Origin of the sequence: Paenibacillus sp. FSL E2-0201, assembly GCF_037963325.1 — a bacterium.
Lineage (GTDB): Bacteria > Bacillota > Bacilli > Paenibacillales > Paenibacillaceae > Paenibacillus_AQ.
Map to the genome: position 1 here is coordinate 3171542 of NZ_CP150154.1, position 57671 is coordinate 3229212.

General features: G+C 40.4%; 65 protein-coding genes, 1 pseudogene and 1 riboswitch (1 of these 67 cut by a window edge). Of the genes and pseudogenes, 55 read left to right on the top strand and 11 right to left on the bottom strand.

What is annotated here, in order from left to right; translation table 11 throughout:
* Nucleotides 1-146 precede the first annotated feature (146 nt).
* On the top strand, nt 147-596 hold the full coding sequence (locus tag NSU15_RS14135) for a MarR family transcriptional regulator (RefSeq protein ID WP_339290933.1): 450 nt from the start codon (nt 147-149) through the stop codon (nt 594-596).
* 48 nt (nt 597-644) lie between these two features.
* The gene (locus NSU15_RS14140) at nt 645-1457 is read left to right on the top strand and encodes an SDR family oxidoreductase (RefSeq protein ID WP_339290934.1); all 813 of its coding nucleotides are present in this window, start codon (nt 645-647) and stop codon (nt 1455-1457) included.
* Between the two features lie 21 nt (nt 1458-1478).
* On the opposite strand, the gene NSU15_RS14145 is transcribed toward NSU15_RS14140, so the two are convergent.
* Nucleotides 1479-1952: a ferritin-like domain-containing protein gene (locus NSU15_RS14145; RefSeq protein ID WP_339290936.1), complete on the bottom strand. Its 474-nt coding sequence runs from the start codon at nt 1950-1952 to the stop codon at nt 1479-1481.
* Nucleotides 1953-2095: 143 nt separating this feature from the next.
* Here NSU15_RS14145 and NSU15_RS14150 point away from each other — a divergent pair, with 143 nt between their 5' ends.
* The 4 genes from NSU15_RS14150 (at nt 2096) to NSU15_RS14165 (ending at nt 6026) form a co-directional block, all read left to right on the top strand.
* Nucleotides 2096-2773, top strand: coding sequence for a response regulator transcription factor (locus tag NSU15_RS14150; RefSeq protein WP_042127411.1), 678 nt, complete (start codon nt 2096-2098; stop codon nt 2771-2773).
* Complete coding sequence (locus NSU15_RS14155; RefSeq protein ID WP_076118414.1) at nt 2770-4146, top strand: HAMP domain-containing sensor histidine kinase; 1377 nt, start codon at nt 2770-2772, stop codon at nt 4144-4146. The genes NSU15_RS14150 and NSU15_RS14155 overlap by 4 nt, the downstream gene beginning before the upstream one ends.
* Before the next feature lie 123 nt (nt 4147-4269).
* Nucleotides 4270-5334: an ABC transporter permease gene (locus NSU15_RS14160; protein WP_339290939.1), complete on the top strand. Its 1065-nt coding sequence runs from the start codon at nt 4270-4272 to the stop codon at nt 5332-5334.
* Complete coding sequence (locus NSU15_RS14165) at nt 5331-6026, top strand: ABC transporter ATP-binding protein (protein WP_339290941.1); 696 nt, start codon at nt 5331-5333, stop codon at nt 6024-6026. The genes NSU15_RS14160 and NSU15_RS14165 overlap by 4 nt, the downstream gene beginning before the upstream one ends.
* A gap of 63 nt (nt 6027-6089) precedes the next feature.
* Here NSU15_RS14165 and NSU15_RS14170 read toward each other — a convergent pair whose 3' ends face one another.
* The 4 genes from NSU15_RS14170 to NSU15_RS14185 all read right to left on the bottom strand — a co-directional run bounded on the left by NSU15_RS14170 (nt 6090) and on the right by NSU15_RS14185 (nt 9861).
* The gene (locus NSU15_RS14170) at nt 6090-7250 is read right to left on the bottom strand and encodes an asparaginase (protein ID WP_339290943.1); all 1161 of its coding nucleotides are present in this window, start codon (nt 7248-7250) and stop codon (nt 6090-6092) included.
* A 354-nt stretch (nt 7251-7604) separates the two neighbouring features.
* Entirely contained in the window at nt 7605-8495 is an 891-nt protein-coding gene (locus NSU15_RS14175; protein ID WP_339290945.1) for a LysR family transcriptional regulator, read from the bottom strand.
* A gap of 30 nt (nt 8496-8525) precedes the next feature.
* Nucleotides 8526-8957, bottom strand: a complete 432-nt coding sequence (locus NSU15_RS14180; RefSeq protein WP_339290946.1) for a GNAT family N-acetyltransferase — start codon at nt 8955-8957, stop codon at nt 8526-8528.
* A 67-nt stretch (nt 8958-9024) separates the two neighbouring features.
* Nucleotides 9025-9861: an AraC family transcriptional regulator gene (locus tag NSU15_RS14185; protein WP_339290948.1), complete on the bottom strand. Its 837-nt coding sequence runs from the start codon at nt 9859-9861 to the stop codon at nt 9025-9027.
* 155 nt (nt 9862-10016) lie between these two features.
* Between NSU15_RS14185 and NSU15_RS14190 the strand changes: the two genes are divergently transcribed.
* From NSU15_RS14190 to NSU15_RS14310, 25 genes and pseudogenes are all read left to right on the top strand, one after another.
* Nucleotides 10017-11180: a Gfo/Idh/MocA family oxidoreductase gene (locus NSU15_RS14190; RefSeq protein WP_042127428.1), complete on the top strand. Its 1164-nt coding sequence runs from the start codon at nt 10017-10019 to the stop codon at nt 11178-11180.
* 24 nt (nt 11181-11204) lie between these two features.
* Nucleotides 11205-11966 carry a sugar phosphate isomerase/epimerase gene (locus NSU15_RS14195; protein WP_339290950.1) on the top strand — a complete coding sequence of 254 codons (762 nt, stop codon included), beginning with the start codon at nt 11205-11207 and terminating at the stop codon, nt 11964-11966.
* 30 nt (nt 11967-11996) lie between these two features.
* Nucleotides 11997-13085, top strand: coding sequence for a Gfo/Idh/MocA family oxidoreductase (locus NSU15_RS14200; protein ID WP_339290952.1), 1089 nt, complete (start codon nt 11997-11999; stop codon nt 13083-13085).
* 30 nt (nt 13086-13115) lie between these two features.
* Entirely contained in the window at nt 13116-14117 is a 1002-nt protein-coding gene (locus NSU15_RS14205; RefSeq protein WP_339290954.1) for a Gfo/Idh/MocA family oxidoreductase, read from the top strand.
* Nucleotides 14118-14322: 205 nt separating this feature from the next.
* Nucleotides 14323-14583, top strand: a complete 261-nt coding sequence (locus NSU15_RS14210; protein ID WP_339290956.1) for a hypothetical protein — start codon at nt 14323-14325, stop codon at nt 14581-14583.
* 246 nt (nt 14584-14829) lie between these two features.
* A complete protein-coding gene (locus NSU15_RS14215; RefSeq protein WP_339290958.1) occupies nt 14830-16326 on the top strand; it encodes a malate:quinone oxidoreductase in 1497 nt (498 codons plus the stop codon).
* 119 nt (nt 16327-16445) lie between these two features.
* A complete protein-coding gene (locus NSU15_RS14220; protein WP_076118431.1) occupies nt 16446-16913 on the top strand; it encodes a DUF2691 family protein in 468 nt (155 codons plus the stop codon).
* 174 nt (nt 16914-17087) lie between these two features.
* The gene (locus tag NSU15_RS14225) at nt 17088-17744 is read left to right on the top strand and encodes a CatB-related O-acetyltransferase (RefSeq protein WP_076118433.1); all 657 of its coding nucleotides are present in this window, start codon (nt 17088-17090) and stop codon (nt 17742-17744) included.
* 155 nt (nt 17745-17899) lie between these two features.
* Nucleotides 17900-18136 (top strand): DUF3977 family protein, encoded by a 237-nt coding sequence (locus NSU15_RS14230; protein ID WP_076118435.1) that lies wholly within the window; start codon nt 17900-17902, stop codon nt 18134-18136.
* A 40-nt stretch (nt 18137-18176) separates the two neighbouring features.
* Nucleotides 18177-18839 (top strand): phosphoribulokinase, encoded by a 663-nt coding sequence (locus NSU15_RS14235; RefSeq protein ID WP_076118437.1) that lies wholly within the window; start codon nt 18177-18179, stop codon nt 18837-18839.
* Nucleotides 18824-19111: pseudogene (locus tag NSU15_RS14240) on the top strand (CDP-alcohol phosphatidyltransferase family protein); the annotation flags it as partial. The gene NSU15_RS14235 and the pseudogene NSU15_RS14240, both read left to right, overlap by 16 nt.
* Before the next feature lie 234 nt (nt 19112-19345).
* Entirely contained in the window at nt 19346-19756 is a 411-nt protein-coding gene (locus tag NSU15_RS14245) for a GntR family transcriptional regulator (RefSeq protein ID WP_076118439.1), read from the top strand.
* Complete coding sequence (locus NSU15_RS14250; RefSeq protein WP_076118440.1) at nt 19753-20439, top strand: ABC transporter ATP-binding protein; 687 nt, start codon at nt 19753-19755, stop codon at nt 20437-20439. Before NSU15_RS14245 ends, NSU15_RS14250 begins: the two co-directional genes overlap by 4 nt.
* Entirely contained in the window at nt 20436-21281 is an 846-nt protein-coding gene (locus tag NSU15_RS14255; protein WP_339290963.1) for a hypothetical protein, read from the top strand. The genes NSU15_RS14250 and NSU15_RS14255 overlap by 4 nt, the downstream gene beginning before the upstream one ends.
* 24 nt (nt 21282-21305) lie before the next feature.
* The gene (locus tag NSU15_RS14260) at nt 21306-22505 is read left to right on the top strand and encodes a hypothetical protein (RefSeq protein WP_339290965.1); all 1200 of its coding nucleotides are present in this window, start codon (nt 21306-21308) and stop codon (nt 22503-22505) included.
* A 219-nt stretch (nt 22506-22724) separates the two neighbouring features.
* The gene (locus tag NSU15_RS14265; RefSeq protein WP_076298949.1) at nt 22725-23207 is read left to right on the top strand and encodes a DUF2975 domain-containing protein; all 483 of its coding nucleotides are present in this window, start codon (nt 22725-22727) and stop codon (nt 23205-23207) included.
* A gap of 10 nt (nt 23208-23217) precedes the next feature.
* On the top strand, nt 23218-23433 hold the full coding sequence (locus NSU15_RS14270; RefSeq protein WP_042127458.1) for a helix-turn-helix transcriptional regulator: 216 nt from the start codon (nt 23218-23220) through the stop codon (nt 23431-23433).
* Between the two features lie 204 nt (nt 23434-23637).
* Nucleotides 23638-24111 (top strand): DUF2975 domain-containing protein, encoded by a 474-nt coding sequence (locus tag NSU15_RS14275; RefSeq protein ID WP_339290967.1) that lies wholly within the window; start codon nt 23638-23640, stop codon nt 24109-24111.
* Nucleotides 24112-24121: 10 nt separating this feature from the next.
* Nucleotides 24122-24328, top strand: coding sequence for a helix-turn-helix transcriptional regulator (locus tag NSU15_RS14280; RefSeq protein ID WP_042127462.1), 207 nt, complete (start codon nt 24122-24124; stop codon nt 24326-24328).
* Between the two features lie 25 nt (nt 24329-24353).
* A complete protein-coding gene (locus tag NSU15_RS14285) occupies nt 24354-25127 on the top strand; it encodes a DUF817 domain-containing protein (RefSeq protein WP_339290970.1) in 774 nt (257 codons plus the stop codon).
* A 67-nt stretch (nt 25128-25194) separates the two neighbouring features.
* A complete protein-coding gene (locus NSU15_RS14290) occupies nt 25195-25599 on the top strand; it encodes a hypothetical protein (RefSeq protein WP_339290971.1) in 405 nt (134 codons plus the stop codon).
* A gap of 33 nt (nt 25600-25632) precedes the next feature.
* Complete coding sequence (locus NSU15_RS14295) at nt 25633-26160, top strand: GNAT family N-acetyltransferase (RefSeq protein WP_339290973.1); 528 nt, start codon at nt 25633-25635, stop codon at nt 26158-26160.
* 107 nt (nt 26161-26267) lie between these two features.
* Nucleotides 26268-26666 carry an Rrf2 family transcriptional regulator gene (locus tag NSU15_RS14300; protein ID WP_339290975.1) on the top strand — a complete coding sequence of 133 codons (399 nt, stop codon included), beginning with the start codon at nt 26268-26270 and terminating at the stop codon, nt 26664-26666.
* A gap of 74 nt (nt 26667-26740) precedes the next feature.
* Complete coding sequence (locus NSU15_RS14305) at nt 26741-27370, top strand: class I SAM-dependent methyltransferase (protein WP_339290977.1); 630 nt, start codon at nt 26741-26743, stop codon at nt 27368-27370.
* Nucleotides 27371-27426: 56 nt separating this feature from the next.
* On the top strand, nt 27427-28233 hold the full coding sequence (locus tag NSU15_RS14310; protein ID WP_339290979.1) for a class I SAM-dependent methyltransferase: 807 nt from the start codon (nt 27427-27429) through the stop codon (nt 28231-28233).
* Nucleotides 28234-28294: 61 nt separating this feature from the next.
* Here NSU15_RS14310 and NSU15_RS14315 read toward each other — a convergent pair whose 3' ends face one another.
* On the bottom strand, nt 28295-29203 hold the full coding sequence (locus NSU15_RS14315; protein WP_339290981.1) for an aldo/keto reductase: 909 nt from the start codon (nt 29201-29203) through the stop codon (nt 28295-28297).
* A 162-nt stretch (nt 29204-29365) separates the two neighbouring features.
* Here NSU15_RS14315 and msrA point away from each other — a divergent pair, with 162 nt between their 5' ends.
* The 4 genes from msrA to NSU15_RS14335 all read left to right on the top strand — a co-directional run bounded on the left by msrA (nt 29366) and on the right by NSU15_RS14335 (nt 33449).
* Entirely contained in the window at nt 29366-29878 is a 513-nt protein-coding gene (gene msrA, locus NSU15_RS14320) for a peptide-methionine (S)-S-oxide reductase MsrA (RefSeq protein ID WP_076194248.1), read from the top strand.
* 174 nt (nt 29879-30052) lie between these two features.
* Nucleotides 30053-31243, top strand: coding sequence for an ArsR family transcriptional regulator (locus NSU15_RS14325; protein WP_076118459.1), 1191 nt, complete (start codon nt 30053-30055; stop codon nt 31241-31243).
* A 95-nt stretch (nt 31244-31338) separates the two neighbouring features.
* Nucleotides 31339-32046, top strand: a complete 708-nt coding sequence (locus NSU15_RS14330; RefSeq protein ID WP_339290983.1) for a response regulator transcription factor — start codon at nt 31339-31341, stop codon at nt 32044-32046.
* A complete protein-coding gene (locus tag NSU15_RS14335) occupies nt 32043-33449 on the top strand; it encodes a HAMP domain-containing sensor histidine kinase (RefSeq protein ID WP_339290985.1) in 1407 nt (468 codons plus the stop codon). Before NSU15_RS14330 ends, NSU15_RS14335 begins: the two co-directional genes overlap by 4 nt.
* Before the next feature lie 50 nt (nt 33450-33499).
* Here NSU15_RS14335 and NSU15_RS14340 read toward each other — a convergent pair whose 3' ends face one another.
* On the bottom strand, nt 33500-34057 hold the full coding sequence (locus NSU15_RS14340) for a PadR family transcriptional regulator (RefSeq protein WP_339290987.1): 558 nt from the start codon (nt 34055-34057) through the stop codon (nt 33500-33502).
* Nucleotides 34058-34209: 152 nt separating this feature from the next.
* Between NSU15_RS14340 and NSU15_RS14345 the strand changes: the two genes are divergently transcribed.
* Nucleotides 34210-35658: an MDR family MFS transporter gene (locus NSU15_RS14345; RefSeq protein WP_339290989.1), complete on the top strand. Its 1449-nt coding sequence runs from the start codon at nt 34210-34212 to the stop codon at nt 35656-35658.
* Nucleotides 35659-35729: 71 nt separating this feature from the next.
* Here the strand turns inward: NSU15_RS14345 and NSU15_RS14350 are convergent, their stop codons facing one another.
* Nucleotides 35730-36224 (bottom strand): DUF6803 family protein, encoded by a 495-nt coding sequence (locus NSU15_RS14350; protein ID WP_042127487.1) that lies wholly within the window; start codon nt 36222-36224, stop codon nt 35730-35732.
* A gap of 128 nt (nt 36225-36352) precedes the next feature.
* Here NSU15_RS14350 and NSU15_RS14355 point away from each other — a divergent pair, with 128 nt between their 5' ends.
* Both NSU15_RS14355 and NSU15_RS14360 read left to right on the top strand, forming a co-directional pair.
* On the top strand, nt 36353-37033 hold the full coding sequence (locus tag NSU15_RS14355) for an HAD family hydrolase (protein WP_339290992.1): 681 nt from the start codon (nt 36353-36355) through the stop codon (nt 37031-37033).
* Complete coding sequence (locus tag NSU15_RS14360) at nt 37030-37626, top strand: GNAT family N-acetyltransferase (RefSeq protein ID WP_076118467.1); 597 nt, start codon at nt 37030-37032, stop codon at nt 37624-37626. The genes NSU15_RS14355 and NSU15_RS14360 overlap by 4 nt, the downstream gene beginning before the upstream one ends.
* A 79-nt stretch (nt 37627-37705) precedes the next feature.
* Here NSU15_RS14360 and NSU15_RS14365 read toward each other — a convergent pair whose 3' ends face one another.
* Nucleotides 37706-38758 (bottom strand): 2,3-butanediol dehydrogenase, encoded by a 1053-nt coding sequence (locus tag NSU15_RS14365; protein WP_042187954.1) that lies wholly within the window; start codon nt 38756-38758, stop codon nt 37706-37708.
* 325 nt (nt 38759-39083) lie between these two features.
* Here NSU15_RS14365 and NSU15_RS14370 point away from each other — a divergent pair, with 325 nt between their 5' ends.
* From NSU15_RS14370 to NSU15_RS14385, 4 genes are all read left to right on the top strand, one after another.
* The gene (locus tag NSU15_RS14370; protein WP_076118644.1) at nt 39084-40109 is read left to right on the top strand and encodes a LacI family DNA-binding transcriptional regulator; all 1026 of its coding nucleotides are present in this window, start codon (nt 39084-39086) and stop codon (nt 40107-40109) included.
* Between the two features lie 72 nt (nt 40110-40181).
* The gene (gene cysK, locus NSU15_RS14375; RefSeq protein WP_339290995.1) at nt 40182-41120 is read left to right on the top strand and encodes a cysteine synthase A; all 939 of its coding nucleotides are present in this window, start codon (nt 40182-40184) and stop codon (nt 41118-41120) included.
* Between the two features lie 217 nt (nt 41121-41337).
* Nucleotides 41338-41700: an acylphosphatase gene (locus tag NSU15_RS14380; RefSeq protein ID WP_339290997.1), complete on the top strand. Its 363-nt coding sequence runs from the start codon at nt 41338-41340 to the stop codon at nt 41698-41700.
* Between the two features lie 135 nt (nt 41701-41835).
* Nucleotides 41836-43389 carry a TPM domain-containing protein gene (locus NSU15_RS14385; protein WP_339290998.1) on the top strand — a complete coding sequence of 518 codons (1554 nt, stop codon included), beginning with the start codon at nt 41836-41838 and terminating at the stop codon, nt 43387-43389.
* 106 nt (nt 43390-43495) lie between these two features.
* On the opposite strand, the gene NSU15_RS14390 is transcribed toward NSU15_RS14385, so the two are convergent.
* The gene (locus NSU15_RS14390) at nt 43496-43942 is read right to left on the bottom strand and encodes a hypothetical protein (RefSeq protein WP_339291000.1); all 447 of its coding nucleotides are present in this window, start codon (nt 43940-43942) and stop codon (nt 43496-43498) included.
* Nucleotides 43923-44144, bottom strand: a complete 222-nt coding sequence (locus NSU15_RS14395) for a helix-turn-helix transcriptional regulator (RefSeq protein WP_042127498.1) — start codon at nt 44142-44144, stop codon at nt 43923-43925. Before NSU15_RS14395 ends, NSU15_RS14390 begins: the two co-directional genes overlap by 20 nt.
* Nucleotides 44145-44329: 185 nt before the next feature.
* On the opposite strand from NSU15_RS14395, the gene NSU15_RS14400 reads away from it, so the two are divergent.
* The 13 genes from NSU15_RS14400 to NSU15_RS14460 all read left to right on the top strand — a co-directional run.
* Entirely contained in the window at nt 44330-45274 is a 945-nt protein-coding gene (locus tag NSU15_RS14400) for an ABC transporter ATP-binding protein (RefSeq protein ID WP_339291002.1), read from the top strand.
* Nucleotides 45267-45935, top strand: a complete 669-nt coding sequence (locus NSU15_RS14405; RefSeq protein ID WP_042127500.1) for an ABC transporter permease subunit — start codon at nt 45267-45269, stop codon at nt 45933-45935. The genes NSU15_RS14400 and NSU15_RS14405 overlap by 8 nt, the downstream gene beginning before the upstream one ends.
* A 24-nt stretch (nt 45936-45959) precedes the next feature.
* Nucleotides 45960-46661, top strand: coding sequence for a hypothetical protein (locus NSU15_RS14410; RefSeq protein WP_231574199.1), 702 nt, complete (start codon nt 45960-45962; stop codon nt 46659-46661).
* Nucleotides 46662-46839: 178 nt separating this feature from the next.
* Entirely contained in the window at nt 46840-47955 is a 1116-nt protein-coding gene (locus NSU15_RS14415) for a phosphodiester glycosidase family protein (RefSeq protein ID WP_042127505.1), read from the top strand.
* Nucleotides 47956-48077: 122 nt separating this feature from the next.
* On the top strand, nt 48078-49010 hold the full coding sequence (locus NSU15_RS14420) for a LysR family transcriptional regulator (protein WP_042127507.1): 933 nt from the start codon (nt 48078-48080) through the stop codon (nt 49008-49010).
* 16 nt (nt 49011-49026) lie between these two features.
* Complete coding sequence (locus tag NSU15_RS14425) at nt 49027-50136, top strand: 5-methyltetrahydropteroyltriglutamate--homocysteine S-methyltransferase (RefSeq protein WP_076118479.1); 1110 nt, start codon at nt 49027-49029, stop codon at nt 50134-50136.
* Between the two features lie 140 nt (nt 50137-50276).
* Nucleotides 50277-51404, top strand: a complete 1128-nt coding sequence (locus NSU15_RS14430; RefSeq protein ID WP_339291006.1) for a 5-methyltetrahydropteroyltriglutamate--homocysteine S-methyltransferase — start codon at nt 50277-50279, stop codon at nt 51402-51404.
* Nucleotides 51405-51570: 166 nt separating this feature from the next.
* Entirely contained in the window at nt 51571-52290 is a 720-nt protein-coding gene (locus NSU15_RS14435; RefSeq protein WP_042127514.1) for a YebC/PmpR family DNA-binding transcriptional regulator, read from the top strand.
* Nucleotides 52291-52297: 7 nt separating this feature from the next.
* A riboswitch (Fluoride riboswitch) is annotated at nt 52298-52359 on the top strand.
* A gap of 67 nt (nt 52360-52426) precedes the next feature.
* Nucleotides 52427-53731, top strand: coding sequence for a voltage-gated chloride channel family protein (locus NSU15_RS14440; protein WP_339291007.1), 1305 nt, complete (start codon nt 52427-52429; stop codon nt 53729-53731).
* A gap of 157 nt (nt 53732-53888) precedes the next feature.
* Nucleotides 53889-54605, top strand: a complete 717-nt coding sequence (locus tag NSU15_RS14445) for an ABC transporter ATP-binding protein (RefSeq protein WP_339291008.1) — start codon at nt 53889-53891, stop codon at nt 54603-54605.
* Nucleotides 54602-55339: an ABC transporter permease gene (locus NSU15_RS14450; protein WP_042127519.1), complete on the top strand. Its 738-nt coding sequence runs from the start codon at nt 54602-54604 to the stop codon at nt 55337-55339. Before NSU15_RS14445 ends, NSU15_RS14450 begins: the two co-directional genes overlap by 4 nt.
* A 13-nt stretch (nt 55340-55352) precedes the next feature.
* Nucleotides 55353-56096, top strand: coding sequence for a MerR family transcriptional regulator (locus NSU15_RS14455; RefSeq protein ID WP_339291009.1), 744 nt, complete (start codon nt 55353-55355; stop codon nt 56094-56096).
* 454 nt (nt 56097-56550) lie between these two features.
* A protein-coding gene (locus NSU15_RS14460; protein ID WP_339291011.1) for an ABC-F family ATP-binding cassette domain-containing protein crosses the window boundary here: on the top strand, nt 56551-57671 show its 5' portion. Its footprint extends 412 nt past the window's final position; 1121 of the gene's 1533 nt are visible here — the first part of the coding sequence; the start codon lies at nt 56551-56553; its stop codon lies beyond the right edge, outside the window.

Sequence of the window (57671 nt, forward strand, 5' to 3'; positions counted from 1 at the left end):
TGAGAAATTAAATGATAAGAAGCTGTCTTAACCCGTGGAATTATTCTGCGAGATGAGGCAGCTTCTTTTTTTGACAATTAGATTAGCGTGTAGTATTGTTTGTTTGTGATAGTTAAGCACTTAACTAAATTGGAGTTGGAAAATCTATGAATGAACATTTGCAACCGTTCGTTTTGAAGCAGCCGCTGCATACTCAGGCATTTTTCACTTTAGTTCATACTACTGCAAGCTTGGTTTCTGTCTCTGATAAATATTGGCAGTCTAAAGGATTAAATGGCGCAAGAATTCGTATCTTGGTGGAAATATCTAAACAGGGTGGAACAATTCTGCCTTCTACATTGGCTCACAATATTGGTGTCACAAAAGCTAATATTAGTCTTTTGCTGACCCCCCTAGAGAAAGATGGTTGGATCACCCGTTCGAATCATACTCAGGATGGTCGAAAAAGTGTTATATCGATCACGGGTGAAGGCCAGCGATTACTCCTAGAACATCTTCCCGGAAATCGTGAAGCAATCGCTGAACGTATGCAGGGACTGGATGAACAAGAGCTTCGACAACTCATCGTTTTATTAGAAAAGCTTAACAATAGCTAGCTATAATGTTGCGGTCTCGAATTCAAGGAACGGGAAGGGTGGAGTGTAATGTCAATTATGGTTACTGGGGCTACGGGGCAATTAGGGAGTTTGATTATGGAGAATCTTCTACAGTTTGTTCCGTCCAGTCAGATTATCGCATGTGTCCGTGATCTAGAGAAAGCAAAGGAACTTTTGAAAAAAGGGGTTGAGATTCGCTTTGGCGATTATGACCAGCCTGATTCACTGGTGGAAGCTTTTTCAGGAGTTACAAATTTGTTATTCATCTCTAGTTCACATCCCGATGATAACGTCAGATTAATTCAACATTCTGAGGTCGTTCATGCTGCAATAAAGGCCGGGGTAAAGCATTTGCTGTATACAGGCTTTGCATTTCCACCTAAAGGACAAATTCCAGCGAATCATGTTCACCTACTTACAGAGCAGATGATTCTTAAATCAGGGATTGACTATACATTTCTCCGCAACGCTTTGTATTTGGATTTTATAAATGTACTGGGTCTGAAAGAGGCGATCCAAAACGGTGAGCTAATCACCTATCCAGGGAACTGGTTATTTAATTCGGTGACACGAAAGGATCTCGCTTTAGCAACAGCAGTCGTGCTTACCACTACAGGGCATCATAATCAGATTTATGAATTAACTGCACCACGCTCTTGGGATTTCAGCGAACTTGCGGAGATATTATCAGAGCTATCGGGAACAAGGATTGTTCATCGGCAGGATTCAAACATTCAGCACTGGATTTATTCATTTCTTGCGAAGTTAGATACAGCTTCTACTTCAAATGATATGGAGAGACTAATGGGACGGCCTGTTACCACATTGAAGGAGAGTATAGTCACTTTCCTTCAGGATTAATAGCGATATTGAATAATTCAATTATATAGTGGTTCGATCTAAAGTGAGTAAATAATTATATTTACTGGCATGTTTTAATTCATCTAAAATAATCCCATATACAGTATCGCGATAAACTCCAACAGGCAGACCAAACCATATTTCGCGGTACTTTTCTACAGCAGCCAGTTCACCTTGGAGTGCTTTCTCTAATCCTTCTTCATAGGAATTGACCCGTTGATACTGCTCGCTGCTAATTCCTTCGATATCTTGACCTGTAATTTCTTTGAACATCCCACGGAACATGGAGTTGTGACCCCGTTCGTCATTGCGTATAGAGGTGATAATGAGGGCTTGCTCGGAGTTCGGAGCTAATTTGATAATTTCATCATAGAAGAGCTCATCATTTCGTTCACCTTGCACAGCTTCTTTGATTAAATTTAATGCTTGTGGAAGAGAGGTTGCCCAAATAGGTTTGAAATCAGATCTATTCTGAGATAAGGGTGTCCAATACATTTTTTATTAACCTCCTGATTTGCACATTATAATTAGGAGTAGTATATGAGCGAATGCCCGGTATGGTCTCTTTTTGTCTTTAGTTGTTCTAACCCTTTAAAGTTGATACTATGGGTTCATCCGTAATTCAGGGAGTGTAAATGATGAAGAAGATTTTAATAGCAGATGACGATAGCAATATTCGGACTTTATTGAAGCATGTATTGACCAGAGAAGGTTATCAAGTCATGGAGGCCGTCGATGGTCGGGATGCGATACATAAACTGCAAGAAAGTATTGCCGATTTAGCCATAGTGGACGTAATGATGCCGCATGTGGATGGATTAGAGCTATGCCAGCATATAAGAGAAACGTATGATATACCGATCATTTTGCTGACAGCTAGGCAGCAGCTTAGTGATAAAGAGCAAGGCTATTTACGGGGAACAGATGATTATGTAACGAAGCCGTTCGAGCCTGAAGAATTGTTATTTCGGATTAAAGCTTTATTTCGGCGGTATTCCATCGCTTCGGATGATCGGATTCGCTTGAATTCACTTGTGATCGATCGTAAAAATTATGAGATCACGGATGGCGACGAAGTTCTCCTGCTGCCGGTAAAGGAATTTGAACTGCTAGCGCAACTGGCACAATATCCAGGCAGACTATATTCTCGCAGTGAGTTGATTGAACTAGTATGGGGAATGGATTATGAAGGTGATGAACGTACGGTGGATGTGCACATCAAGCGATTACGTCAGCGGTTTCTGGATTATCAGGATGACTTTGTGATTCGGACGGTAAGGGGAATCGGATATAAATTGGAGATGGTGAATTCGTGAAGTCCTTGTATGTGAGGATGTGTATTCTTTTTTGTTCAGCCATTGTTGTGAGCAGTCTTCTTGGTTTCTTGGTATCTAATATTTATTATCAAGCTCAGATTAAATCTCAGAACGATGCCAAGCTTACGGGGATGGCTATTGAAATCCAGCAGTTTGCGGAGACTCACCCGGATTCTATGGAGGATTATCTGCAAAGTGTAGCCAAGCTGGGTTATAAAATCTATCTAACCGATGCAGAAGGTCAATCCCGATTCTACGGCAAGCCTTTTCGGAAAGAGGATCTAGATAAGCAACAGTTAGAAAAAGTACTGAATGGACAAGTGTATCATGGTGTAGCAGAGTTTCCTGATAGTGCATTTATTACAGGTTTTTTTGATAACCAATTAAGCAATACGATAGGTGTGCCAATCGAAGTCAATAATGAGACCTTCGCGTTATTCATGCGTCCGGATGCAGAGGTTCAATTCGGTGAGCTGCGCGTATTTTTTGCTGTTATTATCGGGTTTACCGTATTGTTCAGTCTGGGATTCGTAATGATCAGCGTATTACATGTGGTTAGACCTATTACACGTTTAACAACGGCAACTAAGCGGATTTCAAAAGGTAGATATGATATTAAACTAAATACTTGGCGCAGGGATGAGATTGGTCAGTTAGCCTCACACTTTATGATTATGAGCCGTGAGCTGGAGCGGACCAATCGTGCGCGTCAAGAGTTTGTTGCGAATGTGTCGCATGAAATCGAATCGCCATTAACTTCTATTCAAGGGTTTGCCCAAACCCTTAAAGATCCCACATTACCAGAGGATGAACGGATAGAGTACCTCAATATTATTGATCAAGAAAGCCATCGTCTATCGATGCTTAGTAAACAGCTGCTAACGTTATCTTCCCTCGATTATGATCCGGATTCCTTGCAGAAGAAACCTATAGATTTGCGCGCACAGCTTCGGCAGGTTGTACAAATCATGGAGTGGAGATTAACAGAGAAGCAATTAGCGGTTCGTTTAAGTCTTGCGGACATTCGCGTACATGGCGATTCCAATCTGTTGTATCAGGTGTGGATGAACCTCATTACTAATGCTATCAAATATACACCTGCTGAGGGATCTATTATGATTTCCGCAAAACTTGACGAAGGGAATTGTGTTGTAACCTTTTCGGATACTGGGGAAGGTATTCCTGCTGAGGAATTACCACTCATCTTTGACCGTTTTTATAAAGTTGACCGGGCACGTACACGAGAAACACATAGTAGCGGACTTGGACTTGCGATTACGCAAAAGATTGTAGAGACACATAACGGAACCATAGAAGTATCCAGTACAGTTGGCAAAGGCACGACCTTTACTGTTACTCTTCCTCTTTTGTAACTCGTTATTCATACTCCGTTCATTTTCATCTTCTAAACTGTGACTATACAGATTAGAAGGAGTGGTAATATGTTTCTAGCCTTAAGAGAAATGCGACATTCTAAAGCCAGATACCTGTTGATAATGGTAATCATGTTATTGGTTTCCTTTCTTGTACTTTTCGTAACGGGACTGGCCAGAGGATTAGCGTACGCTAATATCTCAGCAATAGAGAATATGCCGGCAAACTATTACGTGGTGCAGAAGGATGCGGATCAGACGTTCAGACGTTCTCAGTTAACAGATACGGAGCTGGGTAGTGTTCGAGCAGTAGTAGGAGATAATAATGCTTCATCACTCGCTCTACAGATGAGTACAGTGACTACAAACGATACGGATACTAAAGCAGACGTAACTTTTTTCGCAGTTGATATGAACGGTTTACTGGCTCCAAAAGTGATTGAAGGTGACAAGATTACGAATGATACGCAGGGAAGTGTCATCGTTGATCGTGACTTGGAACAGTCGGGCATTAAGATTGGTAGTACGATCCAAGATCAGGCGACTGGGAAGGAATTTAAAGTTACAGGATATGTTGAGAATAGCTCATACAGCCATACCCCAGTAGTCTATATTAACAATAAAGATTGGCAGGAAATGAGACAAGGCGTTAATCAAGGTAGTGAGGCTACATCAGGAGCGCCTTTTAATGTAATTGCGCTTAATGCAAACGCAGGGCAAGTGGATAAGATCTCTGCTAGTACGAAAAATGTGGAAGTGATTACGCAAAAAGAAGCGATTTCTAATATTCCGGGTTATTCATCAGAACAAGGTTCACTGCTTATGATGATTGCCTTCCTGTTCGTAATCGCCGGGTTTGTTCTGGCTGTATTCTTCTATGTCATTACCATTCAGAAAACAAGCCAGTTTGGAATTCTGAAAGCCATGGGTACAAAAATGTCTTACTTGGCTTGGAGCGTTGTAGGGCAGGTCATGATATTGGCTATTGCAAGTCTAAGTATTAGCTTGCTGCTTACCTTTGGAATGAATCAGGTACTACCAGACACTATGCCGTTCCAACTGGAACCTTCTACGATTCTATTAACCAGCGGTTTGTTCGTTGGGATGTCTCTATTAGGATCACTCATTTCTGTCGCTAAAGTGGCAAAAGTTGATGCATTAGAAGCAATTGGGAGGGCTGGGGCATGAGTACTACTAAATTATTGATGAAGCAAGTGACCAAGACGTATGGAGACGGCGATACAACGGTATCTGTTCTGAACAATTTGAATCTTATAGTCAATGAAGGGGAATTCGTTGCCGTTCTTGGGCCTTCGGGAACAGGGAAGAGTACATTCCTTTCAGCAGCGGGAGCACTTCTTACGCCTACCAGTGGTGAGATTTTCATAGATGGAGAATCGCTTACTGACAAGAGTAAAAGCGAGCTGACTGAGCTTCGTTTAGAGAAGATAGGCTTTATGTTCCAAAGCGCACAGCTACTGCCTTATTTAAAAGTTGAGGAGCAACTTCTCTTTGTAGCTAAACAAGCGAAGATGAGTGTTAAAGAAGCTAAGGAACGGGCGGCAGATTTGATGAAGCGTCTGGATATCTGGAAACGTCGGAACCATTATCCTGAGCAGTTATCTGGCGGGGAGAAGCAGCGTGTAGCCATTGCAAGAGCATGGATGAATAAACCTGCGATCTTGTTTGCAGATGAACCGACAGCAAGTTTAGATTTCAAACGGGGTAGAGAAGTCGTGCGAATGATTGCTGACGAAGTTAAGAGTGAGGGCAAGGCTGCTGTAATGGTCACTCATGATGAACGGATGCTTGAATGGTGCGACCGCGTGCTGCATCTGGAAGATGGACATTTGGTTGAACATGAGTTAAGCAAAATTTAGTAAAAAAAGATTCATGCCTTGTATGGCATGAATCTTTTTTTGTGTGTGAGTAATGGACTGTCCTTATTTGTCAGCTATGGTGACTTGGCCTGAGCCATATGTGTCAAACCAGCCTTTAATAGTGTTGAAATCGCTACTGAATGACAGTGCCAGTTCTAGTAGAATTCGGGCATGTGCTGCGTTCAGGTTGTCTCCGGCAATTATGCCGTCACTTGATGTATAGTTAGAACCGGAACCCGTACGAGTGGTAGCTACGAAGATCACTCCGTTTTCCTTAATAGCCTTTGTACGAGCTTCTCCCATCGCTTTGGATACGCCACCGGCCCCTGTGCCTGAAGTAACGATACCTTTTGCTCCGTCTTGGACGAAACCTGTAATTGCTCCTGCACCCGCATCTTGGTAGGCATAAGCAATTTCAACCTTCGGCATATCGCTGCTCTTAATCTTAGTTAAATCGAATGGTGTTGCCCATTTATCAGCGGTCAATAGCGCTCTGGAGTTCGCACGATATATTCTAATATTATTTTCATCGATATATCCGAGGATACCTAGTTGCGGACTTTCAAAAGTGTCAGTACGATAGGCATTCGTCTTGGTAACCTCTCTAGCCGTATGAATCTCGTCATTTAACATGAGTACAGTACCGTAATATTTCGTTTTTCCACTAGCAGCTAGTTTAATAGCATTGAATAGATTAGCCTGAGCGTCGCTTCCGATAACAGTCCATGGACGCATAGAACCAGTTACCACGACAGGTTTGGAGCTGCGAACAGTAAGATCAAGGAAATAAGCAATTTCCTCCATCGTATCTGTACCTGTAGTAACAACGATACCGTCTTGGGTCTCTAGTGCTTTATCTACTTTTAAGGAGAGATCATATAGTTGTTGCATGGTATACGAGCCAGAGCCTGCATTCCCGAATTGATAGCTAGTTACATCAGCGAACTTTTTAAGGTTAGGCAGCGCCTTGACCATATCCTCCATTAACAAAGTCCCGGCTTTATAATTCTGAAAGCTGGTCTCATCCACAGACTTACCGGCAATCGTACCACCGGTTGCTATGACTTGGACCTTTGGAAGCTTAACCGTTCCTTCAATCGTTTGGGTAACCTCTGCAGCGTAAGTGGTAGAAACGGGAAGCATTGTTGAAGCGGAGAAGAGTAGTGTAAAAGTGAGTCCTGCGGCAACAGTAGTTTTGACGAGCTTTGATTGTAATCCATTCATAGATGTAGCCTCCCATTTGATTATGTACTTTCACTGATATGTTATTTTATATTACATATAAGTGATTCGTGATTGGATTATATCTATGAATATATTATCATGACAAGTTTACTTACATATTGATAAAACGCTTAAATCTACTGTTTATAACGAATTTCTATCTTTTACTTATATATTCTATGAATTTTATTAATCAACTTTTGAAATTAAATATAATAATTATGTTATGTTTTATAACATTAAACTTGCGAGGTTAATGAATCTAATGAATAACAAAATGCCGGACTATCTTTGTGAGATTGTCCGGCATTGCTAATCTATAAATTTGCTGCCGAAACTTTCTCGGCAGCCTGACTACATGTCTTTTCTAGAGACGAGTAGTTTTTGTATAAAAACATTGGTGGCCATGGAGGAGGAATTTTCTTTATGGCGGATGATAGAAAATTGTCTTTCAAGATGGTGATGTTTGATGGGAAGTTCATAGATTTCACCACATGCTAATTCTTTACGCACAATCCATCTGGAGAGCATAGCGATTCCCAAACCGGAGGAGACCGCTTCTTTAACTCCTTGACTACTGTTGAAAACATATGATCTTTTGACAAATATCTCTTCTTCTTGAATGAAATGATCACTAAAAGCACGCGTTCCAGAGCCAGGCTCTCTCAGCACCCAAATCTGATTTTGCAGCATGCTTTGCTCGACAGCCCCCCTTTTTGACAAAGGGTGATCGGCAGGGGAGACGATAATCATCTCGTCTTTCATGTAAGGTGTGACGATCAGGTCATTCTCATGGGCTTCTCCTTCGATAAAACCTATGTCCAATTCATTAGATCTTACACCACCAATAATTTCTTCGGTATTACCGATTGTCACTTGAAGCTTAACTTGCGGGTACTGATTTGCGAATTCCGCAAGTCTTGAGGGTAATATATATTCTCCAATTGTAAAGCTCGCTCCAATATGTATACTGCCAGTTACCTCATCCTGTAGCATTTGTATTTCCTGATGAGCTTCTTCAAAGTGGGCCAATATTTGCTTGGCGTGTTTATAAAGAATTGCACCTGCTTCGGTTAATCTCACTTGTTTCGGAGACCGATGCAGAAGCTTTGCGCCTAGTTCATTCTCAAGATTCCGGATATGTAGACTGACACCGGGTTGAGATAGATTTAGTAATTCTCCTGCTTTAGAGAAATGGCTTTGCTCAGCTACAGTAACGAATACCCGTAATGTATCAACAATCATAAAAATCCCTCTCTGAAAGTCCCGAATGTATTAAAGTTTCTTATCAAGTACGAACTGAGCCTTCTTCTGTGAGAATCCAATTCGTGTGTAAAAACGTACGGCATCTTCTCTAGTTTGGTTTGTACGAACTCTTAATTTGTTCACTCCAATTTGTGCTGCCCAGCGTTCACAGGCTTCAACAAGTTGTTTACCGATCCCTACTCCGCGATGTTGCTGATCGACCACTAAACCACCAATCTCAACAAAGGGTGGAGATTCAATTAACAATCGCACACTGGCATGAATCCATCCTATTAATTGCCTGTCCGACTCTGCTACATAAATAACATGATCTTTACGATTACTTATCTCTGGAATTCTTTCTTCTAGTTGCTCGATATTTAAAGGATAACCGAGTTCACTGGATAGTCTTGCAATCTCTTGAGTATTGTCTATTGTTGTTGTTCTAATAAGTATGTTCATTCACCGCCTTAAAATGAAGTAAGTCTTTATTATATTTCATCTTGTACAGAGGAACACCTCTAATAAGCTACTTTGTACTATTCCGATAAGCGGATGGGGAAAGACCCATTGTCTTTTTAAAATACTTAGAGAAATGAGCTAATTCCATGCCGACTTGCTCCGCAATATCCGAAATACTGAAATCTGTGTAAGAAAGCTGTCTTTTGGCATGCTCCATTCGTTTCAATTGAACATAGTGCATAGGAGTCACCCCCATGAATCTTTTGAAATAAGGAATGAAATAGTTCGGGTGGAGGTGGACAAGCTCTGCTAAGTCATCAATCTCTATAGGCTTATTCAGATATTTATCGATGTAATGGAGCACATGAGCCAGCTTGCCTTGGTCACCGGTGTGTATGAATTGAGTCATAAAGTCTGTATCACTACTATCGCTCGATTCTAGACAAGTGGCTATGAGATTGAGCAAACACGCTTGCGTGCGCAGGATAGATAGAACGTCGTCCTTTTGAAATTGTTCGATCATCTCTATGAAGATTGCCCTTATTGAATCTGGATTAGGTGAATCGCAGATGTATAATTTTTTCTCTGCATGGAATAAGGGCCACTCCCCAATATCAGCATCAAAGTGGCAGTAATAACGGATATATGGATCATCAATAGAAGTTTCGGTAGTTTGTGTGCTCCCCGCAGGCATGATCATAAGCTGACCCGGTTTCGGATAATAGGTAATCCCGTTAATAATAACTTTTCCCATGCCCCCGTCTATATAATATAGCCGATTAAAAGCGGGTGTTTCCAGCGTGCGGTTCCATCCGGGATATCTGTTACTCAGTTGGGCATGGGTCACAGTAACCTTGAGATTCTGCAGGAGACGTCCTGATAAGTTACCTGGGTTGTTCATCATCTAACTCCTTTAACGCTCGTATATCCTCATTATAACGGTTCTATTTAACTAAAACATCTTACTTAAATGCAAATAAACCTTAATTTCAATCATGTTCATGTCCATAAATTAAGTATATCCTCTAAGCATAACCACTAATAAGGAAGTGACCAGAGATGAGTACAGTTCGTTATGGAATTATTGGCATTGGAAATATGGGAACGGCACATGCGCAGAGTCTGCTGAGTGATATTAAGGGGGCTGAACTTACTGCCGTATGTGATATAAGAGAAGAACGTTTGAAATGGGCTGAAGAGCAATTACCTGAGAACGTCAGGAAGTATTCAACTCCGAAAGAATTATTCGAGTCACGTATCATGGATGCGGTATTAATCTGTACTCCGCATTATGATCATCCTACACTTGCAATCGAAGCTTTTCAGCATGGTTATCATGTACTAGTGGAGAAGCCTGCAGGTGTTTATACGAAAGCTGTTCAACAGATGAATGATGCTGCAGCACAGTCTGACCGCAAATTTGGAATCATGTACAATCAGCGTACAAATCCTTTGTATCAGAAGCTGAGAGATCTTATTCAGTCTGGTGAGTTAGGTGAGATCCGCCGGACGAATTGGATTATTACCGACTGGTATAGATCGCAGAACTACTATAATTCTGGTGGCTGGCGGGCGACATGGGCGGGTGAAGGTGGTGGGGTATTGCTTAATCAAGATCCTCATCAGTTAGATTTATGGCAGTGGACAACAGGCATGATGCCGAAGCGGATAAGAGCATTTTGCCACTTTGGAAAATATCGCAACATTGAGGTTGAAGATGATGTAACCGCTTATGTGGAATATGAGAATGGAGCTACGGGTTTGTTTATTACTACAACTGGAGAGGCACCGGGGACCAATCGTTTTGAAATCAATGGCGATAATGGGAAAATCGTAGTGGAAGACGGGAAGCTGACCTTTTGGCGTTTACGTACACCTGAGCCTCAGTTCAACGCAGAATTCACAGGAGGATTCGGTAGTCCAGAGTGTTGGAAATGTGAGATTCCTGTAGAAAATGGCGGAGGGGAGCAACATAAAGGGATTCTACGGAACTTTACGAATGCCATTTTACATGATGAGGTATTACTTGCTCCTGGAGAGGAAGGGATTAAAGGGCTAACGCTTTCGAATGCTATGTATTTATCGGCTTGGACGGACAATTGGGTGGAGCTTCCGATAGATTCAGATTTATTCTATGAGAAACTAATGGAAAAAGTAAAAAATTCGACTTTCCAAAAGGAAACCTCAGAATCTAAAACATTGAATGTTAAAGGAACTCATTAAATCGAAGGAGAGAGGTTAAAGCCTATGAAACGTTCAACGATTGCGGCACAAATGTACACATTGCGTGATTTTACTCAAACGGCGGAGGATTTAAGAACAACTTTTCAAAAGGTATCAGCAATGGGTTATGAGAGTATTCAGATTTCATCCATCGGACCGATTGATCCGAAACTAGTCAAAAAATATGCTGATGAAGCAGGGCTGGCCATATGTGCGACTCATGTGTCATGGGAGCGGTTAGTGAATGATCTGGACGCTCTTGCCGCAGAGCATAAGCTGTGGAAGTGCAAATACATTGGACTTGGAAGTTTACCGGAAGAATTTCGTACTGGAATTGAAAGCTACCGGAAATTCGCAAAATTGATATCAGAAATTGCGATAACACTCAAAGAACAACACGGTCTGCAATTTGTTTATCATAATCATGATTTTGAATTTGAACGTTTTGACGGTATTACTGGAATGGAAGTATTGCTCAATGAGACGGACCCTGCAGTTGGTTTCATTCTTGATCTATATTGGGTTCAGGCAGGCGGGGCAAGTCCAGTGGAATGGATACGTAAAGTTGAAGGCAGAATGCAGGTCGTGCATTTAAAGGATATGGCGATTATAGACAGACAGCAAGTCTTTGCTGAGATCGGTGAAGGAAATATGAACTACGGTGAGATTATTACAGCTTGCCGTGGAACAGGTGTTGAATGGTATGTAGTGGAGCAAGATGTTTGCCGTCGTGATCCTTTTGAGAGTCTGGAGATTAGTCTGCGCTATCTGCTTAATCTTTTATAGTATCACTTAGAAGCCATTAGGAGGATTCTGATGAATAGAAAAGATGGAATGAACTATGCCCCCACGTATGAAGCTAAACCAATTGTAATGCCAGGTGAATTCATCTTCGCTGCGATTGCACTAGATCACGGTCATATTTACGGAATGTGCAACGGGCTCGTTGAGGCAGGGGCAGAGTTGAAATGGGTATATGATCCGGATGATGAGAAAGTTAGAGCTTTCATAGCCAAATATCCTGGAGCTAGGGCTGCTGAGTCTATGGATGAAATATTGGGGGATCCAGAGGTTCGCTTAATTGCGGCGGCAGCTGTTCCTTCAGAGAGAGGACCTTTAGGAAATAAGGTTATGGCTCATGGGAAGGATTATTTTACGGATAAGACCCCTTTTACAACACTTGAACAACTGGATGATGCTAGAGCTATGGTCGCAGCAACCAATAAAAAGTACATGGTTTACTATAGTGAACGTCTTCATGTTGAAAGCGCAATCTATGCGGGACAGTTGATCCGCCAGGGGGCGATTGGTCGTGTTCTTCAAGTCATTGGATTAGGACCGCATCGTTTAAATGCTTCTAGTCGACCGGAATGGTTCTTTAAGCGGGATAAATATGGCGGAATCCTAAGTGATATTGGCAGCCATCAAATCGAACAATTTTTGTATTATGCAGATTGTCAGGATGCTTCAATTGTTCACAGTAAGGTAGCTAATTATAATCATCCATCTTACCCTGAATTGGAGGACTTTGGTGATGCGACGCTTGTCGGGGACAATGGTGCAACCCAATATTTTCGAGTAGATTGGTTTACACCTGATGGGCTCGGAACCTGGGGAGATGGACGTACAATGATCATGGGGACTGAAGGCTATATTGAATTGCGAAAATATACTGATGTCGGGCGTTCAAATACAACAGATCATGTGCACTGGGTGAACGGAGAAGGGGAGCATTATGAACATGTGGCTGGAAAAGTTGGTTTTCCGTTCTTTGGTGAGCTTATCCTTGATTGTCTGAACCGGACGGAGCAGGCGATGACACAGGCACATGTCTTTAAGGCTGCTGAACTATGTCTGATGGCTCAAGCTCAAGCGATGAATCTAACCCCTGATCAACTAAAATAGCGAATGGAACGATTATAGGAGGTGGAATAGATGACTACACTTGGAGCAGCGATTATTGGCTGCGGGGCGATTTATCCTCTCCATGCTAAAGCAATATCAGCTATAACAGATGTAAATCTCCTTACTGTTGTAGATATTGATGTTGATAAAGCTAAACAAGCGGGAATAGAATACGCCTGCCATGTCACTGATGATTATAGGGAAATACTCAATGATAATCGTATTGACGTTGTACATCTCTGTACACCTCATTATCTTCATGCAGAAATGGCTGTAGAGCTATTGCATGCAGGAAAGCATGTGTTAACTGAAAAACCAATCGCCGTTGACCTTCCTTCAGCTAAGCTTATGTTGGATGCAGCGGAAAAGAGTTCAGGCCAGCTTGGTGTGGTGTTCCAGAACCGTTATAATGATGCATCGATCTATATTAAGAAGACGATTGATTCTGGTGCTTTAGGAAAACTGCTTTGTATGAAGGGGATCGTAACCTGGCACCGAAACGAAAGTTATTACAGAGATAGTAACTGGAGAGGAAGATGGTCCACGGAAGGCGGAGGGGTTCTGATTAATCAGACCATTCATACCTTGGACTTACTCCAGTGGTTTGGGGGTGAGATAATCTCTGTGAAAGGCAGTATTACCACGGATGTGCTGGATGATATCATTGAAGTAGAAGATACCGCACATGCTTGCATCGACTTCGCCACTAATGTTCGCGGGTTATTTTATGGTACGAATACCTATCTTGAGAACTCTCCGGTGGAGTTGGAGCTAGTCTTTGAAGAGGGAACGCTTACCCTTCGTAGAGACTACTTGTATCTTTGGAAAGATGGGAAGGAAAGCTTGGTTTGTCAGCCTATTTTCAGTCCTACCGAAGGAAAGTCGTATTGGGGGACTGGGCATAAAAGACTGATTGAGGACTTCTATGACCATATTTTTAGTGGACGAAAGTTTTGGCTTGATGGTTCTGAAGGGATAAAGGCACTGGAGCTTGTGAAGGCTATTTACAGCTCATCGCAGAGGAATAAATAATCATCAATATAGTAAAGCTGTTCCAAAAGTAGATTTATCTACAAATGAGACAGCTTTTTCGTGTTTAGGGACTTCCCACATTTGGTTAAACACTAAGAAGACTACGACTTGCAGAGGAAGATAGATTTGATTAATTCTCCTTAGTGGAATAATCTAAAGTAAGTATAGGTTATTAACAGCAAGATATCTGGAGGGTGCATACAATATGGAGAAAATACTACAGAACATTAGAACGAACACCAAACTAATTTCCATTGTGCAGACCATTGTTTTTATCTTTGTCATATTATACGTACTGATGTTTCTTTCTGGTGGATTATTCACCACCTTTTTTATTATGCTCATTGCTTGTTTTGTTAGTGTGATCGCTGCTTTACTCATGCTAATTCGAAAAAGCTTCTTATGGACAATTGTTGATCTTGCTGCTGCGGGCAGTATGTTCATTTATTTTATTTATAATGCTTAACTGTTATTAATCCTTGCAAGAAGCGGGTTTATGGCTGTAGCTTAAGTTCCTTAACCTGGAGGACTTATTTCTCTCTTTTTTGCAAGCTTTTAAATAATTTATTTTTTTCATATAATAGTAGATATTAAATTTATAAATAATTGTAATACACTCGGATAAGGGTATAATTGAGACAGAAAAGGTGTGACGCCTAAGAAGGAGCGCCCACATCCTTTCTGCAAAATTCAGGGGATAAGGATGGTAATAATGGGCAAAAGTGCAACTGAAACAGACGTCATTTTAATTGGTGCTGGAATCATGAGTGCGACTTTAGGAACACTTTTAAAAGAATTAGTGCCGGATTGGAAGATTAAAGTGTTTGAAAAGCTCGAAAATGCAGGTGAGGAAAGCTCGAATGAATGGAATAATGCAGGAACTGGACATGCGGCGCTCTGCGAGCTTAACTACACTGTCGAAAAATCCGATGGAACCGTAGATATAAGTAAAGCTATCCAAATTAATGAACAGTTTCGGCTTTCATTGCAATTTTGGTCCTATTTGGTAAATCGTAAGCTGATACATAATCCGCAGGACTTTATCATGCCATTGCCCCATATGAGTTTGGTATTAGGTGAGAAAAATGTTGCTTTTTTGAAGAGAAGATTTGAAGCGCTATCAAAAAATCCTTTGTTTCAGGGAATGGAATTCTCTGATGATTACAGTAAATTAATGGAATGGATACCACTTATTATTAAAGACCGTCCATCGAATGAACCTATAGCAGCAACAAAAATTGACACTGGCACGGATGTTAACTTTGGTGCTTTAACGCGCATTTTATTTGACCATTTAAAGAGTAAGAATGTTGACCTTCATTATAAACATAGTGTGGATGGAATTACACGTACTAGCGATGGCTCGTGGGATTTGAAAGTGAAAAACGACAGCGGAACCATCGAACACCATACTGCAAAATTTGTCTTTGTCGGTGGTGGCGGAGGAAGCCTGCATATCCTGCAAAAGTCCGGAATTCCTGAAGGGAGACATATTGGAGGATTCCCGATTAGCGGAATATTTATGGTGTGTAATAAATCAGAAGTTATCGAGCAGCATCATGCAAAAGTTTACGGGAAAGCTAAGGTTGGAGCGCCTCCTATGTCTGTTCCGCATCTGGACACCAGATTTATAGACAACAAAAAATCATTGCTATTTGGACCGTTTGCCGGCTTTTCACCAAAATTTCTAAAAACCGGTTCAATGTTTGATTTGATAACTTCCGTAAAACCGGATAATCTCCTAACAATGCTGTCGGCAGGTGCAAAGAACATGTCCTTGACCAAATACCTGATCGAGCAAGTGTTGTTATCGAAAGAAAAGCGTATGGAAGAATTACGAGAGTTTATTCCGAATGCTAAAATCGAAGATTGGGATTTAGTCGTAGCAGGCCAACGCGTGCAGGTTATCAAAGATACAGATGACGGCAAAGGAATCCTTCAGTTTGGTACAGAGGTAATTAGCGCAGAAGACGGTTCGATTGCAGCATTACTAGGAGCTTCTCCAGGTGCTTCTACGGCTGTTCACGTGATGCTTGAAGTACTTAATAAATGTTTCCCTCAACATATAAAAGAGTGGGAACCGAAAATTAAAGAAATGATTCCTTCTTATGGCTTATCACTACTGGAAAATCCAGAGCTTTTGCAAGAAGTGCACACATTAACGGCAACTACATTGGGTCTAGGTGGAAAAGAGCGAGTGCATATTTAAGCAATGATCAATCGCTCGAAAGTATGATAATTGACAGAGATTTTCTTCAAGAAAGCCTATGGATTTCATTCATAGGTTTTTTGTTTACGGAATTCAATAAGAAAGAAGGGGGGGTGTACATGAAACGAGGCATCATTTTTAAGATTCCTAATGAATACGGGAAAATAATTGGAGATCTATTAAAGCCATTTAATATCGAATCATTCAATTGGTATATAGGTGGCGAAGAGTCTTATTTTATCCAAAACGATACATTAGGGGAGCTCATGTTCCATGAAGACATATATGGAATGGACGGCAGAGTCCTGAAAGAACTGGTGGAGAATAACGAATACTATATCATTTTTGCGAACTTCAAGGCTTTTCTACGAGAGAAGGATGTAATTGATGTTCAGACCTATGAGGAGTTCCTAAATAGTGATTGCCAGCTTGTACTTTTAGTCGTCGATTGTGAATATGCTACAGTTTATTGTAAAGACCAAGGGAAGCTTGAAGCACTGTACCATAACGCAATTTCAAATGGATTTGAAGATGTTCAGTACATTACGAATGAGGATGACTTCAGAACAAGACTATCAATATGGTAGATGGAAACCGTAAGGTTGATTTGACGAACAAATCATTCGTTTGTTACAATGGCCCCATCAATTAGGAAAAGGATGAGGACGATGGTTCGTCGTTTGAAACGGTTTAAGAATGTCGCTACTGTATCAAGCTTCTAAGTATAAATGCTATAAATTACTTAGAAGCGAGGGAAAAGAATGAAACAACAGTTGTTTAACCACTGGTCAGAAACGAAGTATTTAAAGGATATTGTCACCAACCCAATGATTGAGGTAGGGGATTACTCGTACTACTCTGGGTATTACGATAATCATCATTTTGAAGACGGGTGCGTCAGATATCTTTGGGGAGACGAAACGTCAAGAAAGTTATTTAACCCGATCGAAGATTTTGGGTGGCATTTAGATAAATTGATTATAGGAAATTATGTTTGTATTGCAAGTGGTGTAATTATTTTAATGGGTGGTAATCACAATCATCATCCTGAATGGATTACCGTGTATCCTTTTGTGGACCAGATTGAAGCCTCTTACGAACCCAAAGGGGATACGATCATAGAAAGTGATGCTTGGATTGGGATGAATGCAATGATTATGCCAGGTGTGAAAATAGGTGAAGGTGCTATTGTTGCGGCAGGCTCGGTTGTTGTAAAAGACGTTCCACCATATACAATAGTAGGTGGCAATCCTGCTAAAGAGATTAGAAAAAGATTTACAGATCGTGAAATCGAAAAGTTAAAGGAAATGCGTTGGTTTGATTGGAAACGTGAGAAAATTGAACAAGCTACGTCTATCTTTTCAAGTTCATCGATTGATCAATTATATGAGTTTTATCTAAGGGAAATAATTTCATAACACAATCAGAACAGGCTGCCGCAATTATTCGGCAGCCTGTTCTTTTACCAGTTAAGGCAGTTTAACAATAATTGTTCTTTACCAGATTAATCCTAATTAGTATGATAATATGAATGGGCTCATCTAATCTCTTGGGAGGAAAGTGTGCTAGATATATGAAATATATTGAATTTGGTCTAGGCAATACATGGTTTATTAGAACCGAAACGGAGTTAGAGGATGGAAATGAATTTGAAGAAAAAGGAATTGTGAAACCGGTAAGGTTCCATTCTCTATATTTCAGGATTTGGATTGGTAAAACTGTAGTAGTCCTAGACTTAAAACAAGGTTTTAAAATAAGTAAGAAAAGTTATAACACGTTTAAGATTATTTTTGGTATAACAAGTCTCTAGAATAAAGGAGCATACATATAACGACAAGATGGAGGAAACTATGGATAAAATATTAAATGAAATAGCCAATTTGATAAGCAGTGAGGAAAAAAGAGTTACTATTGGGATTTCGGGTCATGGTGCATCTGGAAAGACAACATTTTCCCATAATCTTTTAAAGCGTCTGGATCATGAGAAGGTGAATTATATGAATACTGATCCCTATATTATCGGCTCATATCTTAGAAAGTACACTGTAATCGATTATGAATATAACAATGAACGTCATCGTAATAAAATGACAGCTTGTCATCCTTCTGCTCATAATATATCTGCTCTAGAGAGAGACATCCGAATGATGCGAGATGGTTTAGATTTTTATACAATAGACACCAATTATTTAAAGAGTACAATGATAGCTTCACAAAACAGAGTGAATATTGTAGAGGGGATGAGCGTTGCTTTTGCAGACCCGAATTTGTTTGATCTGAAGGTTTACTTATATACGGATGGAGACACTGAATTGATGAGAAGGAGTACACGTGATGTCTCTGAAAGAGGAACAGACATCAAATATTTAAGGAAATCACATGAAGACCGTAGAATTCAATATGAGTTATTTATGCATCCTTTTCATCGAAACTTTGATATCATTATAAAAAACTCCAATGAAGGTTATATTCTTGAAAATGAATGTAGGAGGGAAAAGCCACTGACAAACTAGATGGGTATATTGCTAGGAAGTATAATCAGGTTACGAACCTTGGAAAGTTACTTGATCCATTAGCGGATAAGTTGCTCATTTCTGCTGCGTTGATTCTACTGGTAAGTCAGCAGATGTTATACGCATGGGTTGGTTTAGTTATTGTAGCGAGGGAAGTGATCACGAATATACCTATCGATCAAATCCTAATCTATATTTTTCTAGTCATAACTATCTATTCAGGATTTAACTACATAAGAAATAACTATCGTTTTTTAAAAATAGAAGCATGAGCTCGATAAAAAGGTTGCCGAATAATGTAATTCAGTAGATAAAGGCGAATTCTCACTCCATTTCGAGTAAGAATTCGCCTTTTTTTACTGTAAATAAACCCTTTGCCCTTGCGTGTGTATACCAAGTCTAAGCTCAAATCTGAACTATTGACACAAAAGTGTATTACACGTATAGTACATAAATAAGATGTATGAACCACTTAGTACACACACTTAGTATATGGAGTTGGTTGTATGACAGAAGAACAAAAATCAGGTGTCAGCTTTAATATTCGAGAACCGGTATATATTCAAGTTGTCCGTTACTTTAAAGAACAGATTGCTACAGGGCAAATCGGAGCAGGAGACAAGATTCCTTCACGGCGTGAACTGGCATCAGTAATGAAGATTAATGCGAACACGGCACAGAAGGCATATAAGGAAATGGAGGAACAGGGTTTGATCGTAACAGAAGGAAATTCCCCAAGTCGAATTACACAGGATCAGCAAATACTAAGCTCGATTCGTGCTGAATTAATCGAAAGTGCAGTGGATATATTCATCGGCTCCATTCGAAATATTCAAATTCCAGTTGAAGAACTGGTAGACATCATAAAGACAAAATATACATTAGAGCGATCTCCAGAGGGTGGTGACACAAGATGATCCAAGTGAATCAGATGGTGAAGAATTATGGATTCAAGAAGGTACTAAATGGCGTTAGCTTTACTGCTGCCAAAGGAGAGATCACCTGCCTGATCGGAATCAATGGTGCCGGAAAGTCAACGGTGCTGAAGTCCATCATGGGACTGACACCATACAAAGGTGAAGTCTTAATCGATAATGCATCACTAACACCTGCGATGTATGAGAAAATGACTTTTATTCCAGATTCGTTAACGATGCCCTCCAATATGCGAATTGTTGATTGCTTCAGCTTTATGGCTGACTTTTATCGGAATTGGAACGCTGAACGTGCAGAGGAATTGCTTAAGTTCTTCCAACTGAGCTCTTCGGATCGCGTATCCTCATTGTCAAAGGGGATGGCTGCGAAGTTAAATTTGTTGCTCGGACTTGCCTTGGATTGTGATTACATCCTAATGGACGAACCGTTCTCGGGGATTGATATGTTCAGCCGCGAGCAAATTACTGATGTGTTCACGAGTGAATTGATAGAGGATCGTGGTGTGATTATTACAACTCATGAAATTAACGATATTGAGCATTTAATTGATAAAGCGGTCTTGCTACAGCACGGGAAGGTAGAACGTGAATTCTATTGTGAAGAAGTTCGCGAGCAGGAAGGTAAGTCCATTACGGACGTAATGAGAGAGGTGTACATAAAATGAGAGCTTTTGTGAAGCTATTGAATTTTGAAATGAACCGATTTGCCAAAATATATATTGGACTCATGTTGCTGACAGTCGCCTTGCAACTTGTAGCAGTCACCCTCGGTGCTAATCATTGGCTGGATTCTGCGAATGAGGCAATGAGAGTGAATCAATGGACCCTTGAGCAATATCACAATGTGACTGGAAATATTCAGCTAAACAGTATGATGTATGCTCGCTATAATGGACTTCTATATTTCGGACCCATATTTTTGAGCATCACAGTGTTGCTAATATATAGCTGCTTCATCTGGTACCGCGACTGGAGAGGTAAAAATACGGTAGTATATCGCCTGCTCACGTTGCCATCCAATCGGGCGAATTTGTATTTTGCTAAGCTGCTTACGATCTTGCTATTCACATTTGGACTTGTCGCCCTGCAAATTATCCTTGTTCCACTGGAGCGTTTGATAGCACAGTCGATTCTTCCTGCTGAATTATATCGGAACATCTCGGTATTTGATTTTTTGAAGTATCCTACTGTGCTTAAAGTTCTGGTTCCGCCTTACTTTTCTGAGTTTGTACTATACTATGGACTGGGCATTATTGGCTTGATCGTCTTGTTCACTGTGATTCTAATCGAGCGGAGCTACAGACTGAAAGGAATTGGCTTCATCGTACTATACTTAGCGGTTCTGGCTGGACTAGCCTCAATACCTTTTCTTATGGGTTATAGCAGTTACGATAGCTACTTCTATCCAGGTGAAATCATAGGCGTTAGTCTCGGATTAATAGTGATCATTGTTGGAGGTTCGCTTTGGTACAGCTTGTATCTATTGCGTAAGAAAATATCGGTATAATTGAAGGGGTATGGAGGTTAAGGAATGAGAAAATATATGGTTACCGCCATTCTTTTAGTGTTTGCGGTTGTTACAATTGGGACGTATTATGTACAAGCTTCACAAGAGACACCACCTAATTATAAGCTGACGACGGTTCAAGGGGATGCTTCCCTCGTTGAAGGTATAGCGGTATACGGAAACTACGTGATTAAGGATAGTACTTTTGGCATCAAACGAGCTTATATCACGACAAATGGTACAGATTATCCAGATGAAAAGTCGGCGATTAGCCAAAGCTTAAATCGAAGACCAATGAAAACGCAATTGGATCAGTGGATTGAAGAGCATCGTCAGTTCATGCGCGGTAAGACAAACACATCTGGTTTCTATGAGAATGAGGAAATGCTTGCTTATGTTAAGGCGACAGTAGATACGAAGCGATCAAATGATTCATCAGCGAAGAAATATGCAAAGCTTAGTATTTCTGTACTCAACAAGCAGAAGAACAATACGCTTGAAATCACATCCGATATCAATGTAGATCATGATATTTCAGATATGTATGTACAAAATGTACAGCTTATTGATCAGCAGCTTGTTGCTATGGTGTTTATGAATCACAGTGCCAAAGGTTATGTATCTGAACCGCAGATCCTCCGTGTCAATCTAGCCACAAAAGAGATTAAGAATGAGCCGCTCGCGTTACCAGGCGGTAAATCTGTAGCAGCAGACGGGGATACTCAATATGCATGGCTAGCCAATCAAAATCTGGAGCACACTGAGCAATGGATTTTAAGGATTAGTAGAGATAATCATAGAAAGGCATATCAAGTGGATGTTAAGACAGGACAAATCTCTCCACTCACATTCCAAGGGCATGAAATGTTATTGAATAATATTATGTACGCCTATGGACAGAAAATTTATTTCCTGCAAAAGGCTGTATCGAGTAAGGAAAATATAGGATTCACTGTTATTTCTTACGATCTCGTGAGTAAAGAATATGAGACTATTCTGAAGAATACAACTATAGATTTAAGTGAAAACATTACCTATGCTTTTAAACAAGACCATCTCTATATTATGGGTTATAAGAATTTCAAAGGTAATCGTCTATATGTATTCAATTTGACAAGCGGTAACCTTGAGTACGAAGGAAAAGTAATATCAACAGAGGCCGCAAATCAGGCTGAAGATGAAGCTAACATGGATTTGAATTTTATCGATCTCGGTCAGTTCTAGCATTATTTTTAGAATAAAAAATTAAATATAAAGAGACATAAAGAGATATGAAAAGGTGACAAAGGCCGGGCTAATGACTTTTAATAGTCAATTAGCTCGGCCTTTTAGTCGTGAAATTTATAACAGTCATTAAACACTATTACTCGATTAAAATATATTGTAAAACGATAAACTATATGTTAGATTCAATTTTGAAAATAACTTTGTGAGGTGTGTTTTATGAAACTTGGATCAACGCTTTTTTTAAGGATAGCTGTTGTTCTTATTGGACTTCCAGTTCTTGCGTTGTGTATAATTTTCGTGCCTGCGATTTCGAATTATGCAGCAGAATTATACCCTGATCAAACCTATATTAAATATCTCTTGTACATTGATTTATATGCATCGGCGATACCTTTTTACTTTGCATTGTATCAAGCGATCAAACTGTTAGGGTATATTGACAACAACAACGCTTTCTCAGAATTATCTGTAAAGGTATTAAAAAATATCAGGAACTGTGCAATTGCAATCAGTGGAATTTATGTTGTGGGATTGCCACTTTTCTATCTCGTCGCGGAGAGAGATGATGCCCCGGGGTTTATTGTCATTGGGGTGGTTGTGATTTTTGCTTCCATGGTGATTGCAGTGTTTGCTGCGGTGCTCCAAAAGCTTTTGAAGGAAGCTATTGATATAAAATCAGAAAATGACTTAACAGTCTGAGGAGAAAACAATGGCGATTATTATTAATATTGACGTGATGCTGGCTAAAAGAAAAATGAGCGTGACCGAGCTTTCGGAGCGGGTTGGAATAACAATGGCTAACCTGTCTATATTGAAAAATGGAAAGGCGAAAGCGGTTCGATTATCAACATTAGAGGCGATCTGCAAAGCTTTAGATTGTCAGCCTGGCGATATTTTAGAATATAAAAGTGACGAGGAGACTTAAGAAATAAATGAATAGTAGAGGCGGGGCTCTTTTCTCAATCTTTATGAGAAGGGGGCCTTTTTGATGTGCAATAATTAGAGGTGAAAAATAAATAGGGGATATATTAATGATAAATAATAATTGTAATACAATTAAAATATATTGAATAACGATAAATTATATGATAAATTGAATCCAGATTATTAACTTTGTGAGGTGCAGCTTATGAAACGAGAAACACTCTTTTTAAAGATGGTTGTAATTCTTATTGGACTTCCGGTTCTTGCTTTGTGTATTTTTTGGTTACCTACGATACCTAACAAGGCAGCTGGAGATTATCCGGTGTATTTGGTCTATCCCGTTCTTATAGGGGTGTATGTAACGGTGATAGCCTATTTCGTAGCTTTATATCAGGCGTTAAGACTTCTAAGCTACATAGACAAGAACAAAGCGTTCTCAGAACTATCCATTAAGGCTTTAAAAAATATAATTTACTGTGCAATCATCATCAGTATTTTATATGCGGCGGGTATGCCACTTATTTACGAAATGGCACAGGAAGCCGATGCACCAGGTCTAATCGTACTTGGACTTGTCATGACTTGTGCTCCATTTGTAATTGCGGTCTTTGCTGCTGTTCTTCAAAAGCTCTTGAAAAATGCCATAGAAATAAAATCAGAAAATGACCTAACCGTCTGAGGTGAAAATAATGGCGATTATAGTGAATATTGATGTGATGTTAGCTAAAAGGAAAATGAGCGTTACAGAGCTTACTGAAAGGGTTGGCATTACAATGGCTAATCTTTCTATATTGAAAAATGGAAAAGCAAAAGCGATCCGATTATCGACGTTTGATGCGATTTGTAAAGCTTTAGAATGTCAGCCTGGAGATATTTTAGAATACCGAAAAGAGTAGCATGACTGGAAAGGAGAGAGCATCATTGAAATCAATAACGCAGCTTCTGCATTTTGGCTACCATCAGGCGATGAGTTGCATATTTCCTATTGCGATCTTTGGGACTTTAGCGCTCTCTAACGTAATAGATCTGCCTTACATTTACCGATATGATGCCATTCTTATTATATTGCTTACCGTTCAATATCTTATGTACCGTACTGGATTAGAGACGCTAGATGAAATTAAAGTCATTTGTGTATTTCACATTATTGGTTTACTGCTGGAAATTTATAAGATAAGAATGGGGTCATGGTCATATCCTGAACCCGGGCTAACTAAGGTGTTTGGAGTACCGCTCTATAGCGGGTTTATGTATGCGAGTGTCGCGAGCTATATGTGTCAAATTTGGCGTAGACTGAAGATGGATATGACGGGCTGGCCGGGACTTGCTGCTGCTGGATCGCTCGGAGCAGCTATCTATCTGAACTTTTTCACGCATCACTTCATTCCTGATTTTCGTTGGTGGCTAAAGGGGCTTGTACTCATTGTTTTTTGGAAAACTTGGATCATTTATCGGGTACGAAACACTACTTATCGGATGCCCTTGACACTGGCATTTTTCTTAGTAGGTTTTTTCATCTGGTTAGCTGAGAACATCGCTACATTCTTTAATGCTTGGAAATATCCTGATCAGAATCAGGTATGGCATGTGGTTAGTGTCAGTAAGATCAGTTCATGGTTCCTTCTGGTTATTATTAGTGTCATTATAGTTGCTCAACTCAAGCATGTTAAAGCTAACCGTAAAGTGAAAGAGTAGCGTATCAGCTTCAAGGGAAATCGTAGAACATGGCATGAGAATAAATTAGTGATGAGGAGGCGATGAGATGAATTATACAGATTTAAAAGAATTGCAGGATGTGTTTTTCTTTGGTCTAATAGAGCCAGAGGTAAATCAACTAAGGCTATCTTTTTGTAAAAGCAAAGCTAGTGATATCACTGAGCCACTTATGGTTGACGAAAAAAGCTCTCCAATAATACAAGTGGATTTTCACTCCTATATTGCATATTCGGTTAGAAATGAATTCTTTACTTCTAGGGATGATTATGAGGAATTTGACGGAAAAACATTTAGGATTTATAAGAAATCAAGATATCTTGATTTTATTTCTTATGGAATATTCGCATCAAAGGATTTTGTAAGACCGTATAAGCACTATGGGATCTGTTGTATTGACCATGTCGTTGATATTATTTCAACATCGGAGCCTATTGTAAGGGAAACTAAATAGAGTCGTATGAACTTGAGAGATGGAGGGGAAAAGATGAAAGAAATAATAAGCATTACAAGACTTACCACAATCGAAGAAGCTGAAATCCTAGATTTAAAATTTGCAGAACACTTTGGATGGTATCAACGCGGAGATTACTATCGCCAATGTCTAGAAGAGAATCAAACGAATAAAAGGGTAACCTTAATTGCGCATAACAATGATTCCGTAGCAGGATGTTGCCATTTACTGTATGAATCAAAATATCCTTTTTTTCGTGAGGATCACATCCCGGAAATTAACGATCTGAATATCTTTCCCGAGTATAGAAGAAAGCAGATTGCGAGCAAATTGTTTGATGAACTAGAACGTATTGCGGCTAAGGACTCTAGATTTATTGGGTTAGGCGTAGGCCTCTATAAGGATTACGGTAATGCGCAAAGAATGTATACTGCTCGCGGTTACATTTTAGACGGTAGAGGAATGATGTATAATAATATTCCTGTCATACCAGGACAACTCGTCATGGTCGATGATGATCTATTACTTTATTTAACTAAAGATTTACAGAGCAGTTTGTAAGTTATACGAATACAGTTTGGATAACTGATGTCACACCTTGTACATGCTTGTCTTTTTTTATGATTAGAGTTATTATGGATTTTCAAAGTCTTTAATGGAGGTGCTTAATGAAATATTCCCAAGCGACAGACTATGCGCTTCATGCAATGCTGTATCTGGTGACGGCAGCGTCCGATAAGCCCGTAGGTGTTCAATTGCTTGCTGAGAAGCTGGGTGTTTCACAAACCTATCTGTCCAAAATGATGACCAAGCTAGTGAAGGCTGGATTGATTCAATCTGCACCCGGCGCAAACGGTGGCTATCGTCTCAAAAGGAAGTCCGAAGAGATCTCTTTTCTGGATATTATCCATGCGATCGAAGGGACTGCATCTTTATTCGAATGTAGCCTGGATCACGGTAGCGAGTGCCTGATTCAACAGGTTGTGATTGACGCTGAAAGACAGATGGAGCAGTACTTGGAGAACAAGAAAATTGCAGATTTGGCGAAAACAATGAAGACGGAGTAATGATCCGTTCTTTTTTGGAAACAATTAAAGATAATATAAGTCCGTAATAACTTTAATATAAAGGAGAATGAAATATGACGGAATTCTGGGAATCAAGCTTTATCGAAAAACAAACGATGTGGGGATTTGAACCTGCAGACTCCGCAATCGCCACTAAAGACTTTTACCTTGAAAAGAACATTAAGGACATATTGGTACCGGGTATTGGATATGGTAGAAATGCAAAGGTTTTTGTTGAGAGTGGAATAAAAGTTACAGGTATTGAGATTTCACAAACGGCGATTGATTTGGCGAGAGAAAATGGGCTTGATATTAGCATTTATCATGGTTCAGTGACTGACATGCCTTTTGATAACAAACGTTATGAGGGTATATTTTGCCATGGTCTTATTCATTTGTTGAATAAAAGTGAAAGAGAAAAGTTCATTAAGGATTGCTACAACCAGTTAAAGCCAGGTGGTTATATGATTTTTACAACGGTTTCGAAAAAAGCTCCTATGTTTGGAAAAGGTACTCTATTGGATAAAAATTATTACGAGACAGATTATGGTGTAAAAATATTTTTTTATGATGCTGAATCCATTACACAAGAGTTTGAAACCTATGGACTAGTTGAGTTCTCTGAAATTGACGAGCCGCACAAGGACATGATCAATAAACCTTCAATCAATTTTTTAATGGTAAAATGTAAGAAAGAACTATAGTATAAATTTGGTATATCGGAGATAATAGTTTTCAAAAGAAAGTAGGTGTTATGTAGATGAGCGATATTATTGATTATTACTCAAGCTTTGACGAGTGGGGCAGGCTGGATAGAGAACCTTTAGAGTTCATTATTAATCTTCATTATATCAAGAAATATATGCCGTCAGCTGGGAAGGTGCTGGATAATGGCGCAGGACCCGGTAAATACGCGATGGAACTGGCTAAGCTAGGATATACAGTAACCCTTTCAGACATAACACCTAAATTGGTTGAAATAGCAACGGAAAAGGCAGCTGAACTAGAATTAACTGAGCAATTTGACGGGTTTCATAACTTAAATGCTATTGATTTAGAAGGAATACCTAATGAGAATTATGATGTATCATTGATGCTTGGTCCTTTATATCATCTGCAAAAAGAAGAGGAACGAATTTTAGCTGTAAAAGAGTTGCATCGCGTGACCAAACAGGACGGTCTAGTATTTGTGGCTTTTCAAAGTCGAATGAGAATGACCATTAATTCGTTACAATCCCCGCAGCAGTGGAAACCGAACGAAAATATGAACACCATTAATGAATTCTTTGAGAATGGAATCTTTAATCATAGTGACAAGGGCCGGTTTACAGGTGCTTATTATTTTAATATTGATGAGATTCAGCCTTTCATGGAAACGAATGGATTTGAGTCGATAGATTTAATTGGATCATCAAGCATTGCAGCCATGTTAACTGCTGAACAGCAGCAGTATTGGACTCACCAAGAGGGGGAAGAGAGCTTGATTAACTTTCTCATATCTAAAGCAAACGATCCCTCAATCTTAGGTATATCATCACATTTGTTATACATCGGTAAAAGAAAATAAAAAAGAGCGTCAGTTTCTTAACTGGCGCTCTTTTATTGCGCAACAAAAATGATGGATTGTCTTACCGATGCAGTGTGTAGCGGTTAGCTTTACTCAACCCTCGGATCGTTTCGATTTCCTCTGAAATTAAAGGGGGAGACTTAACAGCCGTTACATTATTCTTCAATTGCTCCATGTTACTTGCTCCTGGGATAATAACTGCCACAGATGGATGATCTAACGGATAATGCAGTGCCGTTTGTGCTAGGGTTCGAGAGTCACTCTTTTGTTGCGAAAGCTGATCATGTAATTGTAGAAGCTCATCACTACTGTAATCTAAGTACTTTTTCTCTGCTTTGCTGCGGCCATTCTCCGAAAGAATGCCACCCGCCAAAGGACCTCGGGCAATTAGACTGATTCCATGCCCGGCCAGCAGAGGGAGAATTTCTTCCTCAGGCCGTCGATCTAAGATGCTGTATTGGCTCATTACACTGACTATGTTTGATCTTTTCACATATTCTCTTATGACATTAGGACGAATAGAAGAGATTCCATAATATCGGATTAGACCCTCTAGTTTAAGTTCTTCAAAGGCTTCAATGGTCTCATCCATCGGATCATCAATCGTTCCGCCATGCAGCTGATACAGATCGATATAATCCGTTTGGAGGCGTCTTAAACTGTCTTTGACTGCGGATTTGATATAGGATTTCGATGCATCCCAGCTCCAGCCTTCTTGACCTGGAATTCTGCGGTTGCCCACTTTTGTACTTAATATCACCTCTTCACGGCGGTGACGAATCGCCTTACCAATGATCTCTTCATTACGACCCTCATCATACAGATCGGCTGTATCTAAAAAGTTAATGCCTTGATCGAGCGCTTCATGGACGATGGAAATGGCCTTTGCCTCGTCCGTACCTAAGGACATGCACCCGAGTCCTACTTCACTTACATACAAATCGGACTGACCCAAGCGATTTTTATTCATAGGTTATTCCTTTCTAATTCCGTTGATGATCATATTATAACGTTTTAATGCATTGAATTCGAATATTAATGGTTATTTCCTTTGACTTTATAACCTATAAGGATTATCGTCATAGCATATGTTATTTACTAGATGATGATGGATAGGGAGAGACTTGAACATATGGAACAAGCAATGTTTGCAGGTGGTTGTTTTTGGTGCATGGTTACACCGTTTGAGGAGTTACCAGGTATCCAAGGGATTGTATCGGGATATGCTGGAGGATTAACCGAGAACCCAACTTACGAAGAAGTCAAAACAGGAACAACAGGACATTACGAGGTGGTACAAATTACGTTTGATCCGGCGCTTTTTTCATACGAGAAGCTGCTTGAATTATATTGGCCTCAGATTGATCCTACGGATGATGGTGGACAATTTCAGGATAGAGGAACACAATACCGGACAGCCATCTTTTACTATAACGAAGAACAACGTTTAGCAGCCCTTGCCTCGAAAGAGCAGGTGGCTGTGAGTGGCAGATTCTCAGGACCCGTCGTGACGGAAATCCTTCCTGCGCCAACCTTTTATCGAGCGGAAGAGTATCATCAGGACTATCATCACAAGAATCCCAAGCATTATAAAGAGGATCGTGAGCAATCCGGACGGGATACCTTTATCGCTAAACACTGGTAATCACTTAAATAGTGTTTCTAAAGTAAAAAGAGCATCTTAAGTCGTTTGTGACTTACGGATGCTCTTTTTGCATCATATACAAATTTTATTTATTTTAAATTCTACATACTTTCTACACATTTATAGACTAAACTACTCTAAATCAAGCGAGAAAATCAAAATGGAGGGTTTAGAATGAAAAAAATCGTACCCATAGTTGCTGTTACAATGCTACTAAGTGCAGTGTTAGCTGGCTGTCAATCGAGCGATAAAGCCAATTCTGGTTCAGATAAGCAAGCTGTTACTTCGACCCTGGATCAACCCTGGATAGCAACAAAAAACACTACACGTATTAACACTTCTGACCCTATAGAGGCAGCCGTTATAGTCTCTCAAACGTTATGGACGGCACAGACCAAGAACAATAGGCCTTCAAGTGTAGTATTAACGGATATGAGCAATTGGCAGATTGCCGCGGTCAGCGCGGATTTGATTCATCATCCGAACAATGGTCCCATTCTTTTTACAACGAAAGAGGGTGTCCCCGAGGCAACGTTAGCAGAGCTTAAGCGATTGAATCCTTTAGGCGCTGAAGGTAATAATGGTGTACAAGTAGTGCTCGTCGGACCCATGGCTTCCAATGTCGAACAACAATTAAAGACACTGGATCTGAAAGTAGACCGAATTGAAGGGGACGAGCCGGCAGCTGTAGCGCAAGCCATTGATACTTATTATGCAAAAGCTTCCGGTGAGCTTCCAAAGTCAGTCATTGTAGGTTCTATGGATAGTCCTGAGTACACACTGCCTGCAGTGAACTGGATCGCCCATATGCCAGAGCCGCTTCTCTATGTAACAAAAGATGAAATTCCCGCCCCTACGGTTGATGCTCTGAAAGAGCGTGGTGGTTCGGCTACGATTTATATCTTAGGACCTGAAAAAGTTGTATCTACAGCAGTAGAAAAGCAATTACAGGAATTCGGCACAGTAACCCGTATAGCTGGAAAAGACATTTATGAGAATGCCATTGCTTTTGCTACTTTTAAGGACGCCAGCAACGGTTTCGGTTGGGGCATAACGACACCTGGACATAACTTGTCTTTGTTGACTACCGATTCAACGATGTTGGCGATCGCCGCTGCACCTTTTTCACATTTAGGGAAACACGCACCGCTTATTTTTACGGAAAAAGACGGGCTGCCAGATGCAGTGATGGAATATATGATGACCCTTCAACCCAAATTTCAAGATTCACCAGCAGAAGGACCCTATAACCATGCATGGTTAACTGGGGACAGCAATGTAATAAAAGAAAATGCCCAAAGCGAAATCGATGATATGCTGGAAATTTCACCGGCTGCAGGAGGCAATCCGCATTCCGGTCACTAAGAGTATGACAGGCTGGCATCATTAGTAATGATGTCGGCTTGTTCTGTGTTATTTTGTATAATAAGAAGAACTAGGTCACGAAGAGGGTGAACGACTTGAATAAGCTTCAGGTATTGATCGTTGATGATGAATGGAACATGCGGAATTTAATACGGATTTATTTAACGAAAGAAGGAATAACGACTAAAGAAGCGTCAACGGGGCATGAGTCACTCGCTTTGTTGAAACAACAAAACTTTGATCTAATCCTTCTGGATGTGATGATGCCAGATATGGACGGATGGCAGGTTTGTAAAGCCGTCAGAGAGGTAAGTTCTGTCCCTATTCTAATGCTTACAGCCCGCTCGGAAACCAAGGACAAGGTACACGGCCTCGGCATAGGCGCGGATGACTATCTCACCAAACCGTTTGAGCCAGAGGAATTAGTGGCAAGAATTTATTCTTTAGTAAGGCGTTCAATGCTAACATCGACCCAACAACCTTTAAAAAAGGTTCTGACCTATCCAGGGCTAGCGATTTACCCGGACGCTCGTGAGGTATATATTCTGGATACAGTTGTTGAATTCACACTCAAGGAATTTGATCTGCTAACAGCCTTGGCGCAAAATGCTCATCGTGTCTTTACGAGAGAAGAACTAGTGGAGCGCTTATGGGGCAATGAATATGAGGGGGAGAATCGTGTCATCGACACACATATTAAGAATATTCGCGAGAAACTACATAAGGCCGGACTTTCCTATAATCCTGTTCAAACGGTATGGGGCTTAGGCTATAAATTTGAGATCCCAGGTAATCACATATGAAGAACAATATTATCGGACTGAAGCTCGGGTCGGTCATCATGTCTGTTTTTTTAGTTGTTTTGCTTATTCTTGGGATCACAATAGACCGAATGTTTACCAGCTTTTATTACAACGAGATGCAAAAAGAAACGGAGGAGCTGACCTCACACTTTATCGGGATGGCTGAATCGCCGGATAGTTCAAACGAGCAGATGATGAGTACTTTTGCAGAGTTTTCGGACGTGAGTATATTTAATATTTCAAAAGACGGTAGTGTTATTCTACATTCGGGTGTTCATGACCGCGCAGATCGTTCATTCATCCATGCTTCGGATCTTAATCGGATTTTTGCCGGAAAAAGTGTGAGTTTTGAGTATAAAGATCCTACAGGCCATAGATATTTCATCACTGGAAAACCCATTTCAGAGGATCACACCATTCAGTCCGCACTTTATGTCATGTCCTCTACAGAGAACATGAAGCAATCATTGGCTTCAATTCGTAACCTACTGCTGCTCGCAGGAATCGGGGCTTTTATATTGGCATTAGGGATCACAGGAATAATTAGCTTGCTATTATCAAGGCCGCTGATCAAGATGCAGAAAGCGACTCGAAAAATCGCTGCCGGTGAATTGGAAACGAGACTTTCTATACGGAGCAACGATGAAATTGGATTTTTGGCAGGAGCGATTAACGACCTTGCTGTAGATCTGCAAAGATACCGGGATACGCGTAAGGAATTTCTAGCCAACATTTCTCATGAGCTGCGAACACCCATCACTTATTTGAAAGGGTATACCAAGGTCATAAAGGGTGGACTTTATGAGACCGAAGGGGAACGAGATCTGTATTTGGATATTATTCACGAGGAAGCGAATCGGCTTGAACATCTGGTAGAAGATTTATTTGAACTGGCAAAGATGGAGGAAGGTAAAGTCACACTTACGCTGGAGTGGCTAGATCTTAAGCATATGGCAGAACAAGCGGTACGCAGAGTCGAGCTGAAAGCCAAAGAGAAGGGAATTCAGCTGAAGATTTCGTATCATGGAGATTCGTATAGGGTTCGTGGAGATGAAAAGCGGATGGAACAGATTATGATGAATCTCCTGGAGAATGCGATCCGTTATACGGATGAAGGTGAGATTAAGGTCCATGTGAACGAGAAGGCTGACGAGGATGCTGTTGTATTTATAGTAGAAGATACCGGAATCGGGATTCCTGAGAAAGAACTCCCCTTTGTCTTTGAGCGATTCTACAGAGTTGAGAAATCACGCTCAAGGCAATATGGGGGTACAGGACTTGGACTATCCATTGTTAAAAAGCTTGTAGAATTACACGGCGGTAAGATTAGAATTACAAGTCAGCCTGGAGTTGGAACCCGTTGTGAGGTACAGTTGCCTAGATTAGCAGAAACCGAAAAGTAAGAACCAAAAGAGACTTTGCGTATTTACGCGAAGTCTCTTTTTACATGCAATCAACTAAGCGATTCTGTTGGCTCAAGCTCTTTAAGTGCCCATTCGCAAAACTGTATAGAGCTCTCCATATCCAGCACACGCTTCTGAATGAGTAAATAACGTCCGAAAGTCGTTGCTTTTAATTCGCGAGTCTCACCTCGTTCATCACGTAAAACTTCGTTGGCTTTCAGTAAGATCTTGTAGCGCTCTAGTTCGCTTTTACAAAACTCCGCGCGTTTTTGCAGAAGGTCCTTTGCTTCCTCAGGTTTGGAGAGCCATAAGCTATACAGCTTGAAATGCAGCTCGTCCCGAAGAACTGGAGGCTCCGCTGGTGTTTCCACCCACTTCCGCAATTGCTCAAGTCCTGCTTCCGTAATGGAGTATTCCTTTTTATCCGGCTTATCCGATTGCTGAATGAGCTGATATGAAATGAAACCTTGCTGCTCCATGCTCATTAGAAGCGGATAGATTTGACTATGTCCGGCTCGCCATAACGGTTTGATATTTTGTGTTAGTTCATATCCAGACAACGAGTTAGCACTAAGTAAAGTCAGAAGACCATAAGACAGTGTATTCATTACTCTGAAGCCCTCCAGTTATTATAATTCCGTTAATATTGTGATTTTTGGGCATATGTCATGATTGACATATCGTCTATACGATTATAACATTATTTAAGTTAAATTATATATGTAAAAGTAGACATATAAAAAAGATAAGGAGGGGTAGCATGGATGTTAAACAAGAAAGTAAAATTCATTTTTGGCCTATAATGATTGCCATTTTCTTTGGAAATTTCGTCTCTGTCTTAAGTACAACGACCATCAACATAGCTGTTCCTCTTTTAATGAATCATTTTCATTCGAACCTGAACACTATGCAATGGATGGTTACAGGTTTTATGCTAGCAACAGGAGTGACTGCACCACTTGCCGGATATCTGGGTGGCAGATTCAGCTATAAGCGACTGTATCTGTTCGCTTTGATGGGATTCACCATGTTCTCCTTACTCTGTGCAATAGCTTGGAATCCAACCTCTTTGATTGTATTTCGAATGCTTCAAGGCTCTTGCAGCGGATTGATTATGGCTTGTACCATGACGATTATTTTCCAAGTGATTCCGTCTGAACGCAGACCTTTCGCTGTGAGCCTGTGGTCACTGTCCGCGATGGTTGCCCCAGCCATTGGTCCGACATTTAGCGGATGGTTACTTCAGTATGCAAGCTGGCACTGGTTATTCTTAATTAACATTCCCATTGGGATCATTGCTATTATTCTGACTGTAGCGTTAATTCCATACTATCGAATGAATGTTCCGAAGTCCTTTGATATTCCTGGATTTCTTACCGTCGTACTGGGGAGTTTATCTTTGCTAACTGCATTTAGCCAAGGCAACAGCTGGGGGTGGAGTTCATGGAAGACCTTATCCTTAATCCTAGTGGGCATCATTCTTCTAGTTTACTTTGTCTTGCACGAGCTGAAGGCGGAAGTACCACTGCTGAATCTGCGCGTCTTCCGAAATCGCCGCTTTACTGCCATGCTTAGTATCTATAGCCTGGTGACGATAGCGATGTATGCTGGAACTTACTTAACACCATTGTTCTTACAAACAGTAGAAGGAGCAACAACGCTTAAAACGGGGCTTATCTTATTGCCTTCTTCGATTCTTCTGGCTTTACTTAGTCCAATCGTGGGTAAGATGTATCCAAAGTTTGGGCCTGTGAAGTTAATTTCTGCTGGTATTTTATTTATTTTCATCGGTTTATTCATGATGAGTCGGCTGCATACGAACGTTTCTTACAGCTTCATTATGTGGGCGATGGTCGTTCGGAATCTAGGCATTGGATTAGCCAATGTCCCAAGCAGCACAGCCTCTATGGAGGAAATTCCAGTCGAATGGTCAGGTCACGCCACATCGATCAACAACTGGGTTCGGAATGTCTTAAGCTCACTCGGTATTGCAGTTTTCACCTCTATTTTGTCAACAAGATCCTTGCTTCACTCTAAGGAGTTAATTAGCTCAGGAGCAGGTAATACTGATTCGATAAGATTACTATCGTTCACGATGGGTGTGAATGATGTATTCGTAGTCGGCTCAATCATCGTGTTGTTTGGATTACCGCTTATGTTATTATTGCGCAAGAAACGAAGTGTGATCTCCGTTCAAAGCACAGGATAACCTTCGTATCCTATTAGATTAGAAAAGCAGACCAAGGGTTTAGCCTTGATCTGCTTTTTTTATATGTTAAGTTAGTGCATCATGTCGCCCATTCCACCCATGCTGCCCACGATTTCCGGATTGATCATCCCAAAGATCATCGCGATATGCGCTACAACCAAGAACCCGCTGATGAGTATGAAATGTAGCTTCATTTTCTCTTCTTCAGTTCTTTTACGAGCGATCAGACCAAGATCTAACAAAGCTAATGGTAATAAGAAGAGCACTCCACTCAAATAGAAACCTACGGCTACCACATCCACCCACGTATGCCACTCGCCATTTACTGACAAAGGGATGAATGCGGTAGGGAACAAGTAGAGAAATACTCCTGTGAAGTACAATCCGGCTAGAATGCTGCAGATTTTGTTGAAGGTCCGTAACGAGCCTTTTAGATTCTTGGTGAATAAGATAATAAACTCTGTAACGGTGATCGTCTCAGCAAAAATCACGGGGATCGCCATGAATAAAATCAAGTTCCACGGCTGATTGTCCGCTAGCAAAGACATATAATGCGTCATGTTCATAAAATACTCCTCCGTTATATAAAAATAACTTTCGTACTGATCGTATTCGAGAAGTATGTGGAAAGTATGTAGAAACGAATGTATTATAAATACATCCATTAATTACAATCGAGGGGAGCAAGACTAGCGTGGGAAGAGGACTACGAAGTATTTTATTTGATTTGGATGGGACATTAACGGACCCAAAAGTAGGCATTACAAAAAGCGTAGAATACGCATTGAACAAATTTGATATTCAGATCGAGCATTTGGATATGCTTCTTCCTTACATAGGTCCACCTCTTTACGATTCATTTATTGAACTGCATCAGTTCTCAGAGGAACAAGCGCGTCAAGCGGTTATTTTCTACCGTGAGCGTTACAGCACCGTTGGGCTATTTGAGAATATGGTGATTGATGGTATACCGCAATTGCTGGAGGGTTTTAAGAATAATGGATTTTCATTGTATGTAGCCACCTCCAAGCCTACTGTTTTTGCAGAACAAATTCTTGAACGTTACAAACTAGATCATTATTTTGAGCATATCGGTGGTAGTAATCTAGACGGAACCCGATCTAAAAAGAAAGAAGTGATACAGTACGTCCTCGATCAGAATGCTATTCATCCAGGAGAAGCTGTGATGATTGGAGACCGCGAGCATGATATCATCGGAGCTAAAGGTTGTGGAGTGGAATCGATCGGTGTGACGTTTGGTTACGGACCTAAAGAAGAACTGGAGCATGCTGGGGCAGATCATATCGCTTATCAAGTAGAAGAAATTGCGGATATCATCCAACATATATCATTAAGAGAGCGGTGTGCGAAATGAGCCAACCTCGTCATTCAATCCTGGAGGGCACAACAATCAAGCTGGTTCCTATGGATGAAAGTCATGTAGAAGGGCTAGCGAGAGTATTAAGAAATCCAAATATCTGGGAATTTACTTGGCGAAAAATAACGTCGGACGAGCAGGTGCGGGATTTAATTACAACCGCATTCGCGAATCAAACCAATGGATCGCAATTTCCCTTCGTTATTATTGAACAAGCTTCTGGACAAATCGTCGGTACTACTCGAATCATGCATCCGGATATGGTTCATCGTAATGCTGAAATCGGATGTACGTGGATCTCGCCGGAATATTGGAGAACTAGTGTGAATACTGAGGCTAAATCATTACTGCTTCACTATTGCTTTGAAGAGCTTAAGCTGGTTCGTGTAGAGTTTACAGTGGTGGCGAGTAACTTGAGGTCACAAAGAGCAGTAGAACGATTAGGGGCTGTAAGAGAAGGAGTTCTGCGCCAGCATAGAATCAGATCTGACGGTTCGATTCATGATAATGTAGTCTTTAGTATTTTGGATAAAGAATGGCCATCGGTAAAAGAGAATCTACACTATTTATTAAATGAGAAGTACTCATAATTCTATAAAAGAAGCAAAGAGTCCCTCTCTTATCGAGAAGGACTCTTCTTCTATAGATCAGCCACAGGGCTGCTTATGGTTATTGTTTAGGACTTACAAGGATTTTCACTTGATTTTTTTCTTTCAGTAACGCTTCGAACCCGTGTTCAATCACTTCGTTCAACTTGATTCTCTTAGTAACCAGTTTGTCCGCAGGGAAGTAACCTTGTTCCATCAGGCTAATTACTGCTGGGAATACATCACGGTATCCGATGATACCAGTTAAATTACGTTCTTTAAGTACGATGTTGTTTGGAGTAATCGTAGCATCTTTTTCAAAAATACTGACGATCATGATTTGACCACTCAATTTAGTGGAATTAATTGCCTGTGTTAGAACGGGAGGGACACCTGTGACTTCAAAAGCAACATCGACGCCACCATCGGTACGTTTTTGAATTTCTTCAACCACATCATATTGCTTGGGATCGATTACAATACCGCCTAGTTCTTCAGCTTTACTCTTACGCTCTTCGGAAAGCTCTACGACATAAATCTCAGCAGCGCCGGAAGCTTTCAACGCTTCAATCACAAGCAAACCGATTGGACCCGCGCCGAAGACTACAGCTTTGTCCCCAACCTTTAATTGACTGGAACGAACGGCATGCAGAGCAACTGCAGAGGGCTCTACTAAAGCGCCTTGCTCATAGGACAAGCTATCAGGAATTTTGTGTACCATATGTTGGTCTGCTGCGACGTATTCTGAGAATCCACCGCCACCACCAGCCAAACCTAGGAAGCCCATTTTTTCGCAAAGATTGTATTTACCTTGTCGACAAGCTACACATTCACCACATGCAAAGACAGGCTCGACAACGACTCGATCACCAACATTAAACTTGCTAACGCCTTGACCTACTTCCACGATTTGTCCAGAGAATTCATGTCCCATTACGACTGGAGCTTTTTCACCAGTAAGGGGATGATCTGTACCTTGGGGAATGAAAATAGGGCCGGCTACATATTCGTGAAGATCGCTGCCACAAATCCCGCACCACTCTATTTTGATTTTCACTTTTCCTTCAAGGGCTGCTGGTTCTTCAATCGTTTCTAACCGTAGATCTTTGACGTTATGCCATCTTAATGCTTGCATATCATTCATCTCCTAGATTAATTAATTGATAATAAATAGTGTTTTTCTCCTGTGAAAGAGGAAACGTTTCCGAGAACAAATATGTCACATAATTTTCATATTGTCAAATTTAAATAATAAAAAATTAATATCGAAAATTAGTGAAAAATTTCACCTAAACGTAGTGTTTATAGGCATAAATGGATTACTTGTAGTTGCTATAAGTGCTTTTATTAGCACATTTATGTTATAATAAACAAATTGGAATAGCGGCTTGGATGAGCCGGATGGATATAAAAATAGCTATGATAACGGAAACGATTCCGAAAATGAGGGGACTATCAACTTGGCTAATAAAAACAAAGTAACCATAGAGGATGTAGCGAAACGAGCGGGAGTAGGTATTGCTACCGTTTCAAGGGCGATCAATAATTCAGAGGGAATCAGTGCCAAGACTAAAGCATTAGTGCTGCAAGTGATTGAGGAAATGGGTTTTACACCTAATACCTCTGCACAAAGTCTGAAAATTCGCCAAACGAAGCAAATTGCTCTGGCTGTGCCTGATATTCGAAATGCTATTATTCCAGATATTGCTTGGTCCGTGGAGCAAGCCGCTAAACAGGACGGTTATCGCGTGATTCAGATTAATACTTCCGGAAATCCGCGGACAGAGCTTGAAACAATCCGTGAGATCAAGAAATTACATGTCGATGGCCTCATTATCATGCCCCTTGCTTATCCCAAAACAATGGTAGAGCTAATCAATAAATCGAGCGTTCCAGTCTCCATTATTAACTACGGGAAGCGGATCTCAGAAAACGTAAAAGCCGATATCGTCAGCCTGTCACGTTTTGAAGGTCAGCTTATAATGGAGCATCTAATCAGTATTGGTCGAACTAGAATCGCATACGCAGGTGCGCAGAAAGATCTCATTGAGGATCGTTATCTCGCTTATCAACAAGCTTTAAATCAAGTGGATATTTCTTTGGTTTATTTTGGAGAAGATTTCTCCCTGCAAACTGGGGTACAAGCCGCAGATTATTTTTATAGCCTGACCCATATGCCAGATGCTATTTATGCAGTCAATGACATGGTCGCCATAGGAATCGTAAACCGGTTTAAAGAATTAGGTGTTCATGTTCCTGAAGATGTGGCAGTGGTAGGAGTAGACAATAACTCATGGACAACTATTACAACTCCACAGATTAGTTCAGTCTCGATCATGGGAAATGAAGTAGCTCGATTAGCTACTCAGCTTCTTTTGCAACGGATCCAAGATAATGTTACGGGTGACTACCAAAGGGTGCAGCTTGATCCGCGTTTAATCGTGCGAGAGTCCAGCGTTTCGGTTAGACGGAATACAACAAGTTGATAATATACTCTAAATCCTGTTAGACTTAATGCTAAGTAAGCTGATGGGTTAATAAGAAATGAGGAGAATATTATGGCTAATATATATAAAAGCGTAACTGATTTGATTGGCAACACACCGTTATTGGAAATCTCGAAATATAGTAAATCTCAAAACGTTGAAGCAAAAATCCTTGCCAAGCTAGAGTCTTTTAATCCTGGAGGTAGCGTCAAGGATCGTATAGGTTATGCAATGATCAAGGATGCTGAGGATAAGGGCTTAATTCATAAAGATTCTGTAATTATAGAGCCAACAAGTGGCAATACCGGCATTGGCCTTGCAATGGCTGCAACCAGCCTTGGGTACCCGTTGATTATCGTTCTTCCGGATACATTCAGTATTGAACGCCGTAAGGTGATGGCTGCGCTTGGTGCTAAGCTTGTATTAACACCTGGAGCTGAAGGGATGAGCGGTGCTTTGAGAAAGGCGGAGGAATTGGCAGCGGAAATTCCACATGCATTCATTCCACAACAGTTCAGCAACCCAGCTAACCCGGAAATTCACAGAACGACTACAGCGGAAGAAATTTGGCGAGATACTGATGGAAATGTAGATATTTTTATCGCAGGTGTTGGTTCTGGAGGCACAATTTCAGGGGTTGGGGAAGCTTTGAAGGCTAAGAACCCTTCGGTACAGATCGTCGCTATTGAACCGTTTGATTCACCAGTATTATCTGGTGGACGGCCTAGTGCGCATGGGATTCAGGGGATTGGGGCTAACTTCATTCCGGAGATTTACAATAAAGAGGTTGTTGATGAGATTTTTCAGGTGAAGAATAAAGACGCATTTAACGTAGCGCGTGAAATTGCCAAGACCGAGGGGTTACTGGTAGGGATCTCGTCTGGCGCCGCGGTATATACAGCTACACAAATTGCTAAACGTCCAGAAAATAAAGGGAAGACGATTGTGGTGATTTTGCCGGATACTGGTGAACGATATTTAACGACTACTCTGTTTGATTTTAACGAATAGATTGAACCAACTTATGACTTGAATGTAAGCCATCGGATGGGTGCAGATCCGGAGTATTTCAATTTCTAGCACTGAGGTTAATACCAACAAGGAGGCTCAGCAGAATGCTGAGTCTTTTTGTGCATTTTGTAATTAAAGAGTGATAAACTCAGCCCCTTATTTTACCAACGGCTATGGTACAATATAGCATAAATCGTAGTAGTTCTAAAAAAGGAGTATGAAACGTGTGAATGTGTTCAAAAAAGTTAGAAATAATTATGTGATTTGGCATGCAAATCGTATTCAGTTACTGGATCTTCCTTCAAGTCCTGTCGTTAGAAAGCAAGTGGTTTTCTCAGGTAGAGTTCAAAATGTAGGATTCCGCTTGGAAATATATACGATTGCTGAAAGAATGAGATTAACGGGTAGGGTACAAAATTTAAACGACGGAAGTGTAGAGGTAGAAGTGCAAGGAGAAGAGCAACAAATCTCTTTTTTAGTTCATTGCATGCAATCATTGAAACGGGCATCTGTAAAGAAAGTAACTATGAGTGATCTGCCTCTTAATGAGAGTGAGAAAGATTTTACGATAGTGAAATAAGTACATATGGATTAGTGGAATTCTGAAGTTATCTTCATTAACTGTAAAATTTACAGATTAGAAATAAATGGAACTATTGCTTAAGCCATCCGTAACCGATAAATAAAAGAGATTATGATAGCGCAGGAGGTACATATGAACTACAGAATGTTTAGAAAAATGCTTCTTACCACACTTGCCACACTGATGTTAAGCGTTTTGCTTCTTCCGGTTTTAACTTCAGCTAAGACTGCTGTACCAAAGCATACGGGGTCATTTTATGTAAATGATTTTGCGAATGTGATCGACGAGAAAGCTGAGAATTACATGGTGAACTATGGGATTCGATTACATCAGGATACGGGTGCTCAAGTCGTAGTAGTGACAGTTGATTCTACAAATGGAGTTTCGATGGAAGAGTATGCCACTTCGTTATTCAATAGCTGGGGTGTAGGTTCCGCGGACAAGAATAACGGGCTTCTATTGCTGTTATCTATAAAAGATGATGATTACTGGGCGGTACAAGGAAAGGGTATTGAGGATACGTTGCCTAACAGTAAGATTAAAGAAATTCTTTCTCAATACCTTGAACCTGATTTTGCAGCAAAAACATATAGTAATGGCGCACGCAAGACGTATGGCGCTTTTATTCAGGCCATGGGTGGGACTTGGGTGGAAACTGTCGGCACGAAAAACTATGTATCCGATAATGCCGGTGTACTCAAAAAAGTGACAAAGGATTATCTGAACGAATCTAGCAATAGATATAAAACCACAACTGGCAGTGGCATTTATGTGGTTACTGTAAAGAATGCAGGAGATAAGACACTTCAGGATTATACCTACATGAAGTTTGCCTCCGTTGCAGCAGGCCCTAAGGATGTTATGCTGGTACTAGATATTGATGGAGACAACTATCATGTTCTTCAAGGGAAGGACATCGATAAGATTCTAACTAACGATGCGATTAGTAATATTTTGGATACCGTACTTGAGCCTCAATTTGTAAAAAAAGATTACGGGACAGGTGCTACGGCAACTGTCAATGCTTTGTACAGTTTTTTGCTAGCAAGAGCGGATCAGGTCGTTGGAACAACAGGGACGGCAGGAAATAATGGGGGCACAACTGGTTCAACTTCGCCCTCAACAACCACTTCAGCAAAGGAGGCTAGTGTTAGTGTAGGCAAAGGTCTCCTAATTTACTTATTGATATTTGCTCCGCTCATATTGTTCGGATATGGTCTTTCACGACGCAATAAATATATTGAAATGTACGGTTTGCCATTTAATCCGTATAGCCCAAGAAATATTCGGCGGTATGGGAATTGGTACGGTCAAGCGGATTACGGTTATGGTAGACGTTGGCACAGACGTTATAATAATCACTATAATAATCACCATCATCATCATCATAGAAACACACCATCAAATAACTCACAGTCAAGCTTCTGGGGAAACAGCGGTGGAGGCGGCTCTACTAGAGGTGGAGGAGCAGGACGATATTCCTCAAGCAACGAGAATCGTGGGGACGGAGGTTCGAGTAGTGGCGGAGGTGCAGGTAGACATTCTTCTAGCTCTTCCAGCTCTTCCAGCAGCAGCTACTCTAACAATGATAGTGGCTCTTCCGGTGGAGGAGGTTATTCCGGCGGTGGTGGATCATCAGGTGGTGGAGGTAGCGCCAGCAGTGGTGGTGGAGCGGGTAGACACTAAATAAATCATGCAATTAATAAGAGGTGCAAAGGAGCTGTCTCACAAGTAGAAATTCTACTACTGAGACAGCTATTTTAATTGGAAGGAGGGAGCTTATGTACCCCACTCAGTTTCTAGTATAAAACCATCTGAATAATGAAGACACGACTAACAGGACCACAAGAACACTTGCCAATGTGAAAAAGATAACCTGGTTGAAGAAAGATGAGATAATACTTCCAAATGAAAGCAACCAAATCATTAAATTTATAGTGGAGTTGTAACCTTTTAATTTGATGCTTTGATTTCTTTCATCTTCTTCATAAATTACCATTTCTTCAAGCGCATTCTCGTCTTTAAGCAGCTTTCTAAGCTGTATTATGTTCATTACACAGACGCCTTCAATACCAAAGAAAAATCCTGTGATATACGCATCAATAGAAGCAAAATCTGCCGTGGTATTTAGCAATTTAATAATATAGGTGCCTATTACAGCAAGTCCACCAATAACAGCGATAACTATTTTGGTACGTAAACGTTTTTGAATCCTCGCTTTATATTTTTGATTCATCATTTTCCTCCACCTCAGAGAAATCAAATACTTCCTCAATCGTTAATCCAAAATACTTAGCTATTTTATAAGCAAGGATTAAAGAAGCTGTGTATTTTTCATTCTCAATTGAAATAATGGTTAACCGAGTGACACGAACCGCTTTTGCTAATTCCTCTTGAGATATTTTTCGCTCTTTTCGCAATTCTCTTATTCTTGTTTTCATGTCCTGCTCCCATGTATTAAATAATATCGAAAATTGCTTTCATGATGAAAACCGAAAACGACAACGTCGTACTTTCTTATTATATCAATAAAAAAATTTATCACAATCAAAATAAGTATAGTTAACTATACAATCTATGTATAGTCTGCTATACTTATTTTGGGTTTATTAAGGAGGATTGTGCGATGCGGAAAATTGAACTGAAAGATGTAAAAAAGACATTCGGGCGTGTAAATGCTATTAATGGATTGAGCCTTTCCATACAGGCGGGAGATGTTTACGCCTTATTGGGACATAATGGAGCTGGGAAAACAACTACTCTTCGTTTCTTATTAGGACTTTTAGAGCCTGATGAGGGAGAGGTATCTGTATTTGGTTGTAATCCTAATTTAGAGGGTGACACTGTTCGTAAAATGTGTGGTGTTTTATCAGAAGACGTTGGGTTATATGAGCCTTTGAGTGTATATGATAACTTAAGTTATTTTGCTCAAATATATGGTATGAAACGTAGTGATTACGACAAACGAATAGACGAGCTATTGAGTGATTTTGAAATACTAGATAAGAAGCATTTGCCTGTTAAGGGCTTTTCTACAGGGATGAAGAAGAAGGTTGCTTTAACTAGAGCCTTACTTCACAAACCCAAAATCCTTCTATTAGATGAGCCCACGAATGGACTAGATCCAGTAAGCATTGATCATTTAAGAGTAATGCTGCATGATTTAGCACAGAAGTACGGGACCACCATTATTTTGACCACACACAATTTAGAAGAGGTAAAAAAGATCTGTAATAAGATCACAATAATGCGACATGGGAAAAACGTATATACTAACACAATGGCAGCATTGAAAGAGCAAGCCAATAGTAAAGTCCGTATTATCTGCAACCAAGATTTGTCCGCTGATTTGGAACGTCTTCATAAGGCGTTGTCTAGTCTTGAAATAAATATTGAATACAAGGTACAGCAAAACACGATTATCGTTGAACTAACAGAAAATATTGCGATTTCGAAGTTGATTAAAGTGTTAGCTACATTAGCGATAGATGTGAAGAATATTGAAACAAAGGGATTTGACCTCGAAGAGCTGTATATGCAGGTAGAAAATGGTGAGAAACCAAATGAATGAAATAGAAACCGTCTTTAGGATGCAGATAAAAGAGTATTTCAAGGATAAAGGTGCTCTGATCTTTCATTTATGTGCTGTAGTTCTCATAGGGATCGTTGCTCCTGTGCTTCGAATGAACGATACTGTTTTGTTGAGCGGATCAATCTTATTTCCACTTACTCTGTTAAAGCAATGGACAGCCAACAGCTTTGCGGGTGAGAAAGAAATGAAAACGATAGAAACATTATTATCCTCACCAATTAAGAGCAGAAGCCTATTTTATGGAAAATGTATGTTTTGCATCGTTAGCAGTGGAGTTTGTTATTTATCAATATTCGTTTTAATGCTATTAGTGAAGGGTTTCACAAATGAGCCTTTTCAAATCAATTTTTGGGAATGGGTAGGTATGTTGATTCTATTTTTTCATATTTTATTAGCCGTCACTTTAATAGGAGTAGATCGATCCAGTACTTCTGACGATATCCAGAAGGCGAATAGTAAGCTAAGCATAGTTTTTTATCCGATTTATATTTATATTGTTATTCTTTTTAATTTATTTACTCAGCATTTGATGGTGGCTACTTATTTACTATCAGCAGTATTTTTAGTCGTTTTGGTAGGGGTTAACTCTTATTTTATCTTTATAAAAGTTAAGAAAATGGATCGTTCGTATTTTTTGTAGAGTCATATAAGAAGGTAGGTGTTTTTGATGAAATCACAAATGTCTAGTGTTCTTCATCATGAATGGAAATATTTCGTAGCTTTAAAGCAATTTCGGTTTAGCATGCTTTTCTTAATAGTTGCACCAGCCATCTTTACGATGCTTGCCTATATTTATTTTGGCGAATTGAACTTTTATTATCCAATCATCATTATGGCTCTAGGTGTGCCTCGAATAACAGTAAATATGATCTCATATTCGATTGGAGGAGAAAAAGTATATAAAACCTTTGAATCTTTATTGTCAACGCCAATACGAACAGAGTCAATGTTCATTGGAAAGAGTATGATTGCAATCCTGATTTCACTAGTAATGCTGGTAGTGTCGTCATTGTTTACTTGGCTGACAGCAAACTTCATCCAATTTGTTTTTATGCATGAAACCAGCCTCATTTGGTTCTCAACAGCTCAAAGTATATTAATCTTTGATAATCTTCTGATTTGTATATTCATGATCTTTATAACTGGAATATTATCCATGGTAATGCAAAAGCCACGCCAAGGATTACATATTGCTTCAGCATTAAGCTTCTTGACGATGGTACCTTCTTTACTGGTTACATTTGGTGTAAAGCATCCATTAGAATGGTCAGCAGGGATTATGATTATTTTGCTGGGAATAAATCTATTCTTGATTTATTATGTGTTGCAGCGAATAAAGAGACCGCAAATAATGGCGAAATTATAAAGGAAAACTAACAAACAATCGCCGTATGATGAGAATCGTACGGCGATATTTTTGTGTATGCTTAGAAACTAATTATAACTAGTAATTTCCTTAACAGAAACTTTTTATGGAATTTATCGTCTATGATAAAGTTAGATCGTTATTTTCAAATTCCGAAATAGTCAGGGAGGAAAAAGAAGTGAGCACTTCATCATTACCTCAACGTTCCACCGTACGCAAAAAGAAACCAACCAAAAAACGTAAGAAACGGAGTTTTTTTCGTACACTATCTAAAGTGTTTTTATTTTGTTTAATTTTGTTGATTGCTGGAGGCGGCTGGTTTTACTTTGCACCTTCGGCTAAAAATCTGCGCTATTCAATCGCTGATACACTGATTACAACACAGCACCGCTACATGGCTAAATATATAATTGGCGAGGACGGATTAAAGGACAGAGTGACTGAATATAGCTCCCTATTTGAAGAGATGGGGGTCGAAAAGGACACACACACCATCACTCCTGAACCAGAAGTAAAAGAGAAACCACTAGTCGAGATAGAAAATGTATCAGGTACTGGGTATTCCGGATATGTCATGATCGTTAATGATCCTACAAAAGTCCGTTTGGGAATTCCAGATAAGGTAGGGTCAGGTGAGAAAGTAACTAGCATGGTGAAGCGCACAGGTGCTATTGCTGGAGTTAACGGTGGTGGATTTGCCGATCCTAACTGGAAAGGTAATGGATTTAAACCTATTGGTATTGTGATTTCACAAGGTAAGTTATATTACAACGGTCTCGGTGGCAAAAAATCCACCCAAATCGTAGGACTTGATAAACAAGGGAAAATGGTTGCTGGGAATTATTCTTTAGACGAGATTAGTAAAATGGGTGTTCAGGAGGCCGTTACTTTTAGCCCTCGTCTGATCGTTAATGGAAAAGGATTGATTAAGAACGCGGCTGAAGGGTGGGGGATTGCACCTAGAACAGCGATGGGTCAGCGTGCAGACGGAGCGATCATCTTTGTTGTCATCGATGGAAGACAACCTACTTATAGTATTGGAGCAAATCTATACGATGTGCAGCAAATCCTTCTTAAGCATGGAGCCGTGATTGCTGCCAATTTGGATGGAGGTTCTTCTACCGTGCTGGTAAAAGACAACGAGATTATGAACAAGCCATCCTCTCAATATGGGGAACGATATTTACCTACGGCTTTTCTAGTATTTGAGCACCCGGAGCAGGTTGATATGCCGAACATTTGGAAGGGACTTGACCCCTCCAAAATTGATGCTGCTAAGAAGCGTACACGCTAAAGCACGCTTAATACGTAAATATGATAAGGATTATCTTGGATTGCTATATGAAAATATGCTACGATATCACCTAGCATGAAACAGAATACAGAACTAACAGGTCTGGAACAGGGGGAATAGGAGTGACGTTGCAACAACTCCGCTACGCTATCGAAATTGCAAATAGTGGCTCCATGAATGAGGCGGCAAAGAAGCTTTTTGTCTCTCAACCGAGCCTGTCCAATGCCATTAAAGAGTTAGAAAGTGAACTGGGAATTACGATTTTTGAGCGGACCAACCGTGGGATCAGTATTTCCGTAGAGGGGATGGAATTCCTAGGTTATGCTCGCCAAATTATTGAACAGACGGAGCTTATGGAGAATCGTTATACTGGGAAAAAGCGTAGTCCGATCTATTTTTCCATCTCTACGCAGCACTACGCCTTTGTGGTTGACGCCTTTGTAAATCTCATGAAGCAGAATGACGTCTCGGAATACAATTTTAGCTTGAGAGAGACGCAAACCTACGAGATTATCGAGGATGTACGTACATTGCGCAGTGATTTAGGAATTCTTTATATTAACGAGAGTAACTATAAGCATATGAATAAACTGTTTAGTGACGGCAATCTGAAATTCACACCGCTTTTTAATACGGATCCGCATCTTTATGTTCGAACCGGACATCCGCTGGCTCGTAAGGAAGTTATTACTCAGGATGATATTGTACCGTTCCCTTATATCACTTTTGAACAGGGTGAGAACAATTCACTGCATTTCTCAGAGGAAATGTTAAGCTTTTCACAAATTGAGAAGAATATCAAGGTGAATGACCGAGCGACACTGACCAATTTATTAATGGGTACGGATTGCTATACGGTTGGCACAGGAATTCTGGCGTCTGATCTAAATGGTGATGGCCTGAAGACGATTCCTTTTGAGAGCAATGAAGTATTTACGGTTGGCTGGATAGCGCATAAAGATCGTAGACCGAGTGTAATGGCATCTAAGTATATCGAGATTTTGAATGACCTGGTTTCAGGAAGTTATTTTGATCTAAATCATTTTTTACTATAGCAGTAGGAGGATCGGTATGATTAGACCCGTAATTGGCACCCAGAGAAATGCTCCACCCTTTCGCTACGATATCGTTGGCAGCTTCTTACGCACGGATGAGATAAAAGCAGCCCGCCTCCAATATGACAATGGTGAAATCACGGGCAGTCAGCTTCATGAAATTGAGAATATTGAAATCGCCAAACTTCTGGAACAAGAAAAAGAAGTGGGTTTATTGGCGGTCACAGATGGGGAATTCCGCCGTTCCTGGTGGCATCTTGATTTTTTTGTAGGGATTAAAGGGACAGAAAAGATTAACTTGAATCAAGGAAGAGCGGAAGCGGCTCAGCGCGCGGAATCTTTTCGAATTGTGGACCGAATTGCCTTTGAAAATCATCCGATGATCGAGCAATTTATCGCTTTGAAGCAAATGGCTGGAGACCGAATTCCGAAAATGACGATACCTTCACCCGCTTTATTTCATTTTGTGGAGGAGTTTAACGGGAATGAGGTTTATCCGGATCAGGAAACGTTATTTCAAGATATTATTGCTGTTTACCGAACTGCAATCCAAGCGTTCTATGATGCGGGCTGCCGTTACCTCCAGTTAGACGATACAACTTGGGGAACACTGTGTAGTGGCAGACATCGGGCGCATTTACGCAGCAGAGGTACAGATCCAGATCAATTGGCTAAGGATTATGTTAGGCTGATTAACGAGAGCATTGCCAATCGTCCGCAGGACATGACAATAGCACTTCACGTATGCCGAGGCAATTTTCGTTCTACATGGTTCGCTGCTGGTGGTTATGAGCCTGTGGCTAAAGAGCTTTTTTCGAATACTAAAGTGGATGCCTTCTTCTTGGAGTATGATAATGAGCGGGCGGGTGATTTTGAGCCCTTACGCTTTATTAAAGATCAATTTGTAGTGTTGGGACTAGTAACTACGAAACATGGGGGTCTTGAGAGCAAAGAACAGCTCAAAGCGCGTATTGAAGAAGCGGCACAATATGTTGATATTGAGAAGCTTTGCCTAAGTACTCAATGTGGATTTGCTTCAACCGAGGAAGGGAATATTCTAACCGAAGAAGAGCAGTGGGATAAAATACGTCTCGTAATCGAAACCGCCCAAGAAATTTGGGTTTAAGTAAAAATACGTAAATCTGATGGCCTGCTATAGCGTAAGCTTATGGTAGGCCATAGTTTTTAGGAGTTACCAGCCTTAGATGATGAAGTGCTATAGTGAATGCAACAGAACAAGCACAGAGAATCAAGGAGGTCGGCCCCATGAGTACCATTCAAACAGGAACGCAAAGAACGGAAGTACCCTTCAGAGTTGATATAGTAGGTAGCTTCTTACGCCCGGAAACTATTAAGAGGGCTCGCGTTCAATTTCAAAACAATGAAATCACGGCAGACGAATTGCGCAAGGTTGAAGATACGGAGATTGCCAGAGTCGTGAAAAAGCAAAAAGATGTAGGTTTAAAAGGAGTAACGGACGGTGAATTCCGCCGTTCTTGGTGGCATTTAGACTTCATGTGGGGTCTGGAAGGCGTAGCTAAGAAAGTCAGCAAAGAAGGCTATTTATTCAATGGCATTGAGACAAGAGCGGAAACGGCAATCCTATCTGGCAAGATTCGCGGTACGAATCATCCAATGATCGCAGATTACAGACAACTGGCTAGCGTTGCCGGTAACGATGTAGTTGCGCGTCAAACGATTCCCTCTCCTGCACAATTTCTTGCTGAGCTTCAACGGAATCACCAGACCACTGTAGCTGTTTACGATAACCAAGATGAACTAGTTGCTGATATTGCCGCAGCATATCGTGAAGTGATTCGCGACTTCTATGAGGCGGGTTGTCGAAATCTTCAGTTGGACGATTGCACATGGGGGATGCTCTGTGACAAAGGATATTGGGAAGCGCGACAAAAAGAGGGTGTAAATGTTAACGAAATTGCTAAGTTGTATGCATTCGTAAATAATGAAGCGATTAAGGATCATCCTGCTGATATGGTCATTACCATGCATGTATGCCGTGGAAACTATGCTTCTACATGGGCAGCTTCCGGTGGATACGAGCCAATCGCAGAAGTGTTATTCGGAACTGTGGATGTTGATGGGTTCTATCTGGAGTTTGATACGGATCGGGCAGGTGATTTCGCACCATTAAGATTTATCAAGGATCAACAGGTCGTTCTAGGATTGTTCAGCTCGAAGACCGGTGAGCTTGAGAATAAAGAAGAAATCGTGGAGCGTATTAAAGAAGCGTCACAGTATGTTAACATCAATCAGCTATGTCTAAGCCCACAATGCGGTTTTGCTTCTACAGAAGAAGGAAACCATTTGACAGATCAGCAACAGTGGGACAAACTGCAATTTATTAAAGAGATTGCGGATGAAATTTGGCATTGATTTGATAAATACTAGCAGGCTCCTGATCGATTCAGGAGCCTTTTTTATGAGTGTATTGTGACAGCTTAGAGGATTAACCTAGCAGCGCACTTTACTAGAGCTATTAATCAAGGGTATAATAAGTAACAATTGTTTTTAATTCATGTTGAAAGAGAGCGGGAACAATATGGGTCGTAAGTGGAATAATATTAAGGAAAAGAAAGCCTCCAAAGACGCCAACACAAGTCGCGTTTATGCTAAGTTTGGTGTTGAGATTTATGTAGCAGCCAAGAAAGGTGAACCCGATCCAGAAGCAAACCGGGCACTGAAGGTTGTATTAGAACGTGCAAAAACTTACAATGTACCAAAAGCGATTATCGACCGCGCAATGGATAAAGCCAAAGGCAGCGGTGATGAGAATTATGAAGACCTTCGTTACGAAGGGTTTGGACCTAACGGTTCGATGATTATCGTCGATGCGCTTACGAATAACGTTAATCGTACAGCACCTTTGATTCGTTCTACATTTAGTAAGAATGGCGGAAATATGGGTGTCAGCGGATCAGTAGCCTATATGTTTGACTCAACGGCTGTTATCGGTGTGGAAGGTAAAACCGCTGATGAAGTGATTGAGATGATGTTCGAAGCAGAGCTTGATGTACGTGATGTACTGGAAGAGGACGAAGCAGTTATCGTATATGCTGAGCCTGATCAGTTCCATGCCGTACAAGAAGTATTCAGAAATGCTGGAATTACCGAATTTACTGTAGCAGAATTAAACATGCTTCCACAGAACTATGTAACACTTCCTGAAGATGCACAAGCTCAATTTGAAAAACTGATTGATGCTTTAGAAGATTTGGAAGATGTGCAACAGGTGTATCATAACGTGGAGTTTGAAGACTAAGAATAATATCTAACAAGGCGATGGAGTTCGCCTCAACCGTCTCATGAGACTAATGACTCCTACCAGTGTGAGCTTCACTGGTAGGAGTCTGTTTTGTTGTTGGGACTGCTTTATACTGATTTTGGAGGCTGTCGTAATGAATCAATGGTCTGCACGATGGGTTGAATTCGCTAAGAAAAGAAGTCATTTTGCACTATGGAGTACGTTTATCAAATGGATTGTACTCGGAAGTGTGGTTGGACTTTTATCGGGAACTGCCTCGGCATTCTTTCTGAAAAGCTTAGATTATGTAACAGATGTACGTCTAGAGCATCCGTGGCTGCTTTATTTGCTGCCTCTTGGAGGAGTCCTTGTTAGTTTCTTATATATGCGTTATGGAAAAAACAGCGCTAAAGGAAATAATCTTATCATAGAACAAATTCAGGATGGTACAGAGACCATTCCTTTACGCATGGCACCCTTAGTATTGTTCGGAACACTGGTAACTCATTTGTTTGGTGGATCTGCCGGACGTGAGGGAACCGCAGTACAAATGGGAGGAAGCCTCGCGGAGTGGTTTGGGAAATTAATCAAAATCAGTCCGCTGGATCGCAAAATATTGTTAATGTGCGGGATTAGCGGAGGCTTTGGCTCTATTTTCGGAACACCACTAGCTGGAACCTTATTTGGTCTAGAAGTGGTAACGATTGGACTTATTAGCCAACAAGCGTTACTTCCATGTTTTGTGGCCAGCTTTGTTGGTGATCTGGTCACCACTCAATTGTGGGGCGTTCATCATACTCACTATGTAGTGAATGAGTTTCCTGCCTTAAGTGTAATGATTATTCTAAAAGTGGTATTGGCTTCTGTTATTTTTGGTCTTGTGAGTATGCTTTTCAGTGAACTGACTCATTTTCTAAAAAGAACCTTCACCGCCATGATTAGCAATCCGATGATAAAAGCAGCAGTAGGTGGTTTAATTATCATAGCGTTGGTATTCGTTGTAGGGTCACGCGACTATCTGGGACTTGGTATCCCTTTAATCAAGGATTCTTTTGAGGGAGATGTAACGCCGTTCGCTTTTTTATGGAAGCTGATTTTCACCGCTTTTACCCTGGGAACAGGATTTCAGGGTGGTGAAGTTACTCCGTTGTTTGCGATTGGAGCCACATTAGGCAATGCTTTGGCTGGAATATTACATGTGTATGGTCCCTTTTTAGCTGCACTCGGATTCATTGCTGTTTTCTGCGGAGCTACGAGCACACCTATCGCATGCTTTTTAATGGGAATTGAGCTGTTTGGTTCGGAAGGTGCAATTTATATGTTCATCGCTTGTGTAGTGAGTTATTTGTTCTCCGGACATTCGAGTATTTATACTTCTCAACTTATCGGTGTATCAAAGAGTCAGCTCATTTCAATCCCTCAAGGGACTAGGATAAATGGTGTTAAAAAAAGAAAATGATTTTTCGGAAATATTTTTCATCTGTCAGAGGATGGTTAGTTCATGAGATGAGCTAACCTCCTTTTTTTTGTTTCAAAAAACAAACCCTCCAATAAACCACCAGCCTTTACTTCATTTGATATAGTGTAAACCTAATATCTGAAATGAGGTGGGGATTATGATTTTGTCCGTGAAAAATCTCTCTGTACGATACGGAGACAAAGTTGCTGTCCAGGATTTAAACTTTCATTTAGGTGAAGGAGAAGTAATTGGTTTGCTAGGAGCTAATGGTGCGGGTAAATCCTCGAGTATTGCTGCAATTCTAGGGATCGAGAAAAGCGAATTTCAAATGCTCGAAGTACTTGGGAAATCGCCATTCACAGAACGAAAAGAAGTGTTCCAAAACGTTGGCGTACAATTCCAAGATACGAATTTTCAAGATCGCCTAACCGTAGAAGAGGCTTGTATCCAATGGCGTGCTTTATACAAAAAACCACAAGCTATCGATCCTTTACTTATAACCTTTGGACTGCATGAAAAGAAAAAGCAGCTAGTAAGATCGCTATCTGGCGGTGAAAAGCAGCGATTAGCAGTTTTGTTAGCCCTCTTGCCTAATCCTCAGCTCGTTTTTTTAGATGAATTAACAACGGGGCTTGATACAAAAGCGCGTAAGATGTTATGGAAACAGCTTTTAACTATGAAAGAAAACGGACTATCGATTGTACTCACCTCTCATTACATGGACGAAGTAGAAGCTCTCTGCGATCAACTAATCATTTTAAGAGACGGTAAAACGGTCGCCTTTGGTTCCATTCAAGAAATTATTACACTTAGTGGACAACCAACATTAGAGGATGCCTATTTATATTTTGCAGGTGAGGAGGAATGGGTATGAAATTATTTTGGACGCTACTAAAAATAGAGGGCAAACTTGTTTGGAAAGGTATGGATATACTTATATTTGGGATCCTACTCCCGATCATTTTGGCGACTCTTTTTGGATATGTCATGAGTAAAGATGTGTCTGCCAGCGGAGCATCCATGTTTGAAATCTCTTACCCTGCAGTTATTTGTATTGGGGTACTCGCCACTGGCGTAATGGGTGTACCGCTTACCATTGCTGACTATCGTCATCGAGGAATTCTAAAAAGATTCCAAGTAACACCCGTATCCCCAGTACATATATTGTTTGCTCAAGTTGTTATTCAATTATCCTCAGCACTAGTTTCATTTATTGGCGTAACTACTGTATATACTTTATTATTTGATTATGAAATGAGAGGCTCATGGGGAGTCTTTCTGATAACTTATGCATTTGTTGTGTGTGCGATGTACAGTGTTGGGATTGCTATCGGCAGTGTCGTGCCTGATCAAAAGTCTGCAAATTTATGGAGTTCAGTGGTCTACTTCACAATGCTTCTATTCTCTGGCGCTACGATTCCATATGAAATTATGCCACGTTTTCTCCAATGGATAATGGATATTCTTCCGCTTTCACATGGTATTCATTTACTTAAACAAGTTTCGATTGGAGAGTCAATTCAGCACTTATTCTTTAGTATTATCATTCTTGTCTTATGTATATTGATTGGTTTGGGCAGCGCCATCAAATTCTTTAAATGGAAGTGAGGGAGGCGAAGGGATGTATAGCACCAAAGAAATAGCGAGTCTTGTTAACGTACATCCGAATACTGTTCGCATTTATGAAGAGTGGAAGTATATCTCTCCAGTGCCTCGTGCAGACAATGGATATCGATTATTTTCGGAGCTTCATTTATTTCAGCTTCAAGTAGCTAGAACCGCTTTTCATTGTGAGATTATTCAAGGTCATAGTCGAGCTAAAGCACGAGCTATTGCAGAAGCCAGTGGGAAGGGTGATTTCAAGCTGGCTTTTAAACTAGCCCAGGTCTATTTGGCTCATCTTGAACAAGAATACCGACTAGCTTTAGAAGCCATTCAATTGGTTGAACAATGGCTCAGTGGCAATGAGTCATTGTCTAATCAGACTTATAATCGAAATGAAGTCACACAATTATTGGAATTAACACCTGAAATCCTAAGGAACTCGGAAAGAAATGGCTTAATAACCGTTCCCAGACTACCAAATGGTTATCGCTTTTATACAGAACGAGAATTAAATAGAATGAAGATTATTCGTACATTGCGAGCAGCACACTATTCTATGAATGCTATTCTAAGATTAATAAATACAGCAGAACAATCAAAGGAACTAAGCATCAAAGAAATATTAGACACACCTGGAGAGTTCGAAGATATTGTCACAGTAACAGATCGTTTAATTTATTCTCTAGAAGAAGCGATACAAAAGGCAAAAGAAGTTATTCAACTGTTAGAGACTAAAAATAATTATGATTTCCCGCTCTAGGTTGACAAGTTTAGGCATGCGTTTTAAACTGTTACCAAACGAAGGGATGGTTTAACATGATTCATGTAGAAACTGTAAAGTTATATACCAGAGGCTGCTCCGAACAAACGGATACAAACGATGAAACGTTGTCCGGAGCTTAATCAAAAGCGTATTGCTTTTATATCATCGAATGATAGCTAGTCCGATTTAGCGTGAAATGTCATGCTTATTTGGTTATGCTATCTTTCGATGTTAATGATTAAGAGGCTGTAGACAATTTTCGTCTACAGCCTTTTGTGTTTATAATGCTCAGTTTCTAGACTGTCATTTATATGTTTGTGCCGTCTATTCGTGTACAGATAAGCAGAAGGCTTGTGCCCAAAGGGTGCAGTGTCTTCTGCTTTTTTTGCGTTCTTAATTAATTTCAGAAAAGAGGAAAAGGAAATGAGTTTACTTACTTGAGGTTTCTAATTTGACACATGCTTTTGGCGATAAGGTCCTATACAAAAATGTCTCTATGGATTTGTACAAGGGAGAGCATGTAGGAGTGGTTGGACAGAACGGAACGGGTAAGAGTACGTTGATTAGCATCTTGACGGGGGAAGTGATCCCGGATGATGGAATGATAAAGTGGCAGCCCAATATTACAATCGGTCATCTCGATCAATATGCTGTCATGGATGGAAACTGTACGGTTCATAATTATTTAAAACAGGCGTTCTCAGAATTATACGAACTAGAACGAAAAATAAATGAGCTCTATGAAGAGTGCTCTGTAACCGGCAACGAAACGTTATTACAAAAGGCAGCAGACTACCAGAAACGATTAGAAGCGCTAGACTATTATTCGATGGAGAGCAATATCAGTAAGATGGTTATGGGTCTGGGGATCAACGCGATTGGAATCGACCGTCCCATCGAGCAGTTAAGCGGGGGGCAACGGACTAAAGTTATACTGGCCAAGCTTTTACTTGAACAACCTGATGTGCTATTACTCGACGAACCAACCAATTATCTAGATACCGAACATGTTAACTGGCTCGCTGAGTATTTGATTGCCTTTAATCAAGCGTTCATTGTTGTATCTCATAACTATGCCTTTCTCGATAAAATATCCACTAGCATTTGCGATATAGAGGGGGAAACGATAAAAAAATACCACGGTAAATACTCGGATTTTGTGAAGCAGAAGGAACATTTGCGAGAGAGTTATATCCGGCAATATCATGCACAGCAGAAAAAAATAGAAACTACAGAGCAATTCATTCGAAAAAACGGTGCGGGTGTTAATTCCAAAATAGCCCGTGGTCGCCAGAAACAGCTGGATAGGCTGGAACGAATCGCAGCTCCAACATTTGTATCCAAAGCGTCTATTCGCTTTAAAGAGCTCCCATGCACGTCACAAGTAGCGCTTAAAGTGGATCAATTAGTGGTTGGTTACGATAAACCTTTGTTGCCTAAATTGAAGTTCTCCATCCGTGGCGAACAAAAGCTGGTGATTACGGGGTTCAATGGAATCGGGAAATCAACATTGCTTAAAACATTGGTTGGTGAAATCAAAGGGATAACCGGTAGGTTTCAGTTCGCAGAACA

Coding starts and splice junctions, on each gene's coding strand:
- NSU15_RS14185 (WP_339290948.1), bottom strand. CDS start 9,861: ATGATGAACAACCCAGGTAACTTATCAGGACGTCTCCTGCAGAATCTC.
- NSU15_RS14430 (WP_339291006.1), top strand. CDS start 50,277: ATGAGTACCATTCAAACAGGAACGCAAAGAACGGAAGTACCCTTCAGA.
- NSU15_RS14255 (WP_339290963.1), top strand. CDS start 20,436: ATGAGAGCTTTTGTGAAGCTATTGAATTTTGAAATGAACCGATTTGCC.
- NSU15_RS14340 (WP_339290987.1), bottom strand. CDS start 34,057: ATGAATACACTGTCTTATGGTCTTCTGACTTTACTTAGTGCTAACTCG.
- msrA (WP_076194248.1), top strand. CDS start 29,366: ATGGAACAAGCAATGTTTGCAGGTGGTTGTTTTTGGTGCATGGTTACA.
- NSU15_RS14235 (WP_076118437.1), top strand. CDS start 18,177: ATGGATAAAATATTAAATGAAATAGCCAATTTGATAAGCAGTGAGGAA.
- NSU15_RS14220 (WP_076118431.1), top strand. CDS start 16,446: ATGAAACGAGGCATCATTTTTAAGATTCCTAATGAATACGGGAAAATA.
- NSU15_RS14180 (WP_339290946.1), bottom strand. CDS start 8,957: ATGAACATACTTATTAGAACAACAACAATAGACAATACTCAAGAGATT.
- NSU15_RS14350 (WP_042127487.1), bottom strand. CDS start 36,224: ATGAACATGACGCATTATATGTCTTTGCTAGCGGACAATCAGCCGTGG.
- NSU15_RS14425 (WP_076118479.1), top strand. CDS start 49,027: ATGATTAGACCCGTAATTGGCACCCAGAGAAATGCTCCACCCTTTCGC.
- NSU15_RS14450 (WP_042127519.1), top strand. CDS start 54,602: ATGAAATTATTTTGGACGCTACTAAAAATAGAGGGCAAACTTGTTTGG.
- NSU15_RS14305 (WP_339290977.1), top strand. CDS start 26,741: ATGACGGAATTCTGGGAATCAAGCTTTATCGAAAAACAAACGATGTGG.
- NSU15_RS14200 (WP_339290952.1), top strand. CDS start 11,997: ATGAATAGAAAAGATGGAATGAACTATGCCCCCACGTATGAAGCTAAA.
- NSU15_RS14435 (WP_042127514.1), top strand. CDS start 51,571: ATGGGTCGTAAGTGGAATAATATTAAGGAAAAGAAAGCCTCCAAAGAC.
- NSU15_RS14250 (WP_076118440.1), top strand. CDS start 19,753: ATGATCCAAGTGAATCAGATGGTGAAGAATTATGGATTCAAGAAGGTA.
- NSU15_RS14260 (WP_339290965.1), top strand. CDS start 21,306: ATGAGAAAATATATGGTTACCGCCATTCTTTTAGTGTTTGCGGTTGTT.
- NSU15_RS14300 (WP_339290975.1), top strand. CDS start 26,268: ATGAAATATTCCCAAGCGACAGACTATGCGCTTCATGCAATGCTGTAT.
- NSU15_RS14150 (WP_042127411.1), top strand. CDS start 2,096: ATGAAGAAGATTTTAATAGCAGATGACGATAGCAATATTCGGACTTTA.
- NSU15_RS14310 (WP_339290979.1), top strand. CDS start 27,427: ATGAGCGATATTATTGATTATTACTCAAGCTTTGACGAGTGGGGCAGG.
- NSU15_RS14385 (WP_339290998.1), top strand. CDS start 41,836: ATGAACTACAGAATGTTTAGAAAAATGCTTCTTACCACACTTGCCACA.
- NSU15_RS14290 (WP_339290971.1), top strand. CDS start 25,195: ATGAATTATACAGATTTAAAAGAATTGCAGGATGTGTTTTTCTTTGGT.
- NSU15_RS14395 (WP_042127498.1), bottom strand. CDS start 44,144: ATGAAAACAAGAATAAGAGAATTGCGAAAAGAGCGAAAAATATCTCAA.
- NSU15_RS14455 (WP_339291009.1), top strand. CDS start 55,353: ATGTATAGCACCAAAGAAATAGCGAGTCTTGTTAACGTACATCCGAAT.
- NSU15_RS14145 (WP_339290936.1), bottom strand. CDS start 1,952: ATGTATTGGACACCCTTATCTCAGAATAGATCTGATTTCAAACCTATT.
- NSU15_RS14335 (WP_339290985.1), top strand. CDS start 32,043: ATGAAGAACAATATTATCGGACTGAAGCTCGGGTCGGTCATCATGTCT.
- NSU15_RS14170 (WP_339290943.1), bottom strand. CDS start 7,250: ATGAATGGATTACAATCAAAGCTCGTCAAAACTACTGTTGCCGCAGGA.
- NSU15_RS14325 (WP_076118459.1), top strand. CDS start 30,053: ATGAAAAAAATCGTACCCATAGTTGCTGTTACAATGCTACTAAGTGCA.
- NSU15_RS14445 (WP_339291008.1), top strand. CDS start 53,889: ATGATTTTGTCCGTGAAAAATCTCTCTGTACGATACGGAGACAAAGTT.
- NSU15_RS14190 (WP_042127428.1), top strand. CDS start 10,017: ATGAGTACAGTTCGTTATGGAATTATTGGCATTGGAAATATGGGAACG.
- NSU15_RS14270 (WP_042127458.1), top strand. CDS start 23,218: ATGGCGATTATTATTAATATTGACGTGATGCTGGCTAAAAGAAAAATG.
- NSU15_RS14160 (WP_339290939.1), top strand. CDS start 4,270: ATGGTAATCATGTTATTGGTTTCCTTTCTTGTACTTTTCGTAACGGGA.
- NSU15_RS14215 (WP_339290958.1), top strand. CDS start 14,830: ATGGGCAAAAGTGCAACTGAAACAGACGTCATTTTAATTGGTGCTGGA.
- NSU15_RS14380 (WP_339290997.1), top strand. CDS start 41,338: ATGAAACGTGTGAATGTGTTCAAAAAAGTTAGAAATAATTATGTGATT.
- NSU15_RS14225 (WP_076118433.1), top strand. CDS start 17,088: ATGAAACAACAGTTGTTTAACCACTGGTCAGAAACGAAGTATTTAAAG.
- NSU15_RS14405 (WP_042127500.1), top strand. CDS start 45,267: ATGAATGAAATAGAAACCGTCTTTAGGATGCAGATAAAAGAGTATTTC.
- NSU15_RS14140 (WP_339290934.1), top strand. CDS start 645: ATGTCAATTATGGTTACTGGGGCTACGGGGCAATTAGGGAGTTTGATT.
- NSU15_RS14175 (WP_339290945.1), bottom strand. CDS start 8,495: ATGATTGTTGATACATTACGGGTATTCGTTACTGTAGCTGAGCAAAGC.
- NSU15_RS14280 (WP_042127462.1), top strand. CDS start 24,122: ATGGCGATTATAGTGAATATTGATGTGATGTTAGCTAAAAGGAAAATG.
- NSU15_RS14360 (WP_076118467.1), top strand. CDS start 37,030: ATGAGCCAACCTCGTCATTCAATCCTGGAGGGCACAACAATCAAGCTG.
- NSU15_RS14315 (WP_339290981.1), bottom strand. CDS start 29,203: ATGAATAAAAATCGCTTGGGTCAGTCCGATTTGTATGTAAGTGAAGTA.
- NSU15_RS14295 (WP_339290973.1), top strand. CDS start 25,633: ATGAAAGAAATAATAAGCATTACAAGACTTACCACAATCGAAGAAGCT.
- NSU15_RS14365 (WP_042187954.1), bottom strand. CDS start 38,758: ATGCAAGCATTAAGATGGCATAACGTCAAAGATCTACGGTTAGAAACG.
- NSU15_RS14210 (WP_339290956.1), top strand. CDS start 14,323: ATGGAGAAAATACTACAGAACATTAGAACGAACACCAAACTAATTTCC.
- NSU15_RS14205 (WP_339290954.1), top strand. CDS start 13,116: ATGACTACACTTGGAGCAGCGATTATTGGCTGCGGGGCGATTTATCCT.
- NSU15_RS14390 (WP_339291000.1), bottom strand. CDS start 43,942: ATGATGAATCAAAAATATAAAGCGAGGATTCAAAAACGTTTACGTACC.
- NSU15_RS14245 (WP_076118439.1), top strand. CDS start 19,346: ATGACAGAAGAACAAAAATCAGGTGTCAGCTTTAATATTCGAGAACCG.
- NSU15_RS14265 (WP_076298949.1), top strand. CDS start 22,725: ATGAAACTTGGATCAACGCTTTTTTTAAGGATAGCTGTTGTTCTTATT.
- NSU15_RS14275 (WP_339290967.1), top strand. CDS start 23,638: ATGAAACGAGAAACACTCTTTTTAAAGATGGTTGTAATTCTTATTGGA.
- NSU15_RS14230 (WP_076118435.1), top strand. CDS start 17,900: ATGAAATATATTGAATTTGGTCTAGGCAATACATGGTTTATTAGAACC.
- NSU15_RS14195 (WP_339290950.1), top strand. CDS start 11,205: ATGAAACGTTCAACGATTGCGGCACAAATGTACACATTGCGTGATTTT.
- cysK (WP_339290995.1), top strand. CDS start 40,182: ATGGCTAATATATATAAAAGCGTAACTGATTTGATTGGCAACACACCG.
- NSU15_RS14135 (WP_339290933.1), top strand. CDS start 147: ATGAATGAACATTTGCAACCGTTCGTTTTGAAGCAGCCGCTGCATACT.
- NSU15_RS14165 (WP_339290941.1), top strand. CDS start 5,331: ATGAGTACTACTAAATTATTGATGAAGCAAGTGACCAAGACGTATGGA.
- NSU15_RS14400 (WP_339291002.1), top strand. CDS start 44,330: ATGCGGAAAATTGAACTGAAAGATGTAAAAAAGACATTCGGGCGTGTA.
- NSU15_RS14440 (WP_339291007.1), top strand. CDS start 52,427: ATGAATCAATGGTCTGCACGATGGGTTGAATTCGCTAAGAAAAGAAGT.
- NSU15_RS14345 (WP_339290989.1), top strand. CDS start 34,210: ATGGATGTTAAACAAGAAAGTAAAATTCATTTTTGGCCTATAATGATT.